Origin of the sequence: Xanthomonas bonasiae (genome assembly GCF_017163705.1) — a bacterium.
In the GTDB taxonomy this organism is placed as follows: Bacteria; Pseudomonadota; Gammaproteobacteria; order Xanthomonadales; family Xanthomonadaceae; genus Xanthomonas_A; species Xanthomonas_A bonasiae.
The window spans coordinates 1-55,426 of record NZ_JAFIWB010000020.1 but is presented as its reverse complement, the minus strand read 5'-3'; the positions used below and the strand labels follow the sequence as shown (position 1 = coordinate 55,426).

General features: G+C 69.8%; 56 protein-coding genes and 2 tRNA genes. 34 read left to right on the top strand and 24 right to left on the bottom strand.

Translation table 11 applies throughout. From position 1 onward, the window contains the following. Positions 1–395 precede the first annotated feature (395 nt). Positions 396–1,322: a phosphoribosylaminoimidazolesuccinocarboxamide synthase gene (locus tag JR064_RS15930; protein ID WP_191826241.1), complete on the bottom strand. Its 927-nt coding sequence runs from the start codon at positions 1,320–1,322 to the stop codon at positions 396–398. Positions 1,323–1,465: 143 nt separating this feature from the next. Here JR064_RS15930 and JR064_RS15925 point away from each other — a divergent pair, with 143 nt between their 5' ends. The 13 genes from JR064_RS15925 to JR064_RS15865 all read left to right on the top strand — a co-directional run bounded on the left by JR064_RS15925 (position 1,466) and on the right by JR064_RS15865 (position 12,921). Beyond that, the gene (locus tag JR064_RS15925) at positions 1,466–1,798 is read left to right on the top strand and encodes a J domain-containing protein (RefSeq protein ID WP_145704749.1); all 333 of its coding nucleotides are present in this window, start codon (positions 1,466–1,468) and stop codon (positions 1,796–1,798) included. A 10-nt stretch (positions 1,799–1,808) separates the two neighbouring features. Further along, complete coding sequence (gene rpe / locus JR064_RS15920) at positions 1,809–2,477, top strand: ribulose-phosphate 3-epimerase (protein ID WP_179569179.1); 669 nt, start codon at positions 1,809–1,811, stop codon at positions 2,475–2,477. Between the two features lies 1 nt (position 2,478). Beyond that, complete coding sequence (locus JR064_RS15915; RefSeq protein ID WP_191826243.1) at positions 2,479–2,961, top strand: GNAT family N-acetyltransferase; 483 nt, start codon at positions 2,479–2,481, stop codon at positions 2,959–2,961. Between the two features lie 325 nt (positions 2,962–3,286). Then, positions 3,287–4,225, top strand: coding sequence for a lipid kinase YegS (yegS, locus tag JR064_RS15910; protein ID WP_179569175.1), 939 nt, complete (start codon positions 3,287–3,289; stop codon positions 4,223–4,225). A gap of 444 nt (positions 4,226–4,669) precedes the next feature. After that, complete coding sequence (gene trpE / locus JR064_RS15905; protein ID WP_179569173.1) at positions 4,670–6,145, top strand: anthranilate synthase component I; 1,476 nt, start codon at positions 4,670–4,672, stop codon at positions 6,143–6,145. Positions 6,146–6,147: 2 nt separating this feature from the next. Then, complete coding sequence (locus JR064_RS15900) at positions 6,148–7,218, top strand: aminotransferase class I/II-fold pyridoxal phosphate-dependent enzyme (protein WP_206230390.1); 1,071 nt, start codon at positions 6,148–6,150, stop codon at positions 7,216–7,218. Positions 7,219–7,239: 21 nt separating this feature from the next. Next, positions 7,240–8,004: an SIMPL domain-containing protein gene (locus JR064_RS15895; RefSeq protein ID WP_206230389.1), complete on the top strand. Its 765-nt coding sequence runs from the start codon at positions 7,240–7,242 to the stop codon at positions 8,002–8,004. 10 nt (positions 8,005–8,014) lie between these two features. Beyond that, the gene (locus JR064_RS15890; protein ID WP_179569167.1) at positions 8,015–8,599 is read left to right on the top strand and encodes an anthranilate synthase component II; all 585 of its coding nucleotides are present in this window, start codon (positions 8,015–8,017) and stop codon (positions 8,597–8,599) included. Beyond that, positions 8,596–8,946 (top strand): hypothetical protein, encoded by a 351-nt coding sequence (locus JR064_RS15885; protein WP_206230388.1) that lies wholly within the window; start codon positions 8,596–8,598, stop codon positions 8,944–8,946. The genes JR064_RS15890 and JR064_RS15885 overlap by 4 nt, the downstream gene beginning before the upstream one ends. Positions 8,947–8,962: 16 nt before the next feature. Continuing rightward, a complete protein-coding gene (trpD, locus tag JR064_RS15880) occupies positions 8,963–10,021 on the top strand; it encodes an anthranilate phosphoribosyltransferase (RefSeq protein ID WP_179569163.1) in 1,059 nt (352 codons plus the stop codon). Positions 10,022–10,230: 209 nt separating this feature from the next. Next, positions 10,231–11,142 (top strand): DUF7822 domain-containing protein, encoded by a 912-nt coding sequence (locus tag JR064_RS15875; RefSeq protein WP_206230387.1) that lies wholly within the window; start codon positions 10,231–10,233, stop codon positions 11,140–11,142. Positions 11,143–11,404: 262 nt separating this feature from the next. Beyond that, positions 11,405–12,202, top strand: coding sequence for an indole-3-glycerol phosphate synthase TrpC (trpC, locus tag JR064_RS15870; protein WP_206230386.1), 798 nt, complete (start codon positions 11,405–11,407; stop codon positions 12,200–12,202). Further along, complete coding sequence (locus JR064_RS15865; protein ID WP_179569157.1) at positions 12,199–12,921, top strand: haloacid dehalogenase-like hydrolase; 723 nt, start codon at positions 12,199–12,201, stop codon at positions 12,919–12,921. The genes trpC and JR064_RS15865 overlap by 4 nt, the downstream gene beginning before the upstream one ends. A gap of 4 nt (positions 12,922–12,925) precedes the next feature. Here JR064_RS15865 and JR064_RS15860 read toward each other — a convergent pair whose 3' ends face one another. Further along, the gene (locus JR064_RS15860; protein ID WP_206230385.1) at positions 12,926–13,684 is read right to left on the bottom strand and encodes a sulfite exporter TauE/SafE family protein; all 759 of its coding nucleotides are present in this window, start codon (positions 13,682–13,684) and stop codon (positions 12,926–12,928) included. Positions 13,685–13,732: 48 nt separating this feature from the next. Beyond that, complete coding sequence (gene crp / locus JR064_RS15855; RefSeq protein WP_046979198.1) at positions 13,733–14,422, bottom strand: cAMP-activated global transcriptional regulator CRP; 690 nt, start codon at positions 14,420–14,422, stop codon at positions 13,733–13,735. 149 nt (positions 14,423–14,571) lie between these two features. Here crp and speD point away from each other — a divergent pair, with 149 nt between their 5' ends. Together speD and JR064_RS15845 are read left to right on the top strand one after the other, a co-directional pair. Next, positions 14,572–15,366 (top strand): adenosylmethionine decarboxylase, encoded by a 795-nt coding sequence (speD, locus tag JR064_RS15850; RefSeq protein WP_003476431.1) that lies wholly within the window; start codon positions 14,572–14,574, stop codon positions 15,364–15,366. Between the two features lie 119 nt (positions 15,367–15,485). Continuing rightward, entirely contained in the window at positions 15,486–15,803 is a 318-nt protein-coding gene (locus JR064_RS15845; RefSeq protein WP_206230384.1) for a DMT family transporter, read from the top strand. A 95-nt stretch (positions 15,804–15,898) separates the two neighbouring features. On the opposite strand, the gene JR064_RS15840 is transcribed toward JR064_RS15845, so the two are convergent. Both JR064_RS15840 and coq7 read right to left on the bottom strand, forming a co-directional pair. After that, positions 15,899–16,414, bottom strand: a complete 516-nt coding sequence (locus JR064_RS15840; RefSeq protein ID WP_241093113.1) for a hypothetical protein — start codon at positions 16,412–16,414, stop codon at positions 15,899–15,901. Positions 16,415–16,607: 193 nt separating this feature from the next. Continuing rightward, positions 16,608–17,252, bottom strand: coding sequence for a 2-polyprenyl-3-methyl-6-methoxy-1,4-benzoquinone monooxygenase (coq7, locus tag JR064_RS15835; RefSeq protein WP_206230383.1), 645 nt, complete (start codon positions 17,250–17,252; stop codon positions 16,608–16,610). Positions 17,253–17,463: 211 nt separating this feature from the next. Between coq7 and rplM the strand changes: the two genes are divergently transcribed. Both rplM and rpsI read left to right on the top strand, forming a co-directional pair. Next, a complete protein-coding gene (rplM, locus tag JR064_RS15830; protein WP_003470250.1) occupies positions 17,464–17,892 on the top strand; it encodes a 50S ribosomal protein L13 in 429 nt (142 codons plus the stop codon). 2 nt (positions 17,893–17,894) lie between these two features. After that, positions 17,895–18,287, top strand: a complete 393-nt coding sequence (gene rpsI / locus JR064_RS15825) for a 30S ribosomal protein S9 (RefSeq protein WP_003470251.1) — start codon at positions 17,895–17,897, stop codon at positions 18,285–18,287. Between the two features lie 446 nt (positions 18,288–18,733). Here the strand turns inward: rpsI and JR064_RS15820 are convergent. Both JR064_RS15820 and JR064_RS15815 read right to left on the bottom strand, forming a co-directional pair. Continuing rightward, positions 18,734–18,808 (bottom strand) — tRNA-Gln (locus JR064_RS15820). Between the two features lie 44 nt (positions 18,809–18,852). Further along, positions 18,853–18,929, bottom strand: a tRNA-Met gene (locus tag JR064_RS15815). 120 nt (positions 18,930–19,049) lie between these two features. Here JR064_RS15815 and JR064_RS15810 point away from each other — a divergent pair. The 3 genes from JR064_RS15810 (at position 19,050) to bfr (ending at position 20,534) form a co-directional block, all read left to right on the top strand. Then, positions 19,050–19,661, top strand: a complete 612-nt coding sequence (locus JR064_RS15810; protein WP_179569149.1) for an RNA pyrophosphohydrolase — start codon at positions 19,050–19,052, stop codon at positions 19,659–19,661. Positions 19,662–19,740: 79 nt separating this feature from the next. Next, entirely contained in the window at positions 19,741–19,950 is a 210-nt protein-coding gene (locus tag JR064_RS15805; RefSeq protein ID WP_206230382.1) for a (2Fe-2S)-binding protein, read from the top strand. Positions 19,951–20,063: 113 nt separating this feature from the next. Then, complete coding sequence (bfr, locus tag JR064_RS15800) at positions 20,064–20,534, top strand: bacterioferritin (protein ID WP_145704796.1); 471 nt, start codon at positions 20,064–20,066, stop codon at positions 20,532–20,534. A gap of 184 nt (positions 20,535–20,718) precedes the next feature. Here the strand turns inward: bfr and JR064_RS15795 are convergent, their stop codons facing one another. From JR064_RS15795 to JR064_RS15785, 3 genes are read right to left on the bottom strand one after another with little or no spacing between them, the layout of a single operon-like run. After that, positions 20,719–23,133, bottom strand: coding sequence for a hybrid sensor histidine kinase/response regulator (locus JR064_RS15795; protein ID WP_206230421.1), 2,415 nt, complete (start codon positions 23,131–23,133; stop codon positions 20,719–20,721). 35 nt (positions 23,134–23,168) lie between these two features. Next, positions 23,169–25,070 (bottom strand): EAL domain-containing protein, encoded by a 1,902-nt coding sequence (locus tag JR064_RS15790; protein ID WP_206230381.1) that lies wholly within the window; start codon positions 25,068–25,070, stop codon positions 23,169–23,171. 41 nt (positions 25,071–25,111) lie between these two features. Further along, entirely contained in the window at positions 25,112–25,744 is a 633-nt protein-coding gene (locus JR064_RS15785; protein ID WP_179569143.1) for a DUF4126 domain-containing protein, read from the bottom strand. Positions 25,745–25,925: 181 nt separating this feature from the next. On the opposite strand from JR064_RS15785, the gene JR064_RS15780 reads away from it, so the two are divergent. From JR064_RS15780 to JR064_RS15760, 5 genes are read left to right on the top strand one after another with little or no spacing between them, the layout of a single operon-like run. After that, positions 25,926–26,660 carry a DUF6776 family protein gene (locus JR064_RS15780; protein ID WP_179569141.1) on the top strand — a complete coding sequence of 245 codons (735 nt, stop codon included), beginning with the start codon at positions 25,926–25,928 and terminating at the stop codon, positions 26,658–26,660. A 7-nt stretch (positions 26,661–26,667) separates the two neighbouring features. Next, complete coding sequence (locus tag JR064_RS15775; RefSeq protein ID WP_179569139.1) at positions 26,668–27,123, top strand: bactofilin family protein; 456 nt, start codon at positions 26,668–26,670, stop codon at positions 27,121–27,123. Between the two features lie 31 nt (positions 27,124–27,154). Further along, on the top strand, positions 27,155–27,541 hold the full coding sequence (gene erpA / locus JR064_RS15770; RefSeq protein WP_053836095.1) for an iron-sulfur cluster insertion protein ErpA: 387 nt from the start codon (positions 27,155–27,157) through the stop codon (positions 27,539–27,541). Positions 27,542–27,589: 48 nt separating this feature from the next. Then, complete coding sequence (nudC, locus tag JR064_RS15765) at positions 27,590–28,522, top strand: NAD(+) diphosphatase (protein WP_206230380.1); 933 nt, start codon at positions 27,590–27,592, stop codon at positions 28,520–28,522. 50 nt (positions 28,523–28,572) lie between these two features. Further along, a complete protein-coding gene (locus JR064_RS15760) occupies positions 28,573–29,469 on the top strand; it encodes a hypothetical protein (protein WP_206230379.1) in 897 nt (298 codons plus the stop codon). On the opposite strand, the gene JR064_RS15755 is transcribed toward JR064_RS15760, so the two are convergent. The 7 genes from JR064_RS15755 to JR064_RS15725 all read right to left on the bottom strand — a co-directional run bounded on the left by JR064_RS15755 (position 29,470) and on the right by JR064_RS15725 (position 34,576). Next, positions 29,470–29,877 carry a DUF2752 domain-containing protein gene (locus tag JR064_RS15755; protein WP_206230378.1) on the bottom strand — a complete coding sequence of 136 codons (408 nt, stop codon included), beginning with the start codon at positions 29,875–29,877 and terminating at the stop codon, positions 29,470–29,472. Positions 29,878–29,882: 5 nt separating this feature from the next. After that, positions 29,883–30,218 carry a CD225/dispanin family protein gene (locus tag JR064_RS15750; RefSeq protein ID WP_179569131.1) on the bottom strand — a complete coding sequence of 112 codons (336 nt, stop codon included), beginning with the start codon at positions 30,216–30,218 and terminating at the stop codon, positions 29,883–29,885. A gap of 95 nt (positions 30,219–30,313) precedes the next feature. Continuing rightward, on the bottom strand, positions 30,314–30,733 hold the full coding sequence (locus JR064_RS15745) for a DUF2752 domain-containing protein (protein WP_179569129.1): 420 nt from the start codon (positions 30,731–30,733) through the stop codon (positions 30,314–30,316). A gap of 85 nt (positions 30,734–30,818) precedes the next feature. Further along, positions 30,819–31,103 carry a CD225/dispanin family protein gene (locus JR064_RS15740; RefSeq protein ID WP_179569127.1) on the bottom strand — a complete coding sequence of 95 codons (285 nt, stop codon included), beginning with the start codon at positions 31,101–31,103 and terminating at the stop codon, positions 30,819–30,821. A 55-nt stretch (positions 31,104–31,158) separates the two neighbouring features. Continuing rightward, on the bottom strand, positions 31,159–31,446 hold the full coding sequence (locus JR064_RS15735; RefSeq protein ID WP_225210070.1) for a CD225/dispanin family protein: 288 nt from the start codon (positions 31,444–31,446) through the stop codon (positions 31,159–31,161). Positions 31,447–31,551: 105 nt separating this feature from the next. Then, the gene (locus tag JR064_RS15730) at positions 31,552–33,474 is read right to left on the bottom strand and encodes an MFS transporter (protein WP_206230377.1); all 1,923 of its coding nucleotides are present in this window, start codon (positions 33,472–33,474) and stop codon (positions 31,552–31,554) included. Positions 33,475–33,688: 214 nt separating this feature from the next. Continuing rightward, positions 33,689–34,576, bottom strand: coding sequence for a LysR family transcriptional regulator (locus JR064_RS15725; protein ID WP_206230376.1), 888 nt, complete (start codon positions 34,574–34,576; stop codon positions 33,689–33,691). A 103-nt stretch (positions 34,577–34,679) separates the two neighbouring features. Here JR064_RS15725 and JR064_RS15720 point away from each other — a divergent pair, with 103 nt between their 5' ends. Continuing rightward, positions 34,680–35,891 (top strand): MFS transporter, encoded by a 1,212-nt coding sequence (locus JR064_RS15720; RefSeq protein WP_206230375.1) that lies wholly within the window; start codon positions 34,680–34,682, stop codon positions 35,889–35,891. On the opposite strand, the gene yccS is transcribed toward JR064_RS15720, so the two are convergent. The 7 genes from yccS to purH all read right to left on the bottom strand — a co-directional run bounded on the left by yccS (position 35,836) and on the right by purH (position 47,332). After that, entirely contained in the window at positions 35,836–38,058 is a 2,223-nt protein-coding gene (yccS, locus tag JR064_RS15715; protein WP_425510306.1) for a YccS family putative transporter, read from the bottom strand. The two genes, JR064_RS15720 and yccS, sit on opposite strands and share 56 nt — an antisense overlap. Positions 38,059–38,207: 149 nt before the next feature. Next, complete coding sequence (locus tag JR064_RS15710) at positions 38,208–40,325, bottom strand: TonB-dependent siderophore receptor (RefSeq protein WP_206230373.1); 2,118 nt, start codon at positions 40,323–40,325, stop codon at positions 38,208–38,210. Positions 40,326–40,422: 97 nt separating this feature from the next. Then, entirely contained in the window at positions 40,423–42,516 is a 2,094-nt protein-coding gene (locus tag JR064_RS15705) for a TonB-dependent siderophore receptor (RefSeq protein WP_206230372.1), read from the bottom strand. 235 nt (positions 42,517–42,751) lie between these two features. Beyond that, a complete protein-coding gene (locus JR064_RS15700) occupies positions 42,752–43,426 on the bottom strand; it encodes a uracil-DNA glycosylase family protein (protein ID WP_206230371.1) in 675 nt (224 codons plus the stop codon). 124 nt (positions 43,427–43,550) lie between these two features. Further along, entirely contained in the window at positions 43,551–44,840 is a 1,290-nt protein-coding gene (gene purD / locus JR064_RS15695; RefSeq protein ID WP_206230370.1) for a phosphoribosylamine--glycine ligase, read from the bottom strand. Positions 44,841–44,868: 28 nt separating this feature from the next. After that, on the bottom strand, positions 44,869–45,726 hold the full coding sequence (locus JR064_RS15690) for a hypothetical protein (protein ID WP_425510305.1): 858 nt from the start codon (positions 45,724–45,726) through the stop codon (positions 44,869–44,871). A 19-nt stretch (positions 45,727–45,745) separates the two neighbouring features. Then, positions 45,746–47,332, bottom strand: coding sequence for a bifunctional phosphoribosylaminoimidazolecarboxamide formyltransferase/IMP cyclohydrolase (gene purH / locus JR064_RS15685; RefSeq protein WP_206230369.1), 1,587 nt, complete (start codon positions 47,330–47,332; stop codon positions 45,746–45,748). Positions 47,333–47,409: 77 nt separating this feature from the next. Between purH and JR064_RS15680 the strand changes: the two genes are divergently transcribed. The 8 genes from JR064_RS15680 (at position 47,410) to JR064_RS15645 (ending at position 55,396) form a co-directional block, all read left to right on the top strand. After that, entirely contained in the window at positions 47,410–48,024 is a 615-nt protein-coding gene (locus JR064_RS15680; RefSeq protein ID WP_206230368.1) for a CDP-alcohol phosphatidyltransferase family protein, read from the top strand. Positions 48,025–48,113: 89 nt separating this feature from the next. Next, entirely contained in the window at positions 48,114–49,868 is a 1,755-nt protein-coding gene (locus JR064_RS15675) for a bifunctional alpha/beta hydrolase/class I SAM-dependent methyltransferase (protein ID WP_206230367.1), read from the top strand. Next, positions 49,865–51,202: a dual specificity protein phosphatase family protein gene (locus tag JR064_RS15670; protein ID WP_206230366.1), complete on the top strand. Its 1,338-nt coding sequence runs from the start codon at positions 49,865–49,867 to the stop codon at positions 51,200–51,202. The genes JR064_RS15675 and JR064_RS15670 overlap by 4 nt, the downstream gene beginning before the upstream one ends. Then, positions 51,199–51,633, top strand: coding sequence for a hypothetical protein (locus tag JR064_RS15665; RefSeq protein WP_206230365.1), 435 nt, complete (start codon positions 51,199–51,201; stop codon positions 51,631–51,633). The genes JR064_RS15670 and JR064_RS15665 overlap by 4 nt, the downstream gene beginning before the upstream one ends. Positions 51,634–51,646: 13 nt before the next feature. After that, on the top strand, positions 51,647–53,143 hold the full coding sequence (locus JR064_RS15660; RefSeq protein ID WP_206230364.1) for a TIGR04222 domain-containing membrane protein: 1,497 nt from the start codon (positions 51,647–51,649) through the stop codon (positions 53,141–53,143). Further along, positions 53,143–53,796 (top strand): CDP-alcohol phosphatidyltransferase family protein, encoded by a 654-nt coding sequence (locus JR064_RS15655; RefSeq protein ID WP_206230363.1) that lies wholly within the window; start codon positions 53,143–53,145, stop codon positions 53,794–53,796. The genes JR064_RS15660 and JR064_RS15655 overlap by 1 nt, the downstream gene beginning before the upstream one ends. Further along, the gene (locus tag JR064_RS15650; RefSeq protein WP_179569090.1) at positions 53,793–54,425 is read left to right on the top strand and encodes a lysophospholipid acyltransferase family protein; all 633 of its coding nucleotides are present in this window, start codon (positions 53,793–53,795) and stop codon (positions 54,423–54,425) included. The genes JR064_RS15655 and JR064_RS15650 overlap by 4 nt, the downstream gene beginning before the upstream one ends. After that, positions 54,422–55,396: a phosphatidate cytidylyltransferase gene (locus tag JR064_RS15645; protein ID WP_206230362.1), complete on the top strand. Its 975-nt coding sequence runs from the start codon at positions 54,422–54,424 to the stop codon at positions 55,394–55,396. Before JR064_RS15650 ends, JR064_RS15645 begins: the two co-directional genes overlap by 4 nt. Positions 55,397–55,426: the final 30 nt, after the last annotated feature.

The window sequence follows — 55,426 nt, the reverse complement described above, 5'->3', positions numbered from 1 at the left end:
CAAACCGTCGACGCTTCCCCTCTGGCGCAGGAGAAGCGCGCTGCCGTGCCAGGCGAGCGCCAGCGTGTGGACTTCACCATCGTCCGCTGCACAAGCCAGTGTTCGTCGGGTATCGAGTAGACGGGGGTCTGTCCTACACGGCAGTGCCTTATAGGCAGACGAACTGCGCTTGCGCAGATCTGGTGCGCTGTCACGGGCTGCGGACAAAGAAAAACGAACCGAGCGGACTGCGTCATTGCGGCCACTGCGTCGATGGAGCAACGGCCTTGCGCAGGCGCGGGTTGCGACTAAGCTGGCGCCCCGCACGCGTGGCTCCAAGTCTGCGGGCGCGGTGCAGTGAGGGCTTGTCCAGCATGGCCAAGCCCGTCGCAGCGCCCGCCACGCGGGAGCTGCGCTCAGTCGATCGAAATCCCCGCCAGCCGCTGCAGCGCCTCGGCGTACTTGGCGCGGGTGCGGTCGATCACGTCCTGCGGCAGGCTGGGGCCGGGCGCGGTCTTGCCCCAGTCCAGCGTCTCCAGGTAGTCGCGCACGAACTGCTTGTCGTAGCTCGGCGGGCTGGTGCCCACTTGGTACTCGTCGGCCGGCCAGTAGCGCGAGGAATCCGGGGTCAGCATCTCGTCCATGATGTACAGGCGGCCGTCGGCGTCGGTGCCGAACTCGAACTTGGTGTCGGCCAGCAGGATGCCGCGCTCGGCGGCGAAGTCGGCGGCGAAGCGGTAGATGCGCAGGGTGGCGTCGCGCACGCGCTCGGCCAGCTCGGCGCCGACGGTCTTGACCATCGCGTCGAAGTCGATGTTCTCGTCGTGGTCGCCGACCGCGGCCTTGGTCGAGGGGGTGAAGATCGGTTCGGCCAGCTTCTCGGCCTGGCGCAGGCCGTCGGGCAGCTCGATGCCGCTGACCTTGCCGGTGCGCTGGTAGTCCTTCCAGCCGCTGCCGATCAGGTAGCCGCGGGCGATCGCTTCCACCGGCACCGGCTTGAGCTTCTTGGTCACCACCGCGCGCCGGGCGTACAGCGCCGCGTCCACGCCGGCGGGCAGCACCGCGGCCACGTCGATGCCGGTCAGGTGGTTGGGCATCAGGTGCTCGGTCTTCTTGAACCAGAAGTTGGAGACCTGGCACAGCATCTCGCCCTTGCCGGGAATCGGGTCGGGCAGCACCACGTCGAACGCGGACAGACGGTCGGTGGCGACCATCAGCAGGTAGTCCCCGGGCGGGGCGTCGGCAGGCAGGCGGTCGCGGGGGATATCGAATACGTCGCGGACCTTGCCCCGGTGACGCAACGGCAGGCCGGGCAGATCGGATTGCAACAGCGTGGTGGACACAGGCACTCCTACGGACTTCGCAATGGCGGCTGTCCCGGGACCCGGCGGGCCCGCGGCTCGACAGCGGGCCGCGTAGTGTACGGCCGGAAAGCCCCGCTGTGCCGTAAAATGCGAGGCCTTGTCCGCCGAGCCCGCCCTCGCCCATGCACTGGTACGGAAAACTGCTCGGCGCGATCGCCGGGGCGCTGCTGTTCCGGCCCAATCCGGTGTTCGGCGCGGTGCTCGGGCTGCTCGTCGGGCACGCCTTCGATGCTGACTGGTTCAAGCTCGGCCAGCGCGACGACCCCTACCGCGAGCTGGGCGTGCGCCGCGACGCCACCGACGCCGAGATTGAACTGGCCTATCGCCGGCTGATCTCCCAGTACCACCCCGACAAGGTCGCCGGCGCCAGCCCGGAGCTGCGGGCGCGGGCCGAGAAGAAGGCCAGCCAGCTCAACACCGCCTACGACCGTATCCGCACCCTGCGCAAGCGCTGAGACCTTCGCCATGTCCGACTGCATCATCTCCCCGTCCATCCTGTCCGCCGATTTCGCCCGCCTCGGCGAAGAAGTCGACAACGTCCTTGAGGCCGGCGCCGACTGGATCCATTTCGACGTGATGGACAACCATTACGTGCCCAACCTGACCATCGGCCCGATGGTGTGCCAGGCGCTGCGCAAGCACGGCGTCACCGCGCCGATCGACGTGCACCTGATGGTCGAGCCGGTGGACCGGCTGATCCCGGACTTCGCCGAGGCCGGCGCCAGCCTCATCAGCTTCCACCCCGAGGCCAGCCGCCACGTGCACCGCAGCATCCAGCTGATCAAGTCGCACGGCTGCAAGGCCGGGCTGGTGCTCAATCCGGCCACGCCGGTGGACATCCTCGACTGGGTGCTCGACGACCTGGATCTGGTGCTGGTGATGTCGGTCAACCCGGGCTTCGGCGGCCAGGCCTTCATCCCGTCGGCGCTGGACAAGCTGCGCGCGATCCGCGCCCGGATCGACGCCAGCGGCAAGCCGATCCGGCTGGAGATCGACGGCGGGGTCAAGCCCGACAACATCGCCGCGATCGCCGCCGCCGGCGCCGACACCTTCGTCGCCGGCTCGGCCATCTTCAACGCGCCCGACTATGCCGCGGTGATCGCGCAGATGCGCGCAGCGGTGGCGGCGCGCTGAGATGGCCGTGCTGCACATCCGCCCGGCCACCGCCGACGATGCCGCGCTGATCCTGCGCCTGATCCGCGACCTGGCCCGCTACGAGCGCGCCGAGGACGCGGTGCAGACCGACGAGGCCGGCCTGCGCGCCAGCCTGTTCGGCCCCGGCGCCACCGCGCACGCGCTGATCTGCGAGGCCGACGCGCAGCCGATCGGCTACGCGGTGTACTTCTACAACTACTCGACCTGGCTCGGCCGCAACGGCCTGTACCTGGAAGATCTGTACGTGGCCCCGGAACACCGCGGCAGCGGCGCCGGCAAGGCCTTGCTGCGGCACCTGGCCCGGCAGGCGCTGGCCGAGGGCTGCGGCCGTTTCGAATGGTCGGTGCTCGACTGGAACCAGCCGGCGATCGAGTTCTACCAGGCCGCCGGCGCGCAGGCACAGGACGAATGGACCGTGTACCGCCTGCAGGGCGAGGCGCTGGCCAGGTTCGCGGCCGGCTGAGCGGCGGCGCAAAAGAAAGAACCGCACTGTCGCCAGTGCGGCCCCTGGGAGAAATCGGAGGCTGATCCTGCCTCCATCCGTCGTCCTTGCTATGGCCTTCCATGTTCCGGGTGATCGGTGACGCAGGTATGACAGCGCGGCCGACATCGCGCCGCGTGCCGGGCGCTAGGCCAGCGACCGCTCGCGGCAGGCCGGCCAGGGCCGATGTCTCACCGTGGCGCGCTCCGGGCACGGCGGGCATCGCCCGCGCGCCGGCGCGCCGCGCATTCACGATGTCCGCATCCGTCGCCGGCTAGGCTGCAGGCCTGATCTCGGGAAGGTCCGCATGGCAGCACCGCACTGGCGTCTGATCCTCAACGGCAAGTCGGCGGGCGACGAGCCGCTGCGCGAGGCCGTGTCCGCGCTGCGCGAGCGCGGCATCCGACTGCAGGTGCGGGTGACCTGGGAGGAGGGCGACGCCGAGCGCTACGTGGCCGAGGCCGTGGCCGACGGCGCCGACTGCATCGTCGCCGCCGGCGGCGACGGCACCTTGAGCGAGGTGGCCAGCGCCCTCGCGCACCATGACGCCGCGGCTGCGGCGCTGCCGGCGCTGGGCCTGGTGCCGTTGGGCACGGCCAACGATTTCGCCACCGCCGCCGGCATTCCCGACACCCCGCTGGCGGCGCTGGAACTGGTCGCGCAGGCGCCGGCGGTGGCCATCGACCTGCTGCGCATCGAGGCCGAGCACGGGCCGCACTGGTGCGCCAATGTCGCCAGCGGCGGCTTCGGCACCCAGGTCACGGTGGAAACCGACGAGGGCCTGAAGAAAATGCTCGGCGGCCTGGCCTACCTGATCACCGGGATGGGCAAGCTGGGCCAGATCGATCCGATCCAGGCGCGGTTCGAGGGGCCGGATTTCGCCTGGGAAGGCGAATTCATCGCGCTCGGCCTGGGCAACGGACGCCAGGCCGGCGGCGGCCAGGCGCTGTGCCCGGACGCGTTGCTCGACGACGGCCTGCTCGACCTGACCATCGTCCCGGAGATGAGCGGCGAAGTCGCCGCGACCCTGGGCACGCTGGTCACGTCCGGCAAGCAGGCCGCGCTGGAGCGGGTCGCGGTGCGTGCGCAACTGCCGTGGGTGCGCATCGACGCGGCCATGCCGCTGACCTTGAACCTGGACGGCGAACCGGAGACCTCGCGGCACTTCCGCATCGATTGCGTCGCCGGCCGCCTGCGCATGCACCTGCCGGCCGATTCGGCGTTGCTGCGCGGCCGGGCGGGGTAGCGGCCGCGCCGGGCGCTGGCCTGGACGGGGTGCCGCGTCGCGACTGAAGTCGCTCCTACAAGGACTCGCGACCGGCGGTCTGGTGCGCTGTGAGAGGGACTTCGGTCCCGACTGCATCCAGCCCAGGCAGTGCTTTCGCTTTCCAGGCTGCAGTCGCTCCCGCAATGGGACTTGCGGCGCGGCGGCCGGGTGCGCTGTGGGAGGGACTTCGGTCGCGACTGCATCCAGCCCAAGCAGTGCTTTCGCTTCCAGGCTGCAACAGCCCATCCACCGCAGCGCCGATGGTCCCTTCTGCAACCGTTGCCAGTCGCCGCAGTTGCGGTAAAGTAGCCGCCGTGTCCAGCCTGACGACCCAGCGTTCCTTCACTTCCGCTCGCCGTGCGTGGCGATGGTGGCCTGTAGCCGTCGTCCGCCCCGCCACCGAGTCCCGGAAGGAAAGTCGTCTTGATCACCCGCGAGCTGTTCCAGCGCTACGCCGCTGAAGGCCACACCCGCATCCCCGTCGTCCGCGAAGTGCTGTCCGACCTGGACACGCCGCTGTCGGTCTATCTCAAGCTCGCCGACGCCCCGCATACCTACCTGTTCGAATCGGTCGAAGGCGGCGAACGCTTCGGCCGCTATTCGATCATCGGCCTGCCGGTACGGCGCGTGTACACCTTCAGCGGGCATACGCTGGAAGTGCGCGATCACGGCGAGCTGATCGAGCGCCGCGAGGTCGCCGATCCGTTCGCCGAGGTCGAAGCGCTGCGCTCGGCGCATTCGGTGCCCAAGCTCGACGGCGTGCCCGGCTTCACCGGCGGCCTGGTCGGCTGGTTCGGCTTCGAATGCATCGGCTACATCGAGCCGCGCCTGGCCAGCGGCGACAAGCGCAACGAGCTCGACACGCCCGACATCCTGCTGATGCTGTCCGAAGAGGTCGCGGTCTTCGACAACCTCAAGGGCCGCCTGTACCTGATCGTGCACGCCGATCCGCGCGAGGCCGACGCCTGGGAACGGGCGCAGGCGCGGCTGGACGCGCTGACCGCCACGCTGCGCCAGCCCGGCGCCGGCTACCCGGTACCGCTGGCGCGCGACGTGCTCGACGAAAGCGACTTCGTGTCCGGTTTCACCCGCGAAGGCTTCATCGCCGCGGTGGAGAAATCCAAGGAATACATCCGCGCCGGCGACATCTTCCAGGTGGTGCTGAGCCAGCGCCTGAGCGTGCCGTTCAGCGCGCGCCCGGTGGACGTGTACCGCGCGCTGCGCGCGCTGAACCCGTCGCCGTACATGTATTTCCTCGACGTCGGCGACACCCAGGTGGTCGGCTCCTCGCCGGAGATCCTGGTGCGGCTGGAAGCCGGCCAAGTCACCGTGCGCCCGATCGCCGGCACCCGCCCGCGCGGCAAGACCGTGGAAGAGGACCTGGCGCTGGAAGCGGAGCTGCTGGCCGATCCGAAGGAACGCGCCGAGCACCTGATGCTGATCGACCTGGGCCGCAACGATGCCGGCCGGGTGTCGCAGGCCGGCACCGTCGCGGTCGGCGAACGCTTCGTGATCGAGCGCTACAGCCACGTCATGCACATCGTCAGCGAAGTCACCGGCACGCTGCTGCCCGGGCTCAGCTACGCCGACGTGCTGCGTGCCACGTTCCCCGCCGGCACCGTCAGCGGCGCGCCGAAGATCCGCGCGCTGGAAGTGATCCGCGAACTGGAACCGATCAAGCGCAACGTCTATGCCGGCAGCATCGGCTATCTCGGCTGGCACGGCGATGCCGATACCGCGATCGCGATCCGCACCGCGGTGATCAAGCACGGCCGCCTGCACGTGCAGGCCGGCGCCGGCATCGTCTACGACTCCGATCCGCAGAAGGAATGGGACGAGACCATGAACAAGGGCCGCGCGCTGTTCCGCGCGGTGGCCGAGGCGGCGAAGGGGCTGTGAGCGTGTCCGCGCCGAGCCCGCGGATCAGCTTCCGCAACGACTACAGCGAAGGCGCGCATCCGCGCCTGTTGGCCGCATTGGCCGCGGCCAGCGCCGAGCAGAACGGCGGCTACGGCCTGGACCGGCACAGCGAACGCGCGGCGCAGCTGATCCGCCGCGAGATCGCCTGCGCGCACGCCGACGTGCACCTGCTGGTCGGCGGCACGCAGACCAACCTTGCCGCGATCGGCGCATTTCTGCGTCCGCATCAGGCGGTGATCGCTGCCGCCAGCGGGCACATCGCCACGCACGAGACCGGCGCGATCGAGGCCACCGGGCACAAGGTCCTGACGGTGGCGGCGGCCGATGGCCGGCTGAGCCCGGCGCTGATCGCGCCACTGCTGGCCGAGCACGGCAACGAACACATGGTGCAGCCGCGGTTGGTGTACGTGTCCAACACCACCGAGCTCGGCACCGTCTATCGCAAGCATGAGCTGCAGGCCTTGCGCGACGTCTGCGACGCGCATGGGCTGTGGCTGTTCCTGGACGGCGCGCGCATCGGCAGCGCATTGACCGCCGAGGGCAACGACCTGAGCCTGGCCGATGTCGCCGCGCTGACCGATGCGTTCTATATCGGCGGCACCAAGAACGGCGCGCTGCTCGGCGAGGCGCTGGTGATCGTCAATCCCGCGTTGCAGGCCGATTTCCGCTACCTGCTCAAGCAGCGCGGCGCGCTGCTGGCCAAGGGCATGGTGCTGGGCACGCAGTTCGCCGCACTGTTCGAGGACGGCCTGTTCTACGAACTGGCCGCGCATGCCAACCGCATGGCCGCGCGCCTGCGCGAAGGCCTGGTCGCGGCTGGCGCGCAGTTCGCGTCGGACTCGCCGACCAACCAGTTGTTCGTGACGCTGCCGGGTGAGGCCGTCGAGGCCTTGGCGCAGCGCTACGACTTCGAGCGCTGGCAGGCGCTGGCCGACGGCCGCTGGGTGATCCGCTTCGTGACCTCGTGGGCGACGCGGGCCGACGCGGTCGACGCGCTGTGCCGCGATTTCGCCGCGCTTTCGTACCCCGGCGCGCGACGCGCGGCCGGCTGACATTCGCCAAGGAGAGCAAGGATGAAAACGAACACGATCGGTCGCTGGGTCATCGCCGTGCTGCTGGCATTGCCGGCGTTCGCCAGCGCGCAGGTCAACAGTCTGCCGTCGCAGCCGCACCTGCTGGTCAAGGGCGAGGCGCAGCGCGAAGTGGTGCCGGATCGCTTCGGGGTCAAGATCACGCTGAGTGCAGTGGATGCCGACCCGGGTGCGGCGCGCAAGCGCGTGCAGGCCAATGCGGCGAACGTGCTGGCTGCATTCAAGCAACAGCATGCGCTTGCCGACAGCGTGCAGGCGGCCACGCTGTCGATCCAGCCAGAGCAGCGCTACGAAGACGACAAGCAAATCTTCAGCGGGACCCGCGTGCAGCGGACCTTGTCTGCTGATTTCGGCACGCTGGACGATGTGCGCGGCTTGCTCGGCAAGCTGAGCACTAGCGAAGAACTGCAAGTGTCCGGCATCGCACCGCATTACAGCGGTGAAGCCGCGCTGCGTGCCGAACTCAAGCGCCAGGCGGCCGAACAGACTCGTACGTCGGCGCAGGCGCTGGCAACGGCCTATGGCGTGCGTCTGGGTGGTCTTTACACCATTTCGGAAGTGGCGCCAGACTTTGCTTATGGCATTCAGGCTGGTCATTGGCCATCAGGGTCGCGCCGCCAAGGTCTAGTCAGCGAGAACTACAGGCCTACGCCACTTCCGATGCCGGCGCCCGCCGCCGAATCCCTCGAAGCCGGCAGCCTCACCCTTTCCGAAAACGTCTATGCGGTCTTCCTGATCGCGCAATGAGTCCCTTGCCATGCTGCTGATGCTCGACAACTACGACAGCTTCACCTACAACCTCGTGCAGTACCTGCAGGCGCTCGGCGCCGAGGTCAAGGTGGTGCGCAACGACGCGCTCAGCGTGGACGAGATCGAGCGGCTGGCGCCGGAGCGCATCGTAATCTCGCCCGGCCCGTGCACGCCGAACGAGGCCGGCGTGTCGCTGCAGCTGATCGAGCGGCTCGGCCAGCGCACGCCGATCCTCGGCGTGTGCCTGGGCCACCAGAGCATCGGCCAGGCCTACGGCGGGCAGGTGGTGCGTGCCGGCACCATCATGCACGGTAAGACCTCGCGTATCCGCCACGAAGGCCGCGGCGTGTTCGCCGGCCTGCCGGACCGCTACGAGGCCACCCGCTACCACTCGCTGGTGGTGGAGAAGACCACGCTGCCGGACTGCCTGGAAGTGACCGCCTGGACCGAAAACGAAGACGGCACGATGGAAGAGATCATGGGCCTGCGCCACCGCCAGTTCCCGGTCGAGGGCGTGCAGTTCCATCCCGAGTCCATCCTCACCGAGCACGGCCACGCCTTGCTGCGTAACTTTCTGGAGCGTCCGCAATGAACCGATGCCTGTCGTTGTTGTTGGTGGCCAGTGCCATCCTGGCCGTGGCGCCGGTCCGAGCCGCTGCGGTGCCCTCGACCATGCAGTGCGCCGACCAGGCCGTGGCGCAGGCGCGGCGCCTGCTGAATTTCCATGTAGGCAACGACGAGCGCGCGGAGGTGCCGGGCCCGGCCCGGCCGCTGCCGTCCATCGCCAATCCGGCCAATGCCAAGCAACGCTTCGACGTCCTGGAAGTGATGGGCTACGTCTACAAGGGCGAGTACCGCATGCGCCTGCTCTATTACCGGATGCGCGAAGGCGACTGTGTGCTGATGGGCCAGGAAATCCTCGAGCACGCCAGTCTTTGAACGTCCAGGAACCGCCATGACGCTGACCCCCCAGCAAGCCCTGCAACGCACCATCGAGCACCGCGAGATCTTCCACGACGAGATGGTCGGGCTGATGCGGCAGATCATGCGCGGCGAAGTGTCGCCGATGATGACCGCGGCGATCCTCACCGGGCTGCGGGTGAAGAAGGAGACGATCGGCGAGATCGCCGGCGCGGCCGCGGTGATGCGCGAGTTCTCGCGCACCGTCGAGGTCGCCGACCGCACCCACATGGTCGATATCGTCGGCACCGGCGGCGACGGCTCGCACACCTTCAACATCTCCACCTGCGCGATGTTCGTGGCCGCCGCGGCCGGCGCCAAGGTGGCCAAGCACGGCAACCGCAGCGTCTCCTCCAAGTCCGGCAGCGCCGACGCGCTGGAAGCGCTGGGCGCGGCGATCGAGCTGCAGCCCGAGCAGGTGGCGCAGGCCCTGGACGCCACCGGCATCGGCTTCATGTATGCGCCGGTGCACCACCCGGCGATGAAGGTGGTGGCGCCGGTGCGGCGCGAGATGGGGGTGCGCACCATCTTCAACATCCTCGGACCGCTGACCAATCCGGCCGGTTCGCCGAACATCCTGATGGGCGTGTTCCATCCCGACCTGGTCGGCATCCAGGCGCGCGTGCTGCACGAGCTGGGCGCCGAGCGCGCGCTGGTGGTGTGGGGGCGCGACGGCATGGACGAACTCTCGCTCGGCGCCGGCACCCTGGTCGGCGAATTGCGCGACGGCGAAGTGCGCGAGTACGAAGTGCATCCGGAGGATTTCGGCATCGCCATGTCGGCCAGCCGCAACCTCAAGGTCGCCGATGCCGCCGAATCGATGGCGATGCTGCTCGGCGTGCTCGACAACGTGCCCGGTCCGGCGCTGGACATCGTCGCCTTCAACGCCGGCGCGGCGCTGTACGTGGCCGGCGTGGCGGCCGATATCGGCGCCGGCATCGGCTTGGCACGCACGGCGATCGCCGACGGCCGCGCGCGCGCCAAGCTCGATGCGTATGTGGCGTGTACGCGGCGCTTGGCGGGTCTGCAGGACGCGGCGTCCGCTGCCGGCTGAACGCGACGGAGCGGCAAAACGGTCGCCGCGTCGCCGCCGCGGCCATCCATGCCGTCGGCAATGCAGGCTTGGTGCGCGCCATGTCGTTCGCGCGTCATGCGGATGAGCGAATGTGCCGGTGGCGATGCGGGTGCAGGGCGGTGCGCTGGCCGGCGCGATAAGCTGCTGTCCGCTGCGCATCGGCGGCGCACCCCGACACGAGGATTTGCATGGCCAACCGATCCTATCTCTACAGCCTCGGCAACCGGCCGACGTCCTACTACGACCGGCCCGACACCATTTCCAGCCTCTCGGAGTGGGCATACGACGTGCCGTTCGTGTACCGGCTGCTGATGTCGGCCGATCCCCAGCTATGCGCCTCGCTCGTGGCGGAAGGCCTGGATGACGACGAGGACGATGACGAGAACAACGACGAAGATGTCGTTGAAGCCGCCGATCAGGAGGCCGACGAGGGTGAAGACGAAGACGAAGACGAAGACCAGCCCCCGCGCCTGCATGCGATCAGCAGTCCGTTCGCGCCGGGCCTGGAGCGGCTCAGGCGCTTCGCCGAGATCGTGAAGGTGATCGCGGCGACGGCTGCGCCTGCCGCACCGCCCGCTCCGGCGCCGATCGCCGCGCCACCACCGGTGTCCTGGCTGGGGCGTCTCGCGCGGATGCTCTCGGCGACGCCGGTATCGGCACCGATCGCGGCGCCGGTGCGCGCGCCTGCGACGGTCGAGCACTTGCCGGGCTGGCTGGACGAAACGATCGCCTTCCTGGAAGAGAACCGCGACGCGTTCCTGCTGCTGGAGACCGTCGAGCTGGACATGATGTCGGCGGCCGAAGAAGCGGAACTGCGCGCATGCGTCGAGGAGGAGATCGAACGCTGCCGCGCCGTCGGCGCCGCCTTCGAGGCCCTGCCGGCCGACACCCACGAGGCGGCGCGCCTGCTGCGCCGCCTGGCTGTCGAAGAGGGCGCACCGCCGCTCGATGTCTTCCACGGCCTGCGCTTCGACGACGACTGCGACAGCACGCGCACCGGCGCCACCGAGCGGCCGCTGGGACTCACCAACTGGTCCGAGGTGCTGTACTTCGAATTGTCCGACCGGGAGGCGTTCGACGCACGCGAGGCCAGGGACTGACGCGGCAGACTCCAGCGCACCTAGCTGCCGACCGCTACCTGAAGCCCGGTTGTCACCGCGTTGCCGACTGCGGCGCCAGGCTCGAACCAACGCGGATCTACGCATTGAGGCGCTTGGCGGCCATCGCGGTGCGCTTGTCGGCGGCAACCGGCCATGCCGCTGGCCGAATCCCGAATCCCGAATCCCGAATCCCGAATCCCGGCCCATACTCCGGCCTTCACCATCTTGACCGATAATGCCCGTCCCCCAGGATCCAAGCCCTATGAGCAGCGACATCCTCCGCACCATCCTCGCCCGCAAGGCCGAAGAGATCGCCGCGCGCAGCGCGCGCGTGCCGCTGTCCGAGCTGATGGCGCGCGCCGAGGCGGCGCCGCCGGTGCGCGGTTTCGCGCGCGCGCTGCAGGCCGCGATCGCCGCCGGCGACCCCGCGGTGATCGCCGAGGTCAAGAAGGCCAGCCCATCCAAGGGCGTGATCCGCGCCGACTTCCACCCGGCCGATATCGCGGTCAGCTACGAATTCGGCGGCGCCGCCTGCCTGTCGGTGCTGACCGACGAGGACTTCTTCCAGGGTCACGACCGCTATCTGCAACAGGCGCGCGAGGCGTGCACGCTGCCGGTGCTGCGCAAGGACTTCGTCATCGACCCGTACCAGGTGTATGAGGCGCGCGCGCTCGGCGCCGACTGCATCCTGCTGATCGTTTCCGCGCTCGACGACCTGCAGCTGGCCGAACTGTCGGCGCTGGCGCTGCAACTGGGCATGGACGTGCTGGTCGAAGTGCACGACATCGACGAACTGGAACGCGCGATCCAGGTGCCGGTGCCGCTGATCGGCATCAACAACCGCAACCTGCGCACCTTCGAGGTGTCGCTGCAGACCACGCTGACAATGCAGGACGCGGTGCCGCGCGATCGCCTGCTGGTCACCGAGAGCGGCATCCTCGGCCCGGCCGACGTGGCGACGATGCGCGCGGCCGGCGTGCACGCGTTCCTGGTCGGCGAAGCCTTCATGCGCGCCGAGGAACCCGGCGAGGCGCTGCGCCAGCTGTTCTTCGAACCATGAGCGAGGCCTATCCCGCGCCGCGCGCCGATGCGCCGCTGGTGGTGTTCGATTTCGACCACACGCTGTACGACGGCGACTCGGGCAGCCACCTGTTCGCCTGGCTGATCCGGCGCAATCCGGTGCGCCTGGCCGCCGCGCTGCTGGCCACGCCGCTGCTGGGGCCGCTGGTGGCGATGCTGCCGACCCGGCGCACCGGCATCTCCGGCTACGTGTGGATCGCCAGCTTCGGCCTGCACCGCGCCCGCGAGTTCAATCGGGTGATCGACCAGTACGTGCTGCAGCACGAGGCGCGGATCCGCCAGCGCCTGCTGCCGCACGCGCTGGAGGTGTTCGCCCGGCACCGCGCCGCCGGCGACCGGGTGGTGGTCGCCACCGGAGCGCCGCCGGAACTGGCGCGCGCCATCCTCGGCTTCGTCGCCCACCAGGACGTGCCGGTGGTCGGCAGCCTGATCGGCCCGCGGCTGGGCGCGGTCACCGCCACTCGCCACTGCCACAACGAAGAGAAGATGCGCATGCTGCGCGAGCTGGGCTATGGCGAGATCGCCACCGCCTACTCCGACAGCACCGCCGACCTGCCGCTGCTGCACGCCGCCGCGGTGCCGGTGGTGGTCAATCCGAAGGCCTCGGCCGTGGCCCGTTTCCGCCGCGAACTGCCCTCCGGCACGCCGATCCTGAACTGGGGTTGCCGCGACCGCGCTGGCGACGCCTCGCCGCAATAACGGGCTAAGCCCACCAGCGATGCAGCGTGCTGCCGATCTGGTACAGGCTGATCCCTAGCACCAGCAGGCCCACCGCCACCAGCACCCAGCGTTCGCGCACCCGCTTGACCAGCACCGCCGCCAGCGGCGCGGCCAGCATGCCGCCGACCAGCAGCCCGAGCACGATGTCCAGGTGCTGGACGCCCATCGTCAGCAGGAAGGTCAGCGAGATCGACAGCGTCACCAGGAATTCGGCGGCATTGACCGTGCCGATCGTGGTGCGCGCCTGGCCGCCGCGCGCCAGCAGGGTCGAGGTCGCCACCGGCCCCCAGCCGCCGCCGCCGCTGGCGTCGAGCAGGCCGGCGACGAAGCCCAGCAGCGGCACCCGCTGCACCTGCTGCCGCGGCAGCGCACGGCCGGCGGCGCGCAACAGGATCAGCACCGCCAGGCCCAGCAGATACAGATGCACGAACGGACGGATCATGTCGCCCGGCAGCTGGGTCAGTACATAGGCGCCGAGGATGCCGCCGGCCATGCCCGGCAGCGCCAGGCGCAGGAACAGGCGCTTGTCGACATTGCCCAGCGCCAGGTGCGACAGGCCCGAGGCGCCGGTGGTGAAGACTTCGGCGCTGTGCACGCTGGCGCTGACCGCCGCCGGCGGCAGGCCCATACTCAGCAGCACGGACGAGGACACCAGGCCGAAGGCCATGCCCAGCGCGCCATCGACCAGCTGCGCCGCCAGGCCGACCAGCACGAACCAATAGAAGGTCTCGCTCAGAACCATCGCGGTGGACCGCCGCCGCTAGCGCGGCGCGCGGTCGCGGCCTTGCGCTCAGCGCGCGCCGTACAGCACCACGGTCTTGCCACGGGCGTGCAGGATGCCGTCGACCTGCAGCTTCTTCAGCACCCGCCCGGCCATCTCGCGCGAGCAGCCGACCAGCCGCGCCAGCTCCTGCCGCGAGACGCGCAGCTGCATGCCCTGCGGGTGGCTCATCGCCTCCGGCTCCTGCGCCAGGTCGTGCAGGGTACGCACGATGCGGTCGGTGACGTCCAGGAATGCCAGGCGGCTGGCCTTGCGCGAGGTGTCGAGCAGGCGCTTGGACAGCTGCACGCCGATCGCGTACAGCACCCGCGGCGCATCGGCCGACAGCGAGCCCAGGAACAGCTGGTGCAGCCGTTCGTAGCTGATCTCGGCCAGTTCGCATGGAGTGCGGGTGCGCAGGATCACCTCGCGCTGGTCCGATTCGATGAACAGGCCCATCTCGCCGACGAACTCGCCGCTGCCGAAATAGCCCAGCACCAGCTCGCGGTCGTCATCTTCCTCGGCGATGATGCTGACCGAGCCGCTGACGACGTAGTACAGGGTGCCGGCCGGATCGCCGGGCCTGAACACGTCGGTCCGCGCCGGATAGCGACGCCGATGGCTGTGCGCCAGGAAGCGGTCGATGGTGGCGGTGTCCAACGTCAGAGGACTTGGAGCGATGCGCACAGGTGTTGCAGTGGAGGTGTTTCCGGGACTCATGGCGGCTTCGCTACTACGTGAGTCCCGAAGCTTAACGGGACGCGTTGTCTGCGGCAAACGAGCGCCAATCCCCACGTTTCGCTACGGGCGCGTTTGGCCCATAATTGCTGCCCTTTCTACCCCATCCATCTTTTAGAGGATTCACGCCCGTGGTCAAGCCGTTGCCTCGCCTGAGGCTGCAAGGTTTCAACAACCTCACCAAGGCGTTGAGCTTCAACATCTACGACGTCTGCTACGCGGTTTCCGAAGAGGAGCGCCAGCGCTACATCGAGTACATCGACGAGCAGTACGATGCCGACCGACTGACCGAGATCCTCACCGATGTGGCCGAGATCATCGGCGCCAACATCCTCAACATCGCGCGCCAGGACTACGATCCGCAGGGCGCCTCGGTGACCATCCTGATCTCCGAAGAGCCGGTGATCGACAAGAAGCTGGCCGGCAAGGAGATCATCTCCGACGCGGTGGTCGCGCACATGGACAAGAGCCACATCACCGTCCATACCTACCCGGAAACCCACCCGCAGCACGGCATCGCGACCTTCCGCGCCGACATCGACGTCGCCACCTGCGGGGTGATCTCGCCGCTGAAGGCGCTCAATTACCTGATCGAGCGGCTGGAATCGGACATCGTGATCATGGATTACCGTATCCGTGGCTTCACCCGCGACGTGAAGGGCAAGAAGCACTACATCGACCACAAGATCAATTCGATCCAGAACTTCCTGGCCAAGAACATCAAGGCGCGTTACGAGATGTTCGATGTCAACGTCTACCAGGAGAACATCTTCCACACCAAGATGCACCTGAAGGACTTCGATCTGGACCAGTACCTGTTCGAGGAAAAGGCCAAGAACCTCTCGTTCAAGGAGCGCATGCGGATCGAGGCGCTGCTCAAGCGCGAGATCGAGGAACTGTTCCACGGTCGCAATCTGGCCGAGTAGCACGTCACATTCGGCGGGACGGCCCGCCCCGCGGCGTTTGCGCTGCGACCCCTGCCGACGGCGGCCCGATGTGCAGACATCGGGCCGTTTTTGTTTTTATTTGTCTACGGAGACAGACAATGCCATGGATCTACCTGCTGCTCGCCGGCCTGTTCGAAATCGGCTTCGCGCTCGGACTCAAGTACAGCGAAGGCTTCACCCGGTTGTGGCCGACGCTGGGCACGCTGGCCGGCGCCGGCATCAGCCTGTGGCTGTTGACCCAGGCGCTGAAGCACATCCCGCTGGGCACGGCGTATGCGATCTGGACCGGGATCGGCGCGTTGGGCACCGCGGCGCTGGGCATCGCGCTGTTCGGCGACAGCGCCTCGCCGGCGCGGCTGGCCTGCATCGGGCTGATCGTGGCCGGCGTGATCGGCCTGAAGCTGGTCCAGCCCTGAGCGCTGCCGGGTTCGCCGCCTGAGAAGCAAGCCCATGCCCTAACGCGTGGGGGGGGCGCAGCGGCGCCTGCGCGGCGCGCGCGGTCCGAAACCGCTCAGGCCACGGCGGGACGACGGCGGCGCGTGCCGAGCACGCGTCCGATCAGCACCTGGTGTGCGGCTGCGGCCAGCAGCGCGGCGATCGACAGCGCGATCGCCAGGCGGGTCAGCACGCCGCCGAGGTTGCCGGCGTGCTGCAGCTGGTCGAGGCGGCCGAAGCGCGACGGGTCGGCATTGGCGTAGGCGATCTCCACCGTGGCGCCGTCGAGCAGCAGCGGCGCGGCCTCGGCGCCGCTGGCCTCGAACGTGCCACGGTGCAGTCGGCCCTTGCTCTCGAAGACATAGTGGAAGCGGTAATGCACCAGCGGCTCGGCATGCACGCCGAAGGCGCCGTCGGCGATCACCGGCACCGTGGCCACCGAGTGGTCGGACAGGATCGCGCTGGCGTGGCGGTAGTCGCCGAGCAGGTGGTACAGCAATGCGCCGCCACCGAGCGCGAACAGGCTGGCGAACAGCAGGCGCGAGAGCCAGCGGGTCCGTGGCGAGGCAATGTGGATGGAGCGTGCGGGCATGTCGGTCGAAAATGCGCGCGCGAGCGGCATGGCTCGGCGCAGTGCTGCGGCGGAGACGGGCGGTGCCGGGATGGAACCGCCGGTCGCCGGAACAGGGCAAGCCGACGTGGAATCAGTCAGCTTTCGTTCACTTTAACCCGAATGCACCGGCAATGCCAGCGCGAGCGTCCGCGGCACGCGTGCCGCGCCGCGTTCAGAGCCGGTAGGCGACCGCTTTCATCAGCCGCGAGGTCGCGGCCATCAGGCTCGGAATCGGCGCCGGCAAGCGCCGCGCGCCGGCCTGTTCGGCATGCTCGGCATGGCGCGCCTCGTCGGCCTTCATCACCTTGAGTACGTCGCGGCTGCGCAGGTCGGCCGGCGGCAGCGTCTGCAGGTGCTCGTCCAGATGCGCCTCGACCTGGCGTTCGGTCTCCACCACGAAGCCCAGGTTCCAGCCGTCGCCGCGCAGCCCGGCCAGGGTGCCGATCGCATAGCTGCCGGCGTACCAGACCGGATTGAACAGGCTCGGGCGGCTGTCCAGTTCGCGCAGCCGTGCCGCGCACCAGGCCAGGTGGTCGGTCTCTTCCTGCGCCGCCTCCAGCAGGTGCGTGCGGGTCGCCGGATCGCGCGCGACCGCGGCCTGGCCGAAGTACAGGCCCTGCGCGCAGACCTCGCCGACATGGTTGATGCGCATCAGCCCGGCGGCGTGGCGGCGTTCGTCCGGCGCCAGCACCACGTCGGCGGTGGCCGCGGCCGGGTAGGGGCGCTGTGCCGGCGGATTGCCGAACACCGTCTCCAGGGCGCGCTGGGCCTCGACCAGGGCGCGGTCGAGCGGGGTATGCAGGCGGGGAGCCGTCATCGAGGGGCCGGGGCGGTAGGGGATTCGATTTTCCCCTCCGGCCGCCGCGATGCCAAGCGCGGCCGCCGCCCGTGGCGGCTCCGCCAGGGTGGACTTGCAAGCGGCGGCGGCGGCGCGTAGAATTTCGCCTCTTGCGTTTTTGCAATTCACAACGCGTGGCAAAGTTCAGGCAGCCTGCTGCCTGAATCCGCCCGACCAACCGAGTCTTCTAATGAGCACCTTCACCGCTAAGTCCGAGACCGTCCAGCGCGACTGGTATCTCGTCGACGCCGCCGGCAAAACGCTGGGCCGGCTTTCCACCGAATTGGCCCGCCGTCTGCGCGGCAAGCACAAGCCGGTCTATACCCCGCACGTCGATACCGGCGATTACCTGGTGGTGATCAACGCCGAGAAGATCACGGTCACCGGCAACAAGCTCAACGACAAGAAGTACCACCGCTTCACCGGCTACATCGGCAACCTGAAGACCGAGACCTTGGCGCAGGCGCTGGAGCGTCATCCCGAGCGCGTCATCGAGATCGCGGTCAAGGGCATGCTGCCGAAGGGTCCGCTGGGTCGCGCCATGTACCGCAAGCTCAAGGTCTACAAGGGCTCCGAGCATCCGCATACCGCCCAGCAGCCGCAAGTTCTGGATATCTAATCATGGCTATCACGCAAAACTACGGCACCGGCCGCCGCAAGTCCTCCACCGCCCGCGTGTTCCTGCGCAAGGGCACCGGCAACATCACCGTCAACAACCGTCCGCTGGACGAGTTCTTCGGCCGTGAGACCGCGCGCATGATCGTGCGCCAGCCGCTGGAGCTGACCAAGAACACCGAGAGCTTCGACATCTTCGTCACCGCCGCCGGCGGCGGCACCACCGGCCAGGCCGGTGCGATCCGCCTGGGCATCGCCCGCGCGCTGGTCGAGTACGACGAAACCCTGAAGTCCGAGCTGCGCAAGGCCGGCTTCATGACCCGCGACGCCCGCGAAGTCGAGCGTAAGAAGGTCGGTCTGCACAAGGCCCGCCGCGCGACCCAGTTCTCCAAGCGCTGATCCACCGCGCCTGGCGTGGAATCCTTCGGGATTCCCCTGGGAATACGCAAAAGCCCGGCTCCGGCCGGGCTTTTGTCGTTTCGGGGCCGGGTCTGTGTCGCGGCGACCGGCAGTCCATCGAAATGGCGGAGCCAGGCAATGGCGACTGCTGTGGATCGTGCACGTTCGATCGCTGCGCCCATGGCAGCGTCATTCAGTACCGTTGGCAGTCGAGCGCGGCCTGCCCGCAGGTCAAGGCTTTACCTCCAACCTGCATCAAAGTGTCTGGTGAAAAGCCCCCTTGGAGTCCAAGGGGGCGCGCCGACAGGCGCGGGGATGTGGGAGCGGAAGGGTCGGGGCCCACGCCTTGCGCAGCAAGGTGTGGGGCGCAGGCGCGTAGCGCCTGCGCAAACCCCGCGCCAAACAAAAAAGAAAGGCCGATCTTTGATCGGCCTTTCTTTTTTGTTTGGCTGCCCCGGATGGATTCGAACCACCGAATGCCTGAGTCAGAGTCAGGTGCCTTACCGCTTGGCGACGGGGCAATGTCGCAGATTGCAATTATCGCACGCCTGCTGCGTGGACACCATGGTGGCTATGGGTGGACTCGAACCACCGACCCCAGCATTATGAGTGCTGTGCTCTAACCGGCTGAGCTACATAGCCTTGGTGAACCGCCAATTCTTATAGTAAATGGGGCGGCTGTCAACGGGTTTTTGCCGCGCTTGTGGGCCGGCCGCAGCCATGGCAGAGTCGGAGCCAGTAGATTTTTCAGGAGTCCGCATCGTGATCGATCCGGACGGCTATCGACCGAACGTGGGCATCGTGCTGATGCGGCCGGACGGTCAGGTGTTCTGGGCACGTCGCGTGCGCCGGGATGGCTGGCAGTTCCCGCAAGGCGGCATGAATACCGACGAGACCCCGGTCGAGGCCATGTACCGCGAGTTGCGTGAAGAGACCGGGCTGTTGCCCGAGCACGTCGAAGTGCTCGGCGCGACGCCTGGCTGGCTGCGCTATCGGCTGCCCAGCCGCGCCATCCGCCGCAACGAACGCCAGGTGTGCATCGGCCAGAAGCAGGTCTGGTTCCTGCTGCGGATGCAGTGCGACGAGAGCGAATTGAACCTGGAGCTGACCGAGACCCCGGAATTCGACCATTGGCGCTGGGTCGACTTCTGGTATCCGGTGGAGCATGTGGTGCTGTTCAAGCGCGGCGTGTATGCCCGCGCCCTGCGCCACCTGGCGCCGTTGGCGCAGAGCATCGCCGGGCCGGGCATCCGCGCCATGCCGACCCTGGCGCAGGAAGCGTGGATGCCCGGCAACAACGCCGGCCACGAGCGCCCGCGCAAGCGGCCGCGCAAGCGCGGCGGTCCGCTGGTCGCCCGTATTAATAACGATTAACGGTCGGAATTGACAACCATTCTCACTTTGGTTTGAATGGCGGCAGGCGCAGTCCGCGCCGTCCGCTGCCAACGCCATCGTGTACGTCTGCATCTGCAATGGGGTCACCGATCGCCAGATCCGCGAAGTCGCCGACGCCGGCTGCCGCACCGTATCCGAGCTGACCATGCGCACCGGTTGCGGTGCCACCTGCGGTTCCTGCCTGGACATGGCCGGCGACCTGCTGGAACGCGCGCTGCTGCGCGACCTGCCGTTGCCCATGCTGGGCGGCATGGCCCGCGCCGCCTGAGAGCGGCGTCCGCGCGGCGCGGATGCGCAGCGGGATGATCACGATTCGCGTTCCTTCACGGCCGCGGCCGATTCGCTAAAGTCTGCGCTTTCCACGCATTAGCGAGCACTGCGATGAAGGGCGACAGCAAGGTCATCGAGTTCCTCAACAAGGTCCTCTACAACGAGTTGACCGCGATCAACCAGTACTTCCTGCACGCCAAGATGCTGAAGAACTGGGGGCTGAAGGAACTGGCCGAACACGAATACAAGGAATCGATCGACGAGATGAAGCACGCCGACAAGTTGGCGGACCGCATCCTGTTCCTCGAGGGGCTGCCCAACTTCCAGGCGCTGGGCAAGCTGCGCATCGGCGAGAACCCGAAGGAAATCCTCGAGTGCGACCTGGCGCTGGAACAGGACGGCACCACCACCTTGCGCGAAGGCATCGCCTACGCCGAGTCGATCCAGGACTACGTCAGCCGCCAGCTGCTGGCCGACATCCTGGAGTCGGAGGAAGAGCACATCGATTGGCTGGAAACCCAGCTCGATCTGATCGGCCGCATCGGCGAGCCGAACTATCTGCTGACCAAGCTCGAGGACTGAGCGGCGCTTCCGCTGGCCGTGTTTTGGCCAGCATTCGGGCGGGCCTCGCCCCGCGTAGGTAGCCCAAGGGATGCTGGCACCCCTGTAGGAGCGGCTTCAGCCGCGACAGGCCCTATCCGAAGGTACCCATAGGATCTGTCGCGGCTGAAGCCGCTCCTACACACAGGCAATGGGTATAGGCCGCTTATGGCGCCGCGCTTTCCGCAGCGTCGCGCAAGGTGTTGCGGTAGCCCTTCAAGGCCAGCCGCGCACGCGCGAATTCGGCGATGACCAGCGCTACCGCGACCGCGGGGCGCTCCAGCTGATGGGCGCGCACGCCGGCCTCGATGCGCGCGGCGGCGGCCGACAGCGCCAGCGCGCCGACGTTGGCGGCCGAGGACTTCAGCGTATGCGCCGCGTCGCGCAACGGGTCCAGCTGCGGGATCGCGGCGGCCTGCTCCAGGCGCTGGATCAGCTGCGGCGCATCGTCCAGGAACAGGTCGACGATCTGCGCGGTGGTCGCGCTGCCGGCGAGTTCGCGCAATTCGTCGAGCACCGCGATGTCCAGCACCGGCAACGGGGTCGGCGGCAGCATCGGCGCCGTGTCGGCGCCATTGGCGGCGGGCGCGGGGGCGACGGACGGCGGCGTCGGCGATGCCGCGCTTTCCGTGACCTCCGCTTTCGCCGGCAGCGCGGCATCCACCGGCGCGGCATTGGCGGCGCGATGCGGCAGCCAGCGTTGCAGGCATTCCGCCAGCAGTTCGCGGTTGACCGGCTTGGACAGGTAGTCGTCCATGCCGGCCTCCAGGCAGCGCTGGCGGTCGCCGGCCATGGCATTGGCGGTCATCGCCACGATCGGCAACCGCGGCCGTCCCGCGGCCGCTTCGGCCTGGCGCCACTGGCGGGCGGCGGCGTAGCCGTCCAGGACCGGCATCTGGCAGTCCATCAGCACCAGGTCGTAGGGCTGCGCGTCCAGTCGCGCCAGCGCGGCAGCGCCGTCTGTGGCGCTGTCGCTGCGGTAGCCGAGGACGTCGAGCAGCTTCTGCGCGACCAGCAGGTTGACCGGGTTGTCCTCCACCAGCAGCAGGCGGTAATCGGCGGGCGGCGAGGCCGGGCCGGCCGCGATGTCCAGGCCGGGTTCGGTGGCGATGGCCGAGGGTGGCGTTGGTTCGGCGGCGTGCGCGGGGTAGAGCGCGGCATCGGACGGGACCAGCCCGACGGCGCCAGCGGGGGCCGCCGCTGGCACCAGCGCCAGCATCCCGCGTAAGTCCAGATCCGCCGCCTGCCGCGACAGCAGCGCGCCGTGCGCGCGGATCTCATCGGGAATCTCCACTTCCCCGTACAGCCAGATCAGGCGCACGCCATGCGGCGCCGGCAGGCGCCCGACCGCGCGCTGCAGGGCGCGTGCGCTCTGGCGCAGGCCGTCGAGGTCGCCGATCACCAGGTCGTAGGGCGGGAGCGCGGCGCCGCCGGCGCGCAGCCGCTCCAGCGCTTCCTGGGTCGAGTCGACCTTGCTCAGCTGCACGCCCCAGTTCGGCAGCAGCCCTTTCAGGCGCTGGTACAGGCGCAGGTCGGCGCCGACCAGCAGCGCGCGCAGCCGCGGCAGGCCGCCCTGGAGCTGCGGCAGGTCGCCGATCACCTTCAGCAGCGGGATCTCGAACCAGAACGTGGCGCCCTGGTCGCTGCCCGATTCCACGCCGATGCGCCCGCCCATCAGGTCGACGATGCGTTTGCAGATCGCCAGCCCCAGGCCGGTGCCGCCGTACAGGCGGGTGGTGGAGGCATCGGCCTGGGTGAAGGAGCGGAACAGCCGTTCCTGTTGCTCGGCGCTGATGCCGATGCCGGTGTCGCGCACCTCCAGGCGCAGCAGGTGCTGCGCCGGGGTCTCGCCGAGGCGGCGCACGCGCAACTCCACGCTGCCGCGCGCGGTGAACTTGATCGCGTTGCCGATCAGATTGCTCAGCACCTGCCGCAGCCGCACCGGGTCGCCGCGCACCGGCAGGCGCACCGCCGGATCCAGCTGCAGGGTCACGCGCAGGCCCTTGGCCTCGGCCGAACGCTGCATCAGCTGCAGCACGCCGTCGAGCAGTTCGCGCAGGTTGAAGCTGGTGATCTCCAGCTCCAGCCGGTTCGCTTCCAGCTTGGAGTAGTCGAGGATGTCGTCGACGATGCGCAGCAGTTGCAGCGAGGAGTCGTTGGCGGCGCGCAGCATCTCGCGCTGCTCGGTGCCGAGCTGGCCGCGCGCGATCAGTTCCAGCATCGGAATGATGCCGTTGAGCGGGGTGCGGATCTCGTGGCTCATGGTGGCCAGGAATTCGCCCTTGGCCATCGCCGCGGCCTCGGCGGCCTGCTTGGCCTGCACCAGCTCCCGTTCCAGGCGTTCGCGCAGGTGTACGTCGCGCTGCAGCGCGTCGCGTTCGGATTCGGCCAATGCGGCGCGCGCCAGCGCCGCATCCAGCGCGCCGGCCTGCTGCTGCGCGCGCCAGCCGGCCACCACCGCCAGCAGCGCGGCGCTGCCGATGCACAGCGGGGCCAGCAGGTGCCACGGCGGCGGCGGGGCCAGCAGCGGCACCGCCAGCAGCGCGCCGGCGACCGCGCTCGCCGCGCTCGACGCGGCCAGCCACGGCAGGGGCCGGCGCCGGCGTGCGGGCATCGCTACAGCACCGCGTTCTGGAAATCGAAGTTCAGTTCGTCGCCGACCGACTGCACCAGGTTGCCCTGGATGAAATCGACCCCGCCCATCCACATCGCCGCGGCGGCCTGCGCTTCCTCGATCTGCTGGCCGATGATCAGCAGCCCGGCGCGGTGCGCCAGGTCGATCGCGGCGCGCAACTGGTCGCGCAGTTCGGCATCGGCGTGCGCGTTGGCGAAGCGCGCGGACAGGCGCAGGTAGCCTAGCGGCAACTGGTTGAGCAACGCCTCGGCCTCGGCGCCGGGTTCGAACTGGCTGAGGCAGAACTGCACGCCCAGCGGCATCAGCCGGGCGCAGAACTGCTGCAGCGTCACCGTGTGGATCAGCGCATCGTCCAGGCGCAGGTCGATCACCAGCGAGGTGCCGGTGACGCCGCGGCGGCCGATCGCCTCGACCAGCCAGTCGGCGAAGGCGCCGCGCGCCAGCGTGCGCGAGGACTGCGACACGAACAGGCGCAGCGGCGGCGTGGCGTGCTGGTACAGGTGCAGCAGGCCGAGCGCGTGGTCCAGCACCTGCTGGTCGAGGTCGGCGATGCGCCCGCCGGCCTCGGCCGCGGGCAACACCTGTCCGGCCGACAGCAGCGTGCCGTCGCGCTGGCGCAGGCGCAGCAGGACCTGGTACTGCGCGGTATCGCCGCCGGCCACGGCGACGATCGGCTGGTAGGCCGGCTCCAGCTGGCCTTCGAACATGGCGATGCGGCCGAGGTCCTCGTCCTCGCGCGGCGGCGCGTACGCGGCCACGCCCTGCGGATGCAGGCGCGCCTGCAGCGCGGTGCGTTCGACCGCTTCCAGTGCGCTGCCGGCGTCCTCGAACCCTTGCGCCAGGTCGGCATAGCCGATCGCGCAGCGCAGGTGCACGGCTTCGTCGTCGCGCAGCGGGAACGCATGGCTGGCCAGGGCTTCGCGCAAGGCCTGGGCGCGCTGCCGCAGCGCGTCCAGGTCGTTGTCCTGGGCCAGCAGCAGGAAGCTGTTGTCGTTGAGCCGGGCCAGCGGCTGCGGCGCGGTGACGCTGGCCAGGCGGCGCCCGGCCTGGGTCATCAGGCGTTCGAACGCGGCGTAGCCGTAGCGTTCGCGCAGGCCCAGCGCGCTGGCGATCTCGATGAAGAACAGGCAGCCGCCGGCGCGCGCGCGCAGCGACTCGCCGAGCAACTGCAGCACGTGGGTGCGGGTCGGCAGGCCGGTCTCGGGATTGTTCAGCGGCAGGCCGTCGCTGGCGCTCTGCTGCGCCTGCTGGCGCGCGCGGCGGATGCGGTTGGAGACCGCGGCGATCAGGTGCCGCGGCCGGATCGGCTTGGTCAGGAAATCGTCGGCGCCGCTGTCCAGCACTTCGTATTGCAGCTCCGGATCCGGGTCGCCGGTCAGGAACACGATCGGCAGCAACTGGTGCTGCGGCTGCTGGCGGATCAACGCGGTCAGGCGCATGCCGTCCAGGCCGGGCATGTGCAGGTCCATCAGGATCAGGTCGGGGCGGTAGTCGGCGATCGCCTGCTGCACGCCTTCGGCCCGCATCTCCACCTGCGCCTGCATGCCGGCGCCATGCAGCACGCTCTGCGCGAACAAGGCCTGCGAACGGTCGTCTTCGACGATCAGGATGCGGTACGGCGCGTCCAGCGGCGGCGGCGGCGCGGCAGCGTCGCTTGCCGCGCTCGGCGCGGCCGCGGCGGTCTGCTCGCCGGGGGCGGCGGCGGAGGCGGTGCCGTCTTCCGCGCGCGGCGCCATGTCGAGGTCGGGCGCCGGCGCTTGCGCGTCCGGCACCGCGTCGGCGGCCCAGCGCCGCCAGTAGTGCGGTGGCGGGGTCTCGGCACGGACGTTGCGCGAACGCGGATCGTCGCGGCTGGAAAGCGGTGCGGTGTCTCTTGCGGCCATCGCGTCTTTATCCTGGTGCGCGCGCAATTATGCGATGAAGTTCACGAAGACAGGGAGCCATCTCGGCTCGGCCTGGCGACGGCGGCGTCCGCGGGCGCCGCCAGCAGGCGGCGGACGCCGCGCCACAGCGTGCGCCACACCCACCACACCAGCAGCGCACCCAGCACGCTCGCCCCAAGCAATACGGCCAGCGCCAGCCACGGATGCACCAGGGCCAGCGCGAGCGTGGCGAGAACCACGGAATCCTCGGTCAGCGAGGCGATCCAGTTGCTGGCCGGTTCCGGCGACGTGTTCAGCAAGGCGCGCGAGCCGGCCTTCAGCACGTGGCTGGTGAGCGCGACGCCGGCGCCGGTGGCGAGCGCGCCGGCGCCCAACTGGCCGTCCTGGGACAGCGTGGCCGCGGCCAGGAACGCGCCGGCCGGGATCCGGGTCAGGGTCTGCAGCAGGTCCCAGACCGAATCCACGCCGGGAATCTTGTCGGCGAAGAACTCGGCCAGCGCCAGGGCGCCGGAGGTGCCGAGCACCCACCACGACTCGGTGGCCTGCAGCGCCGGCGGCAAGTCCAGCCAGCCGAGCAGGCCGGCCACGCCGATCCCGAACACGGTCAGGTAGACGCGGATGCCGGCCAGCCAGGCCAGCAGGATGCCGATTACGAAGAGGTGGGCGTCGGTCATGGCGAGGCGCTCCTGCAGATGCGCGGGTGGCGGCCACTATCGGCCAAGCGTGCAGCGAAGGCCAGCGCACGGGCCGCGCGTGCCGGCAACGGCAAGCTACGGCGCGTGGCTTACACTAGCCGGCCGGCCGACCCCCCGCGAGGATCGACGCCGCTGCCGCCTCGGTGGCGCGGCTTTGACGATGAACCGACCCGTGCCCCGTTTCCAGATCGTGCCCAACGGCGCCGCGCCCGCGCGCGGACGTGGCCTGTGGCTGCTGATCGCCATCGTCTGGCTGCTGTCGCTGGCAGGAACCTGGCTGCTGGCCAGCCGCCAGGCCGCGCCCGAGTTGGGCGAGGTGAGGACGCAGCTGCGGCAGGCCGACGCCAAGCTGCAGGCGCAGCAGCGGCAGATCGACACGCTCAACCAGCGCCAGGCCACCCTGGCCCGCTCCGACCAGATCAGCCGCGCCGCCAACAACGAAGTGCAGAGTTCGCTGGCCGAGCGCGACGAGGAGATCGCCGGGCTGCGGGCCGACGTGGCCTTCTACGAGCGCCTGGTCGGCGCCACCAGCCAGCGCAAGGGCCTGACCGTGCATTCGGCCGAGTTCTCGGCCGAGGCCGGCGGCACCTGGCACTACAACGTGGTGCTGACCCAGAACCTCAACCGCGGCGCGATCAGCCAGGGGCAGATGCGCCTGGCGGTGGAAGGCGTGCGCGGCGGCAAGCTGGCCAGCGTGGGCTGGGACGAACTGCACCAGAAGAGCGGCGTGCCCGGGCAGGACTATTCGTTCCGCTATTTCCAGCAGTTGGACGGCAGCGTGATCCTGCCCAAGGATTTCACCCCGCAACGGGTGCGAGTATCGCTGTCCGGCGGAGGGGCGCCGGTCACCCAGAGTTTCGATTGGACACTGGCCGGCAACGGCAAAGGGGAGTAGGCAGCTTATGTTCGGAAGCAACAAGAACGGCCGCAGCAGCGGCCAGACCGTGGTGGATACCCTGATCGGCGCGCAGGTGGTGATCCGGGGCGACCTGGTGTTCAGCGGCGGCCTGTACGTGGAAGGGCGCATCCTCGGCAAGGTGCTGGCCGAGGACGGCGCGCCGGCGACGCTGACCCTGTCCGAGCACGGCAGCATCGAGGGCGAGGTGCGCGCCCCGATCGTGATCATCAACGGCCAGCTGACCGGCGACGTGCATGCTGCCGAGCGCGTGGAACTGGCGCCGAAGGCGCGGGTGCAGGGCAACGTGCACTACCAGGTGGTGGAGATGAACGCCGGTGCGCAGCTGACCGGACGGCTGATCCATGCCGGCAGCATGGCCGCGCTGGCGCCGCCGGAGCGGGCGCACGAAGAGCCGCAGGCCGAGCTGGCGCAGCGCGCGCTGACCGCGGCGGATGCTTGATTCGGCTCCCGGCCGCCCCCATCCTGCAGCCATGAGCACTCTCGTTTCCCTGCCCAGCGCCGCGCCCGCCCCCGACTACCAGTCGCTGGAGCGGCCGCTGAACTTCACCCAGGCCGCCGCGGCCAAGGTGCGCGAGCTGATCCGCGAGGAAGGCAACGACGCGCTGGCGCTGCGCGTGTACATCCAGGGTGGCGGCTGTTCCGGGTTCCAGTACGGCTTCGAGTTCGACGAGAACCGCGCCGAGGACGACCTGTCGGTGCGCACCGACGAGGTCACCCTGCTGGTCGACCCGCTGAGCCTGCAATACCTGATGGGCGCGGAAGTGGATTACAGCGAAGGCCTGCACGGCGCGCAGTTCGTGATCCGCAACCCCAACGCCAAGACCACCTGCGGCTGCGGCAGCAGCTTCAGCGTGTAGACACGCTGCGGCTTGCGGGATGCGCGGTTTGCCTGCACCCTGCGCCGCATGCCCGAACTGACGCCTGTTTCCTTCGCGTTCGCCGACGCGGTCATCGACCGCGCCGACGCGCTGCGCAACGATCCCGAAGCCCTGCGCCGCGCCTGGCCCACCGCGCGCCTGCTGCTGCTCGATGCCGATGGCAATGCCTACGCCGATGCGCACGGCCAGCCGCTGGCGCTGACCGGCGCGGCGCTGGGCGATATGGTCGAGCAGGCGATCTTTCTCGGCCTGCGCGATGGCGATGCCTGGTTCGCGGTGGGCGCGGGCCTGCGCGACGCCGACATCGACCCGCCGCAGCGCATGGACCTGCGCCGCGCCGCCGCCGAGTGGCCGGCGTTCGCGTCCGGCCTGTTCGCCTATGCCCGCGGCATGCTGCACTGGCAATCGCGCACCCGCTTCTGCGGCGTCTGCGGCGGCGCCATCGGGTTCCGCCGCGGCGGCTTCCTCGGCGTCTGCGCGCAATGCGCCAGCGAACACTATCCGCGCGTGGATCCGGCGGTGATCGTCGCGGTCAGCGACGGCGCGCGGCTGCTGCTGGGGCGCCAGGCGAGCTGGCCGGCGCGGCGCTATTCGGTGATCGCCGGCTTCGTCGAGCCGGGCGAGTCGCTGGAGCAGACCGTGGCGCGCGAAGTGGCCGAGGAGACCCAGGTGCGGGTCCGGCCCGGCAGCTGCCGCTACTACGGCGCGCAGCCATGGCCGTTCCCCGGTGCGCTGATGCTTGGCTTCAGCGCGCTGGCCGAGCCCGACCTGCCGCAGGTGGATGGGGAGCTGGAAGACGCCCGCTGGTTCGAACGCGACGAGATCGGGGCCGCCCTGCAGCGCGCCGCGGCACAGGGCGACAGCGCCGACGACGGCCACGGCCTGCGCCTGCCGCCGGGCATCTCCATCGCACGCGCGCTGGTCGTGGACTGGTATCGCCGCGGCGGCACGCACGCGTAGGCCGCCCGGCGTCCGCTGCACACGCTTCAGAACGGTCCCGGAGGACCTGCATGTTCACTACCCTCGTCGCTGTGATCGTCGCCCTGGTGCTGGGCCATGTCGCGCCCGGCATGGTGGCCTCGCTGCGCCGTTTCGATGCCTATGGCGACTGGCTGTCGTGGCTGGATGCGCACGCCGGCGAAGGCAGCGGCTGGCGCGGCCGCTACGGCATCGCGCTGGCGCTGCTGCCGGCCTTGCTGCTGGTCGGCCTGCTGCAGTGGCTGCTCGCCGCGCCGCACCTGGGCCTGCTGGCGCTGCTGTTCGGGGTGCTGGTGCTGGCCTTCAGCTGGGGGCCGCGCGACCTGGATACCGATGTGGAAGCGGTGATCGAGGCCGACGACGTCGCCGCGCGGCGCGTGGCGGTCGCGCATCTGCACGCCGATGGCGGGCCGCCGCGCGAGGATCCGGCCGGGCTGGTGGAGGCGGTGGCGATCAGCGCATTGCGGCGCTGGTTCGCGGTGCTGTTCTGGTTCCTGCTGCTGGGGCCGTTCGGCGCGCTCGGCTATCGCCTGCTGGCGCTGGCCGCGGTCGGCCCGTACGCGCCGCGGCTGCCGTTGGCCACCGCGCTCGGCGCACGCACCGTGCTGGCCGCGATGGAATGGCCGGTGGCGCAGCTGATGACCTTCTCGCTGGCGCTGGTCGGCAATTTCGAGACCGTGTTCGGCGCCTGGCGCGCGGCCGGCGGCAATCGCTGGCAGCTGGACAGCGGCTTCCTCGGCCCGGTGGCCTGCGCCAGCGTGCGCGGCGAACTCGACGAGGAGGCGCACGACTACAGCGATGCCGGCATGGTGGTGCCGGTGCTGCGGCGCCTGCCGGAATTGCGCGATGCGATGAGCCAGATCTGGCGGGTACTGCTGCTGTGGCTGGTGGTGCTGGCGTTGCTGGTGATCGCCGGCTGGGTCAGCTGACTAACCCGGCGCGAGCAGGGTGAACGGAAACCACGGCAGGTTGCGCGCGATCCAGTAGCCGGGCAGCGCCAGCAGCCAGAAGTTCGGCCGCGACAGCAGCGTGGCCACCGGCGCGAACCATGCCGCGCGCCAGCCCGCCTTCCACGCGATCAGGCCCGGCAGCACGGCCAGGCCCAGCATCGCCCCGGGATTCATCGCGAAGGCGCCGAGCGGATCCAGGTGCACCAGGGCGTGCAGCGCGCGGGTCATGCCGCAGCCGGGACAGTAGTAGCCGGTGAGCGCATGGAACAGGCACGGCGCGAATGGATTGTCCGCGGCGTTGGGATCGAACCGGTACAACAGCGCGCCGCCGGCCGCCGCGAGGGCGGTGGCGGCGCCGAGACACGCCCGTTGTTGCCAGGCGCGCATGCCGATCAGCTCATGTGCTGCATCTGGTTCACGTATTCCATGTAGCTCTGCATGCCGCCGGTCGCGACCATGCCGATGTTGATCAACAGGCCGATGATGGCCAGCGCGGTGGTCACCCAGCACCAGGTCTTGGCGCTGTTGGAGGCGCGCCGCGCGCCGTCCAGGTCGCCCTGGTTGAGCAGCCCGTTGACCTTGCTGGAGAACACGATGGCGACGATGCCCGGAATGATCGACGGACAGCACAGGCAGAATCCGAGCACTGTTGCGATGATCGCCCAGGCCAGATGATTGGGAATCGCGCCGGGGGCGGGCGGCGGCGTGACGGGGCTGACGGTGCTCATGTGTGGATCTCCTTGAGGGGCTATGCGCTGGGCATGGGGCCAAGTCTAGACGAGGTGGTCGCCGCGGCTCCATCTTTCGGCGCCGCGCGATGCGCTCAGTGCGGCGCCAGCAGGGTGAACGGGTACCACGGCAGATTGCGCAGCACCGCGTAGCCGAGCAGCAGCCACAGCCACAGGCGCGGATCGGCGAGGATCTTCAGCAGCGGCGCCAGCAGGCGCATGCGCAGCCCGGCGGCATTGAGCGCCATGATCGCCAACAGCGGCAGCGCCACCACCAGCAGCGGATTGGTCGCCATGGCATGGGCGATATCCAGGTGCACCAGTGCATGCAGGCAGCGGGTGCTGCCGCAGCCTGGGCAATACAGGCCGGTGAGCGCGTAGAACGGGCACGCAGGCAACGGATTGCCCGGCACATTGGGATCGACCCGGCGCAGCACCAGCGTCGCGACCACGGCGGCGCCGCTCAGTGCGGCCAGCGGCAGCCAGCGGGGCAGGGGGCGTGCGCGCAGGAACATCGGCAACGGAATCGTCGGTAACGGAATCGTGGAGCGAGCGAACAAGGCCGCCGCGGCGCGCGGCAACGGCGGCCCGGATCGTCGATCAGTACGTGGTCGACGACTGCTGCATCATGCCCAGGCCACCCAGGGCGAAGATGAAGATCAGGTACAGCACGACCAGCACCACCCAGGCGATGACCGAGTAGATCGCCCACTTCTTGGCCTTGTCGGCCGATTCGCGGGCGCCGGCGACGTCGCCGGCGGCGAGCTTGGTGTTGACCTGGGCGGCGAACACGATCGAAACGATGCCCAGCGGCAGGCAGCAGAACAGCGTGCTCAGGATCGCCCAGACCAGATTGTTGGACACTTGCGGTGCGGTGGTATTCATCCGTGTTACTCCGGTTGCGTGGTGGAACGAAGAAAAAACGAGAAAGCGGGCGGACTCACTGCCCCAGCGCGCTGCTGAGGATCGCGATGCCGCCGAACAGCAGGAACCACAGCGCGAGCAGGATCGGCGCGGCCAGCGCCGACCACATCGCCCACAGGCCGGCCTTGCGCGAGGCGTCGCGTGCGCCGGCCACATCGCCGGCGGCGCGCTTGCCGTCCACCTGCGAGGCATAGACGATCGACACCACGCCCAGCGGCAGGCAGCAGAACAGCGTGGACAGGATCGCCCACACCAGATTGTTGGGGACGTAGATGCCCGCGCCGTTGGGCGGTGGTGGCGGCAATACCTGACTCACTGATCGACCCCTGCAATGGACGCCGCTGCAGTACGCAGGCGTCTCCCCGGCGCCTAATCTACCCGAAGCGGCGTTTCCAGGCACCTTGCAGGTTCACGCGGCATCCCCGCGCAGCTGCCGCACCTGCGCTTCCAGCAGCTCCGCGCTGACCTCGGCGGCCGCCACCGGCGCGCCCGCGATCACCTCCACGTGCGCGCGGAAGCGCCGCGGCACGCGCATGCGCCGCAGCCGGGAGTCGCGCTTGCTCCACATGCTGGTCCACATGTTGCGCAGCGCCATCGGCACGACCGGCACCGCGCGGCGCTCGACGATCTTCTCCACGCCGGACTTGAACTTGGCGATCTCCCCGTCCTTGGTCAGCGCGCCCTCGGGGAAGATGCACACCAGTTCGCCCTCGGCCAGCGCCGCGTCGATCTCGTCGAACGCGCGCTGCATCAGCGCCGGGTCCTCGCGCGCGCCGGCGATCGGGATCGCCTTGGCGGTGCGGAAGATCCAGCGCATCACCGGGATGTTGAAGATGCGGTAGTACATGACGAAACGCACCGGGCGCGGGATCGACGCGGCCAGCACCAGCGCGTCCATGTAGCTGACGTGGTTGCACACGATCAGCGCCGCGCCCTCGTCGGGCACGTGCCGCTCGATGCCGTGCAGGCGCAGCCGGTACAGCGCACGCACCATCACCCAGCTGAGGAAGCGCATCAGGAATTCGGGGACGATGCTGAAGATCCAGATCGCCACCACCGCGTTGGCGATGGCCAGCGCCAGGAATACCTGCGGGATGCTCAGCCCGGGCATCGGCACGCGCGTGCCGAACAGCGTGAGCTGTTTCATCTGCAGCGCGATGCCGACCATCGCGGCGATGACAATGAACATCGAATTCTGGATGTTGAGCCCGGCGATGACCCGCGACAGCTCCGCCTTGGGCGTGCGGCTCTGGATCAGCGCGAACAGCGGCACCACGAACAGGCCGGTGCACAGGCCGATGCCGACCAGGTCGAGCATGATCCGCCAGCTGCCGGCCTGGTGCACGAACTGGCCGATGCCCAGCCCGGCCTGCAGCGCGCCGCCGGGGCGGGCGAAATACAGGTCGAGCATGAACGCGCTGATGCCGAACGCGCCCAGCGGCACCAGGCCGATCTCCACGGTGCGTCCGGACAGCTTCTCGCACAGCAGCGAGCCGGTGCCGGTGCCGATCGAGAACAGCGCCAGGGCGAAGATGTACAGGTCCTGCGCGCCGCCGAGATTGAGTTCGGCGTAGGTCGGCAACTGCGCGGTCAGCACCGTGCCGATGAACCAGAACCAGGACACGCCGAGCACCGCGTTGCGCACCGCCAGCTGGCGCCGGGTCAGGCGCATGATCGCCAGCGACTCGGGTAGCGGATTCCAGTTGATCTTCAGGTCCGGCGCGCCGGCATCGACCTTGGGAATGAGGCGCGCGACCAGGTTGCCGGTGACCGCCAGCGCGATCACCGCGGTGGCCGCGGCGACCGGGCCGTGGCTGCCGGCGATCTGGAAGATCAGTCCGCCCAGGATCATGCCGCACAGGATCGAGATCGAGGTGCCCATCTCGACCAGGCCGTTGCCGCCGGTCAGTTCCTCCGGCTTCAGCACCGAAGGCAGGATCGAATATTTCACCGGGCCGAACAGGGTGGACTGCAGGCCGGTGCAGAACAGCGCGACCAGCAGCACCGCCATGTTCTCGGTCAGGAAGCCGACCGCGGCCAGCGACATGATCGCGATCTCCATCGTGGTGGTGATCACCACCAGCCGCGATTTCTCCAGCTTCTCGGCGATCTGCCCGGCCAATGCGGAGAACAGGAAGTACGGCAGGATGAACAGCGCCGGCGCCAGATTGGTGTACAGCGTGCGCTGCTCGGGGGTGACGCCCAGATAGAACAGCAAGCCGATGATCGCCTGCCGGTAGACGTTGTCGTTGAACGCGCCCAACCCCTGGACCACGAAGAACGGCAGGAAGCGACGCTGTTTCAGCAGGGCGAACTGGCTATGGCCGGACATGCAGGCTCCTTTGCGAACGCGCGCAGCCTAGCAGGTTCGTTGCGCGGCGGATGCGGCGCCGTGGAGCGGGGCGTGCCGCGATGCGGGCTGTGTCGGCGGTGGCGTCTGCGGGATACGCGCGTGCTGGCTTTTTGCAGGCGGCGTCATGGTGGCGTGCTCCGTTCGTCGCGGCTGAAGCCGCTCCTACAGGGGGCTGCGGTGCGAGGCGATCCGGTTAGCCGGTTGCGACGGCGCCTGCCTGCTGCCGCAGCAGCGCGATCAGCGCGCGTGCGGCCGGGGTCGGGTCCGCGCGCCAGGTGGCGTAGGTCAGGAAGCGGAAGCGCTCGCGCAGCGCGATCACCGCCACGCCGTGCATCGCCGCGGCGATGGTCTGCGGCACGATCGCCAGGCCCAGGTCCGCGATCACCAGCTGGCGCTGCAGGTCGGCATGGGTGACCTCGTACTGCAGCCGCTGGCGCAGGCCGGCCTCGGCGAAGGCGCGGTCGATGATGCCGCGCACGCCGGCGCCGGCGATCAGCCCGGCCATCGGCGCGTCCTCCAGTTCGTGCAGGGACACCTCGGCGCGCGCGGCGAAGCGGTTGCCGGGCGCGGCGATCAGCGCCAGCGGTTCCTGGTGCAGCAGCAGACGCTGCTCGGGCAGCGCGATGTGCGGGCCGACTCCGACCAGGGCCACGTCCAGCCGGCCTTCGCCCAGGTCGAGCAGCAGCGCATCGCTCATGCCGGTGCGCAGATGCACGTCCACCGCGCTGTGCGCTTCGCGGAAGCGGCGCAGCAGCGCCGGTACCTGCACCGTGGTCAGCGCGGAGATCTGGCCGATGTGCAGGCGCCCGCGCACCGTGCCCAGCGCCTGCGCCATCTCTTCGTGCAGGCGCTCGGCCGCGCGCAGGGTGGCGCGGGCGTTGTGCAGGAACACCTCGCCGGCGGCGGTCGGCCGCACCTGCCGCGCGCCGCGTTCGAACAGGCGCGCGCCCAACGCCTCCTCGATCTTGGCGATCTGGTGGCTCAGCGCCGACTGCACCGTGTGGCAGCGCCGCGCGGCGGCGGTGAAGCTGCCCTCCTCGGCCACGGCGACGGCGAACTCGAGTTGGCGCAGGGTCAGCATGGCATCTTAAAACGAGATGGATCGAGTGAAAACAATACATTGGAAAGATCGATGGCGCTTGCCCAGACTGGCGCCATTCCTTCCGCACCCTTGGATTCGGCTCATGGACACGACCCCGCACCCCCCATTGCATCGCGGCCTGGTGCTGCTGATGGCCGCCGCCACCGGCCTGGCGGTGGCCAGCAACTACTACGCGCAGCCGCTGCTGGAAGTGCTGGCGCAGACCTTCGCGATCGACGTGCGCAGCGCCGGCGCGGTGGTCACCACCGCGCAACTGGCCTACGCCGCCGGCTTGCTGTTGCTGGTGCCGCTGGGCGACCGCTTCGAGCGCCGCAGCCTGATCGTGGGGCTGTACGCGCTCAGTGCGGTGGGCCTGCTGATCAGCGCCGCCTCGACCAGCTTCGCGCTGCTGCTGCTCGGCACCCTGGTCACCGGACTCAGTTCGGTGGCCGCGCAGATCCTGGTGCCGTTCGCCGCCACCCTGGCCGCGCCGCACGAGCGCGGGCGTGTGGTCGGCACGGTGATGAGCGGCCTGCTGCTGGGCATCCTGCTGGCGCGCACCGTGTCCGGGCTGCTGGCCGGCGCCGGCGGCTGGCATGTCGTGTACTGGGTGGCCGCGGCGCTGATCCTGCTGGTGGCGGCGCTGCTGTGGCGCGCGCTGCCGCGGCATCCGGGCAATCCGCAGCTGTCCTATCCGCACCTGATCGGTTCGGTGCTGGCGCTGTTGCGCGACGAACCGGTGCTGCGCGCGCGCGCCATCCTGGGCGGGCTGATCTTCGCCGGTTTCAGCATGTTCTGGACCACGCTGGCGTTCCTGCTGTCCGGCCCCAGCTACGGCTACGGTACCGCGACGATCGGCCTGTTCGGCCTGATCGGCGCCGCCGGCGCGTTCGCCGCCAACCTGTCGGGCAAGCTCGCCGACCGCGGCGCCGGGCAGTGGGTGGGCTGGGGCGGGCTGGCCATGCTGCTGCTGTCGTGGCTGCTGCTGGCCGCCGCGCCGCACTCGCTGTGGCTGCTGATCGCCGGGGTGCTGCTGCTGGACGTGGCGGTGCAGGGCGTGCACATCGGCAACCAGCACGTGATCTACCAACTGGATCCGAAGGCGCGCAACCGCATCACCTCGGCCTATGTCACCTGCTATTTCATCGGCGGCGCGATCGGTTCCAGCCTCGGCACCGCCGCCTACGCCTACGCCGGCTGGCGCGGGGTGGTGGTCGGCGGCGCGGCGCTGGCGGTGGCGGCGCTGCTGTGGATGGGCGTCAGCGTGCGGCCGGCACGGCCGCCGGCGGCGCTGGTGCCGCTGCCGGAGCGGTGACCGCGTGCGCGGCGGCGCGCAGCTTGGGCAACAGGCGCAGGGTCAGCGCCAGCTGGTTGCGCACCAGCCGCCGCTTGGCGTCGTCGATCCCGTCCTCGTGCTCCAGCGCATCGGCCATGCCCACCTCGGCCGATTCGTCGGCCGGCGGTAGCGCCTGGCGCTGCGCCAGCGCGTCGGCGATCGCGCCCAGGGTGTCCTGCAGGTAACCGCCGGCGCGGTCGATGGCCGGATCGGCCTCGCCGGCCAGCGCGGCGCGGTGCGCGCCCAGCGCCGACAGGTAGCCGAGCAAGGTGTTGGACAGCGCCAGGAAGCGGAAGCCCGCATCCAGGTTGCGGCGGTAGCGGCCGGGTTCGCGCAGCATGTTGGACAGCGCCACCGACAGCGCGGCGTCGGCGTTGTGCATGTCGCGCCGGGCGATGCGGTAGGGCAGGTCGTCGCGCATGCCGCTGCGGTACTGTTCCAGCACCTGCGCCAGATAGCGCGCGCAGCTGGCCAGCACCGTGGCCATCACCTGGTTGAGGCGCCGGCCCTGCCAGTCGGGCAGGATCAGGAACGAGGCCGCCGCGGCGATCGCGCAGCCGATCAGCGTATCCACCAGGCGCGGCCAGATCAGCACGAAGCCGTCGCCGAGCAGGTTGAAGCAGAACAGCGCCATCACCGTGATCGCGGCGGTGGCCAGCATGTAGCGGTCGGTGCGGGTGACGAAGAACAGCAACGCGCCGAACAGCGCGAACAGCAGCTGCAGTTCGGTGCCGGGGAACAGCTGCATCAGCGCCCAGGTCGCGATCAGGCCGATCAGCGTGCCGGCGATGCGCTGCGCCAGGCGCAGCCGGGTGGCGCCGTAGTTGGGCCGGCACACGAAGGCGGTGGTGAGCAGGATCCAGTAGCCGTTGCTGGCGTGGATGGACTGCATGATGGCGTAGCCGACCACCAGCGCGATCGCCATGCGCAGCCCGTGCCGGAACAGCACCGAGCCCGGGGTGAGCTGCTGGCCGACGCGCACCAGCATCTCGCGCAAGGTGTGCGGCGAGGAGTCGCGCAGGCGGGTGTCGAGGGTGTCGCTGGTGGTGTCGGACTGCGCGGCTTCGGACAGCCGCCGCTCGATGCTCTGCAGGTTGGTGACCAGCAGTTCCAGCGAGCCGAGCAGCCGCGCCTGGCGCGGGTCGGCCTGGGCGTGCAGGAAGTCCAGCGACTGGCGCAGGTCGGTGGTGGCCTGCTGGGTCTGCTCGCCGTATTCGAACGGCTGGCGCATCCGGATCGCCTCGCCCAGCGCGGCGCAGGCCTTGCCCTGCAGGGCCAGCAGGCGCTGGCAGCGGTACAGCACGTCGCTGTGGAAGAACGCGTCGGTCAGCGCCTCGTAGGGATAGTGCGAGGAGCTGGCGCGCTCGTGGAAATCCTGCGCCATGTAGTACAGCCGGAAGTACAGGCCGGACTGCACGCCGGGCCGGCCGGAGCGGCCGAAGCGGCTCATGATCGCGGTCTTGGCCGCGTTCAGCGCCGCCACCACCTGCGCGTTCTGCTCGGCCAGCGCCAGCCGCCGCGCGTGCAGGTCGCTCTGTCGCACCGGTTCGAACAGCGCGGCCTTGAGCCGCAGGTAGCGGCCGAGTTCGAAGAACAGCCGCGACAGCCGTTCGCGCACCGGGCGGTTGGCGAACAGGAGCGTCCACAGGACCGACAGCAGCCCGTACCAGGCCGCACCGAGCATCAACAGGCCGATGCCGTGCCAGGCGCTGCCGCCGACGTGGCCGGAACGGCCGCCATGGTCGATGCCGATCATCGCGTAGATCGCCAGCGCCACCGTGGCCTGGGCGATGGAGGCGTAGCGTTCGCCGAGCGCGCCGAGCAGGGTCAGGGCGAAGGTGGACAGCGCCATGCCGGCGACGAACGCCAGCGGATACGGGAACAGCAGCACCACCGCGGCCGCGGCGGCGGCGAAGCACAGCAGCGACAGCAGCACTGACTTGATCCGGCCCAGCCAGTTGTCGTCGGTCTCGGCGATCGCGCTGGCGATGGCGCCCAGGAAGATCGCCGGCAGCGCGGTCAGTTGCTGCTGCTGCCAGCACACGCCCATCGCCACGCCCAGGGCGATGAACACGCGCAGCCCGTAGCTGGCCTTTTCGTGGGCCCACAGGCGGCTGAGGCGGGTTTCGATCGAGGATTTCGGCACGGCGACACGATAACGCAACGCTGGCCGCGATGATGCTTGCCGACGCCGAAGTGGGGTCGGCGAGCATCGGCGCTGCGTCCGCGGTGCGGCCGTCGCCGCTGTCCTGCGGTCGCCGCTGCGCCCTGCCGCGGCAAGGCGCAGCGTGCCGCTCAAAGTTCGAACGTGGCGCTCAGCGACCAGGTGCGCGGCTGGCCGTAGCCGTTGCCGTCGTTGGTCCAGTAGCGGCGGTCGGTGAGATTGGTGAGTTCGCCACGCAGCGTCAGCGGCGTGGCGCCCCAGTGCGTGCGATAGCCGAGGCCGGCATCGAGCAGGGTGAAGGACGGCAGCTTCAGGTCGTACAGGTCGTTCCACATCGACGCGCCGTACGGCTGCGAGCCGTAGTGCTTGGCCGCGGCGTGCACGCTCAGCCCGGGCACGGCGTCGAAGGCGTACGCGGTGTCGAGCGTGGCCTGGAACCTGGCCACGCCGGCGGGCGTGCGGCCGACCGCGGCGGCCTCGTTGCGCAGGTATTCGGCGTCGACCCAGGTCGCGCCGGCGCCGATGCGCCAGTTCGGCGTGGCCTGCACGTGGCCGCTGAGGTCGAATCCCTGGTAGCGCACCTCGCCGTCCTGCACGTAGTAGTTGGCGGCATTGCCGTATTCGGCGCCGCGCTCGATGCGGAACCAGGCCGCATCCAGCGCCCAGCGCGCACGCTCCAGCTTGTAGCCCAGCTCGTACTGCTTGCTTTCCAGCGGCGGCAGCAGCGTGTTGCGGTTTTCGTAGAGCTGGCCGACGGTGCTGCCCTGCTCCAGCGATTCCACGTAGCTGGCGTACACGGTCTGGTCTTCGCGCGGCTTGAACAGCAGCGCCACGGTCGGGGTGTTGACCGACTTCTGGTAGCGCGCGGTGTGCGTGCCGTCCACGTCCCAGCTGTTCTGTTCGTAGCGGGTGTGGCGCAGGCCCAGCAGCAGCGACCAGTGCGTGCCGACGCTGAGCGTGTCGCTGGCGAACAGCGCGTTCTGCTCGACCCGGTCGCTGCGGTAGGTGTCGCGCGAATGGGTGCTGTGGTAACTGAGCGCGCTGTCCTCGTACAGGTTGGAGGTACCCAGCTGGTACCACAGGTTCTGCTTGGCCCAGCCGCTGTCGGCCTGCTGCCAGCTCGCGCCGGCGACCAGCTGGTGGTCGATCGGGCCGGTGCTGAAGCGGCCTTCGAGCAGGCCCTGCGCCAGGTAGTTCTCGGCGAGGTTGCCCAGGTCGTAGATATACGTGTTGGTGTCGCCCTCGCGGTTGAGCACGTAGTCCCAGATCTTGTTGATCGAACTGCGGAACTTGCTGTAGCTCAGGTCCAGGCGCGCGTTCCAGGCATCGTCGATCTGCCAGCGCAGGCCGGTCATCGCCGATTGCATCTCGGTGTTGAAGAAGGTGTCGCGGATGGCGCGGTCGCGGCGCGGGTCGAGGCGGCGCGGCAGGGCGCTGTCGCCATAGCCGTAGAAGGTGATGGTCGGCGCTTCGTTCTCCAGCTTGCGGTCCTGGTAGAGCAGGTCGGCGGTCCAGGTGAGGTCGTCGCTCAGGCGCGCATCCAGCCCCAGCGAGGCCAGCGTGCGCTCGACGTGGGTGTCGTTGTAGGTATCGCCCTGTTCGCGCAGCAGGTTGAGGCGGTAGCCGAAGCGGTCGTCCTCGCCGAAGCGGCGGCCGTTGTCGAGCTGCGCGCTGTATACGCCGCCGTCGCGGTAGCCGACGCTCAGGTCCAGCAGCGGCGTGTCGGTGGGCTTCTTGGTGATGTAGTTGACGATGCCGCCAGGGGCGCCGAAGCCGTACATGAAGCCGCTGGCACCCTTGAGCAGTTGCACCTGCTCCATGGTCTCGCTCGGCCACTCGGCGCCGTAGGTGTACAGCGGCATGCCGTTGAGCTTGTAGCCGTTGCTGTAGCTGACCGGCAGGCCGCGCACCTGGATGGTGGTGTACCAGCTGCTGTTGTAGGCGCCGACGTTGCCGGAGACCGACGGATCGGTCATGAACATCTGCGCCAGCGAGTTGACCTGGCGCTCCTGCAGGGCGTCGGCATCGATGCGGGTGATCGAGAACGGGGTGTCGCGCGCGGGCCGTTCGCCCAGGGCGCCGGCCGGCGCCTCGGCGCGCTCGGCGTTGACCCGGACCGCGTCCAGCTCCGTGGCCTTGCGTTCGGCGGGGTCGGCATCGGTCTCGGCCGCTGCGGCATGGGCGGATGCGCAGAGCGCGGCCATCAGCGCGAGCGGCAACAGGGAATGGCGTGGGAGTCGGGTGGACATGACGGGTTCCGTTGGTCGGGGAAGAGGGCGTCGTGCCTTGCCGCTGGGGCTGGGTGGACGAAAGGCGCGGCGGCCGCTGCGCAGGCCGCCGCGCGGTTCACAGGTCGAACTGCACGCTCAGTGCATAGGTGCGCGGCGCGCCGACGCTGTTGGTGATCCAGTACTTGCGGTCGGTGAGGTTGTCGATGCTCGCGCGCCAGGTGAGCGGATGCCCGTGCAGGCGCATGCGATAGCCGGCGCCGACATTGGCCAGCGTGTAGTCCGGCAGCTTCAGCGTGTTGGCGGTGTCGTACCAGACGTCGCCGAAGTAGCGCAGCGCGGCGTAGACGCTGAGTCCGTCGATGCCGGGGAACGCGTAGTCCACGTGCGCCACGCCTTGCCAGCGCGCCGCGAAGCTGACCCGGTGGCCTTGATCGGCCGCGTTGTCCGGCGAGAGTTTGTCGTAGCGCGGATCCAGCCAGGTGGCGCCGGCGCCGAGGCTCAGTTGCTCGGTGAGGCGGTAGTCGCCGCTCAGTTCGATGCCGTCGTACAGGGTGATGCCGTCCTGCTCCAGGTACTTGCCGGCGGCGGTGATGCGGTCGATGCTGGCGCCGCGCTCCAATCGGAATGCCGCCGCGTTGGCGTTCCAGCGCGGATAGGCGAGCTTGGCGCCGATCTCGTACTGCTTGCTGATGGTGGGGTCGAGCACCTGGCCGGCGTTGATGTAGTCGTCGCCGACGCGGCCGCCGGCTTCCAGCGACTCGATGTAGCTGGCATACAGCGTGACCGCGTCGGCCGGCTTGTACATCAGCGCATAGGTCGGCGTGACCGGATAGGTGTGGTACGTGCCGACCTGTTCGTAGTCGTTGTAGCGCCAGCCGGCCAGCAGCGACCAGCCCGGCGCGAAGGCGACGGTGTCGCTGACGAACAGCGCCTTCTGCAGCGTCTCGCTGCTGCGGGTCATCACCCGCGAGGCGCTGCTGTAGTGGGTCATGCCCTGCCAGTCGTAGAGGTTGCCGCGGCCGATGGTCTGCCACACGTAGGGGCGGTCCCAGCCGGTAGCGTCCTGGCGCGAGGCGCCGGCCACCAGCTGGTGGCTCAGCGGTCCGGTGACGAAGCGGCCCTGCAGCATCAGCTGCACCAGCTTCCACTCGCTCCTGCCGCCCAGTTCGTAGGCGTTGACGGCGTAGTCGCCGTTGCCGTCGTCGATGTAGGCGAAGATCTTGTTGACGTCGTTCCACGAGGTGGTGACGCCGTAGTTCAGGCTGGCCTTCCAGCCGTCGGCGAAGCGCCATTCCAGCCCGGTCGACAGCAGGCGGGAGCGGGTGTCGTAGTACGAACCGGTCACCGAGCGGTCGGCGTCGCCGGCGATCGCGCGCGGCACCGCGCTCAGGCCGATGAAGTAGTACTGCGGCGCTTCCTCGGACAGCTGGCGGCTCTGGTAGACCAGGTCGGCGGTCCAGGTGAGGCGATCGCTCAGGCGCGCGTCGAGCGCGGCCGAGACGACCTTGCGGTCGACCTCGCCGCCGTTGTACGTCTCGCCTTTCTCGCGGAAGGCGTTGAGGCGGTAGCCGAACATGTCCTGGTTGCCGAAGCGCCCGCCCGCGTCGAGCTGGGCGCTGGCCACGGCGTCCGAGCGCCAGCCGAGCCTGGCCGACAGGGTGGTGTCGTCGGTCGGCTTCTTGGTCAGGTAATTGACCAGGCCGCCGGGCTGGCCGAAGCCGTACAGGAAGCCGGCCGGCCCCTTCAGCAGCTCCACCTGTTCCATCGCTTCCAGCGGCCATTCGCTGCCCCAGGACGAGACCTGCAGGCCGTTGACGCGGTAGCTGTCGTAGCTCAGGCCGAGGCCGCGGTTGATGATCGGCGAACTCCAGCCGCTGGAATAGGCGCCGACCTGGGTGACCACCGACGGATCGTTGAAGAAGGCATCGCCCAGCGACACCACCTGGCGCTTGTCGAGGTCGTCGCGATCCAGCACCTGGATCGCGAACGGCGTGTCCTGCACGTTGCGTTCGCCCAGCGCCCCGGCGTTGGCATGCACGCGCGCGGCGGTCACGCTGACCGCATCCAGCTCGGTCGCCTGCTCGCTCTCCGCGTCTCCGGCATGGGCGTCGCAGGCCAGCAGGAGCGCGGCGGCGAGCGCGGCCAGGCGCACGCCGCGATGGAATCGGCAGGGGAGCACATGCGCGGCGAGCGCGGACGGACAAGACATCGGCAGCATCCTTTTCTGCGGGCAGCAGCGTGCCGCCCGCGATCGGCGAAAGCGGTGGGAGAGGAAGGGGGATGGCTGACCGCTGGATGTCCCGGATGCGGGAAACTGACTCCGTCGACGCGGAGCCATGCGCTGGCTAATGCGAATTGTTCTCTTTTGTGAAGCTCAGGTCAACGGATCGTTGCCTGGACGCGCTCCAGCATGGCGGCCGGCACGGCTGTGCGGGCGCTCGCGCTCACACCGACAGTTGCCGCAAGCGCGCTTCGAGCAGCGCCGGGAAGCGTTTGAACCAGGTCTGGTTGAGCGGCGAGGGATGCGGCAGCGGATGCAGGGTGAAGCGGCGCGCTGCGCCGGTCTCGGTCCGCAGGCCGATGTCGATGTGCGCGTTGAAGCGCGACGGGTCGGCCCAGAATGCGTCCAGCTGCGCGCGCACGTCCCTGGGCTGGTCGATGCCGAACCACAGGAACGCTTCGCGGCCGAGGGTGACGATGTCGCGGCCGCGCCATTGTTCGATCAGCAGGCGCCGCATCAACGGATGGAAGCGCCGCTTCACCTGCATCGACCAGGCCTTGTTGCCGAGCGGCTTGTACGGCACGGTGTTGATCCAGAAGACATCGCGGCCGACCGCGAGCGAGGCCGCGAAATCGGGCATCGCCTCGCCGCCGTGCAGGTGCCGGTACAGCGCCTTGCGCACGAGCTGGCCGCCGCTGCCGACGAACGGTTCGCCGTATTCGACCTCGGTGCGGCCCGGGTCGCGGCCGAAGACGCACAGCCGCGCGTTGCGGCGGCCCAGGCCGATGATCGGCTCGAGTGGGTCCTTGGCGTAGTCGGCGTAGACCTTGGTGTCGATGCCGTCGGTCTGCGCCGCCAGCGCGCGGAATTGTGTGCGGAGGTCGGGATCCAGCGCCATGGAATGTCCTCGAATGCCGATGGTGTCAGCTGTAGGAGCGGCTTCAGCCGCGACAGATCCTATCCGTAGGTGCCCATACGATCTGTCGCGGCTGAAGCCGCTCCTACAGAGGGCGGCGTGGCCCCTACGCGCCGCGTTCGCGCGCGATAGCGCGCCAGCCGATGTCGCTGCGATGGAATTCGCTGGGCCACCGGATCTGCGCCACGCCGGCGTACGCATTGCGCTGCGCGTCGGACACGCTGTCGCCCAGCGCGGCCACGCACAGCACGCGGCCGCCGGCGCTGAGCACGCGGCCAGTGGCGTCGAGCGCGGTGCCGGCATGGAACACCTTGGCGCTGGCCGGCACCTGGTCCAGCCCGGTAATCGCTTCGCCGGTGACCGGCGTTTCCGGATACGGCGCGGCCGCCAGCACCACCCCCAGCGACGGGCGCGGATCCCACTGCGCTTCGGTCGCGTGCAGGCGGCCGTCGATCGCCGCTTCGATCAGATCCACCAGGTCAGACTGCAGGCGCAGCATCACCGGCTGCGTTTCCGGGTCGCCGAAGCGCACGTTGAACTCGATCACCTTCGGCGCGCCGCTGGCGTCGATCATCAGCCCGGCATACAGGAAACCGGTGAACGGCACGCCGTCGGCGATCATGCCTTGCACGGTCGGCTCCACCACCTCGCGCATCACCCGCGCGTGCACCTGCGGCGTGACCACCGGTGCCGGCGAATACGCGCCCATGCCGCCGGTGTTGGGGCCGGTATCGCCGTCGCCGACGCGCTTGTGGTCCTGGCTGGTGGCCATCGGCAGCGCAGTGGCGCCATCGACCATGGAGATGAAGCTGGCTTCCTCGCCGTCGAGGAATTCCTCGATCACCACGCGCGCGCCGGCATCGCCGAAGGCATTGCCGGAGAGCATGTCGCGCACCGCGGCTTCGGCCTCGTCCAGGGTCATCGCCACGATCACGCCCTTGCCCGCGGCCAGGCCGTCGGCCTTGACCACGATCGGCGCGCCTTTGTCGCGGACATAGGCCAGCGCCGCGTCCACCTCGGTATGCACTTCGTAGAACGCGGTCGGGATGCCGTGGCGGGCGAGGAATGCCTTGGCGAAGGCCTTGCTGCCTTCCAGCTGCGCGGCCTTGGCGCTGGGGCCGAAGATGCGCAGGCCGGCGGCGCGGAAACGATCGACCACGCCCAGCACCAGCGGCACTTCCGGGCCGACCACGGTCAGCGCCACGGCTTCGTCCTGGGCCAGCTTGAGTAAGCCATCCAGGTCGTCCACCTTGACCGCCACATTGCGGCACTTGGTTTCAGTGGCGGTGCCGGCATTGCCCGGGGCGACCAGCACTTCGCTGACGCGCGGGGATTGGGCGAGCTTCCAAGACAGGGCGTGTTCGCGGCCGCCGGAACCGATGACGAGGATTTTCAAGGCGTGTCTCGTGAGGTCGAAGGAAGAACTATTCGCAGGCTTCGCGCTGCATCGAATCGGGGAACGGATAGGCCCAGCGCTTGGCGTCGAACGCGAACACCTGGGTGGTGCCGAGCTTCTTGCCGCAGGAGATGCCGCGTTCCTCGATGGTCACCGGCCACACCCGCGCGGCGCGATCGCTGTCGTCCACGTCGAGTTCGAAGTCCACGTCGAACAGCTGCGCCTGGCATTGCGCGGCGGTCTGCTGCGGATCGCGGCCGTCGTCGCTGCAGTCCAGCGCGCCATGATTGTCGATGTGCTGGCGCACCGAGCCGGCGTTGACCAGGCCCTTGGGGCCGGGCAGCACCAGATCCTGCGATTCCAGCACGGTGCCTTGCCCAACCCAGCTGCTGTAGACCAGAAAGCCGTAGAAATCGCTGCCCAGCCGCAGGATGTCCACCGCGCCCGGATCGCCATCGCTGCCGAAGCCGTCGCCGAGCTTCTCGGCCACCACCGCCAGGCCCTGGCCGGCGTCGCGCAGGATCAGGAAATCGATCAGTCCCGGATTGGCATGGCCGCCGCCGCTGAGCCGGTGGCAGACCGCCAGCAGCTCCTGGATCTGGTCGCCGACCACCACCGGCTGTTCGGCGCAGACCTCGCTCTGCACCGCGTTGCCGTCGGCCTGGCCGGACCAGCTCTCCGACAGGCGCGCCTGCTTGCCGTAGCGCGTCTGCAGGAACGCCTGCAGGCGTTCGGTGCGCGGCACATGCGCAGTGGCTGCAGGCGCTGCGGCTGGTGTCGGTGCGGCCGCCGGCGCGGCCGGCGTTGGCGTGGCGGTCGGTTTGCAGGCCGCCATGCCGAGCGCGAGCAGCAGCGGCAGGCCGTGGCGCAACGGGCTGGATTTCATCGTTCGGATCCCTGGCCGCTCAATGGCGGAAATGGCGCACGCCGGTGAACACCATCGCGATGCCGTGTTCGTCGGCGGCGGCGATCACCTCGCCGTCGCGCATCGAGCCGCCTGGCTGGATCACCGCCTTGATGCCGGCCGCCGCGGCCGCGTCGATGCCGTCGCGGAACGGGAAGAACGCATCGGAGGCCATCACCGAACCTTCCACCACCAGCTCCGCATCGGCGGCCTTGATGCCGGCGATGCGCGCCGAATATACCCGGCTCATCTGCCCGGCGCCGACGCCGATGGTGCGGTAGTCCTTGGCGTAGACGATGGCGTTGGACTTGACGTACTTGGCCACCTTCCAGGCGAACAGCAGGTCGGCGAACTGCGCTTCGGTCGGCGCCAGGCGGGTGACCACCTTGAGGTCGTCGCGGCTCACCACGCGGTCGTCGGCGGTCTGCATCAGCAGGCCCGAGCCGATGCGCTTGGTGTCGACGAAACCGCCGGACACCGGCGCCAGCGGAATGCGCAGCACGCGCACGTTGGCCTTCTTCTTCGCGTACTCGAGCGCACCCTCTTCGTAGTCCGGCGCGATCAGCACCTCGACGAACTGGCGGTCCAGGATGACCTTGGCGGTGGCCGCGTCCAGCGTGCGGTTGAAGGCGAGGATGCCGCCGAAGGCGCTGGTCGGATCGGTCGCGTAGGCCAGTTCGTAGGCATCGCCGCAGGCCGCGCCCACCGCCACCCCGCAGGGATTGGCGTGCTTGACGATGACGCAGGCCGGCGCGTCGAACTGGCGCACGCATTCCCACGCCGCGTCGCTGTCGGCGATGTTGTTGTAGCTCAGCTCCTTGCCCTGCAACTGCTGGAACGTGGCCAGCGAGCCCGGCGCCGGGCACAGGTCGCGGTAGAACGCGGCGTGCTGGTGCGGATTCTCGCCGTAGCGCAGGTCCATCACCTTGACGAAGGTGCCGTTGCTCTGCGCCGGGAACGCGGTGCGGCACACGCCGGCCTCGTTGTGCTCGACCACCGCCGACAGGTAATTGCTGATCGCCGCGTCGTACTGCGCCACGCGGTTGAACGCGGCCACCGACAGCGCGAAGCGCTTGGCCGCCGACAGCTGGCCGTCGTGCGCCTCCAGTTCGGCGAGCAGGTCGGCGTACTGCGCCGGATCGGTGGCCACCGCCACGCGCGCGAAGTTCTTCGCCGCCGAGCGCAGCATCGCCGGGCCGCCGATGTCGATGTTCTCCACCGCCTCGGCGAGCGTGCAGTCGGCCCTGGCGGTGACCGCCTCGAACGGATACAGGTTCAGCACCAGCAGGTCGATCGGGGCGATGCCGTGTTCGGCCATCACCGCGTCGTCGGTGCCGGCGCGGCCGAGCAGGCCGCCGTGCACCAGCGGGTGCAGGGTCTTGACCCGGCCGTCCATCATTTCCGGGAAGCCGGTCAGCTCGGACACGTCCTTGACCGCCAGCCCGGCCTCGCGAATCGCCTTGGCGGTGCCGCCGGTGGACAGCAGTTCCACGTTGCGCGCGGCCAGCGCGCGGGCCAGGTCGATCAGGCCGGTCTTGTCGGAAACGGACAGCAATGCCCGGCGCACGGGCAGGAAATCGGAGGACATGGGGCAGGGCACACATCGGAGCGGGGAGCCGATATTGTAGGCTGCGCCGCCCCGGCATGGACCCTCAGGACCCCGCAATGGTTTCGATCTACGCATTGAAAGGACGCTTCCAGGACCTGCTGCGCCCCGGGGTGCGTGGCCTCTACCGGCTCGGCGTGACCGCCAACCAGGTCACCGTGGGCGCGGCCGCGGTGTCGCTGCTGGTCGCCGCCTGGGTGTTCTGGCGCGCGCCGGCGCAGCCGCTGTGGTACGCGCTGCTGCCGGCGTGGATGCTGCTGCGCATGGCCTTGAACGCGGTCGACGGCATGCTGGCGCGCGAGTTCGGCCAGCAGTCCAAACTGGGCGCCTACCTCAACGAACTGAGCGACGTGATCGCCGATGCGGCCCTGTACCTGAGCCTGGCCAGCGTGCCCGGCGCGGCTGCCGGCTGGCTGTGGGCGCTGGCGCTGGCGGCGGCATTGACCGAGTATGCCGGGGTGTTGGGGCTGATGGTCGGCGCCGGACGGCGCTACGACGGACCGATGGGCAAGAGCGATCGCGCCTTCGCGATCGGCCTGCTGGGGCTGCTGCTGGCCGGCGGCTGGGTCGGGGCGAAGACGGTGGACGGGTTCGCGATCGTGCTGGCGCTGCTGTGCGCGGCGACGGTGCTGCGGCGCGTTGCCGCCGGCCTGCGTGAGGCGGCGCCGCGCTGAGCCGCGCGGCGCAGGCCGCGGCAACGACACGGAAGCGGTAGCGGCACTCACGGCAACGGCAAGTACGAACGACAGGGAATCGGCAACGGATGCGGCAGGTCAGCGAAAGCGAGTTTTGCAGTTTCGACGGAACGCGGTTGTTCTACCGGCATTGGCCGGCGATGGCGCCGGCGGCGGTGCCGCGTGCGGTGGTGCTGCTGCATCGCGGCCACGAACATTCGGGGCGGGTGCTGCACCTGGCGGTCGAACTGGGGCTGGACGACTGCGCGATGTTCGCCTGGGACGCGCGCGGCAACGGCCGCTCGCCCGGCGTGCGCGGCGATGCGCCCGGCTTCCCGGCGCTGGTGCGCGACCTGGACCGCTTCATCGCCCACATCGGCGAGGCCCACGGCATCGCGGTGCAGGACATCGTGGTGATCGCGCAGAGCGTGGGCGCGGTGATCGCCAGCACCTGGGTGCACGACTACGCACCGCCGCTGCGCGCGCTGGTGCTGGCCTCGCCGGCGTTCAAGGTCAAGCTGTACGTGCCGTTCGCGCGGCCCGGGCTGGCCTTGATGCACAAGTTGCGCGGCAATTTCTTCGTCAACAGCTACGTCAAGCCGCAGTGGTTGACCCACGACCCGGCGCGCGTGGCGAGCTACCGCGACGATCCGCTGATCACCCGGCCGATCTCGGTGCGGGTGCTGCTGGGCGTGTACGCCGCCGCCGACCGCGTGGTCGGCGACGCGCAGGCGATCACCGTGCCGGTGCAGTTGCTGGTGTCCGGCGACGATTTCGTGGTGCACCGCGGCCCGCAGGACCGTTTCTACGAGCGGCTGTCCTCGCCGGTGAAGGAGCGCCACCTGCTGCCCGGGTTCTTCCACGACACCCTGGGCGAGCGCGACCGCGCGCCGGCGCTGGCGCAGATCCGCCGCTTCGTGCGCGAGCGCTTCGCCGAGGCGCCGGCATTGCCGAGCCTGCTGCAGGCGCACCGCCGCGGACCGACCTTCGAGGAAGCCGAGCGGCTGTCCTGGCCGCCGCAGAAATACAGCCTGCAGGACCTGCGCTGGCGCTTCGTGCGCGCCAACCTGCGCTTCGGCGGCACCCTGTCCGAGGGCGTCGCGCTGGGCCTGCAGACCGGCTTCGATTCCGGCAGCACGCTGGACTACGTGTATCGCGACCGCGCCAGCGGCAAGGGCCCGTTGGGGCGCTTCATCGACCGCAACTACCTGGATGCGATCGGCTGGCGCGGCATCCGCGTGCGCCGCACCCATCTGCACGAACTGCTGCGCCTGGCCATGCAGCGGCTGCGCGACGCCGGCGCGCCGGTGCGCGTGCTCGACATCGCCGCCGGCCACGGCCGCTACGTGCTGGAAGCGCTGGCCGGCGGCGAACAGCGCGCCGATGCGATCGCGCTGCGCGATTTCAGCGCCTTGAACGTGGAGCGCGGGCGCGCGCTGATCGCCGAACTCGGCGCCGCCGACATCGCCCGTTTCGAGCAGGGCGACGCCTTCGACCGCGACGCGCTGGCGGCATTGCAGCCGCGGCCGACGCTGGCGGTGGTGTCGGGCCTGTACGAACTGTTCCCCGACAACGACCAGGTGCTGCGCTCGCTGCAGGGCGTGGCCGCCGCGGTCGAACCGGGCGGCTACCTCGCCTACACCGGCCAGCCGTGGCACCCGCAGCTGGAATTCATCGCCCGCGCGCTGACCAGCCACCGCGGCGGCGCGGCCTGGGTGATGCGCCGCCGCACCCAGCAGGAGATGGACGAACTGGTGCGCGCGGCCGGCTTCCGCAAACTCGAACAGCGCATCGACGAATGGGGCATCTTCACCGTGTCGCTGGCGCAGCGGATCGCGCCGTGAGCGAAGCGGCGCCGCGGCCGTGGCGGCGGGCGCTGGCGTGGCTGGCGCTGCTGGGGCCGTTCTTCTTCCTCAGCTACGGCCTGGCCAATACGCTGGCCGAGCGTCGCGCCTACGTGCCGTCGCTGCCGTTCGCGTGGGAAACGCAGATCCCGTTCTGGCCGTGGACGATCGTGCCGTACTGGTCGATCGACCTGTTCTACGTGATCTCGTTCTTCGTCTGCCGCACGCGCGCCGAACTGGATACCCACGCCCGGCGGTTGCTGACCGCGCAGCTGCTGGCGGTGAGCTGTTTCCTGCTGTGGCCGCTGCGTTTCGGTTTCGAGCGGCCGCCCAGCGAAGGCGTGTTCGGCTGGCTGTTCGCGGTGCTGCTCGGCTTCGACAAGCCGTTCAACCAGGCGCCGTCGCTGCACATCGTGCTGCTGGTGGTGCTGTGGGTGCGCTATGCGCAGCATCTGCACGGGCGCGCGCGCGGCGCGCTGCACGCCTGGTTCGCGCTGATCGGGCTGTCGGTGCTGACCACCTACCAGCACCATTTCCTGGACATTCCCACCGGCCTGGCCGCCGGCTGGCTGTGCGTGTGGCTGTGGCCGCAGCGCATCGCGCCGCCGTGGAGCGCGCTGGCGTTGGCGCGCGATCCGGCGCGTTGGCGGCTGGCCGCCGCCTATCTATGCGGTAGCGCCGTCTGCGTCGCGCTGGCATGGGTGCTGGGCGGTGCGGCATGGTGGCTGCTGTGGCCGGCGCTGTCGCTGCTGCTGGTCGCGCTCGACTACGCGTTGCTTGGCGCGCTGGGCCTGCAGAAGCGCGCCGATGGCCGCCTCAGCCTGGCCGCGCGCTGGCTGTACGCGCCGTACCTGGCCGCGGCCTGGCTCAATGCGCGCGCCTGGACCCGGCGCGATCCGGCGCCGCGCGAGATCGCCGACGGGGTCTGGCTGGGACGCCTTCCCGGCCGCGGCGAGCGCGCGGCGTTCGCGGTGGTGGTCGATGTCTGCGCCGAACTGTCGCTGCGCGATGCCGGTGCGCACGACCGCAGCGTGCCGATGCTGGACCTGGTCGCGCCGCCCGCGCCGGCATTGCGCGAAGCCGCCGCCGCGATCGAGGCCGCACGCCGTCACGGCCCGGTGCTGGTGTGCTGCGCACTGGGCTATTCGCGCAGCGCCGCCGCGGTCGCCACCTGGCTGCTGCACAGCGGTCGCGCCGCCGATCTGGATGCCGCGCTCGCGCTGCTGCGCGCACGCGCAGCGCGGGTGGTGCTGGGGCCTGCGCAGCGCGATGCCATCGCCGCCGCATGCGCCGCGCCGTACCTGCCGCCGCGCGCCCTGGAGCTGCCGGCATGAGCACGCCGCTGGAACTGCGCACGATGGCCGCACTGCTGCGGCAGGCATCGCCGCTGGACCGGCTGTCGCTGGTGCTGTTCGCCGTCGCGCTGCTGCTGGGCGCGTGGTACGCCAACGTCGCCATGTCGCTGGCGGCGATGCTGTGCCTGCTTAGCGTGCTCGCCGGCGTGGCGCAGCGCTACTGGGCCGCGCGCGTCGGCCTGGATGCCGCGCTGCTCGACGCGGTGCTGGCCGAAGCGGACCTGGACCAGGCCGGCTCCGATCTCGACGCCGCCCTGCACCGGCTCGGCCTGCTGCGGCGCTTGCCGCCGCCGCGCGACTGGCAATCACGCTGGCGCGGCATGCGCGGCTTGTTGTTGCGGCAGATCGCCAGCCTGGCGCTGCAGCTGCTGGCGCTGCTGGCGGCGCAGATCGCGGCGCAGATCGCATGACGGAGCGCAGGCCATGACCGCCTCCACCGATCCGGCGCCGCTGCCCCACGCCGACGCCGCGCAACAAGCGCTGTGGCAGCGGCTGCAAGCCTACCGTTTCGGCGAGGCCGACGACGCCTTGCCGGTGTTCGTGCGCCGCGTGGCCAGGGAAGCCCAGGTCTCCCTGACCGTGGCCGCGCAGGCGATCGAGGAATACCGGCGCTTCTGCTTCCTGGCCTGCAGCGGAGCCGAGGACGTCACCCCCAGTGCGCTGATCGACCAGGTCTGGCATACCCATCTCACCGATACTCGCGAATACTGGCAGCAGTTCTGCCCCCACGTGTTGCAGACCACCCTGCATCACCGGCCCGGCCGCGGCGATGCCGCCGACGCCGAGCGCCACGCCGCGCAATACCGGGCCACCCTGGCGCGCTACCGCTGCTATTTCGGCGAACCGCCGACGGCCTGCTGGCCGGCACCGGCCGGGGAGCGCGCCGCGCGGGCCGCCACCGCCGGCGATCTCCACGCGCGCCGCTGGGACAGGCCGCGCGCATCCGGCAAGGCGCTGTGGCTGTGGGCGGCGGCCACGTTGCTGCTGGGCTGGTGGCTGGGATTGGACAACCCGGCCGTCTCGCCGCTGCACTGGCGCGGCAGTGCCTTCATCGTGCTGTTCCTGGCGGGGATCGGCCTGGCCTGGGCGCTGGCCGCGCGGTTGCGGCGCGCGGTGCGCGGCCTCGGCCAGCGGCACGCGGCCAGCGTGGTCGATCACGCCGAGCTGGCGTTCCTGGCCGGCGGCAGCGAGCGCGTGGCTGACCTGCACCTTGGCTTGCTGCAGATCTGCGGCGCGGTGCAGCTGCGGCCGACGTTGTCGACGCTGACGCGCCGCCGCAGTGATGCGACCGCGCTGCACGTGGCGGACGGCGTGGCGGTGCCGGCGTCGCTGCAGCGCGCCCTGCAACTGGTCCGCGCCAACCCGACCTTGTCGCTGGCGCTGCAGGCGCTGCGCGACGACGCGATGCCGCTGCGCCAGGCGTTGATCGGCAAGCGCTTGCTGCTCGGGCGCGGCCAGGCTTGGTGCGCGCGCCTGCTCGGCGCCGCGCCGCCGGTGGCGCTGTGGGTCGTGGGTGCGCTCAAGATCGAGATCGGCTTGCAGCTGCAGCGCCCGGTCGGCTTCCTGGTCGCGGCGATGGTGGCGGTGACGCTCATCGCACTGGGCTTCCTGCTGACCCCGCCGCGCCGCAGCGTCGCCGGCGACCGGCTGCTGGCCGCGCGCGATGCGGCATGGCGCGCCGGGACGGTCCTCTCCTCCACGACGCCCGGCACGCACCTGGCCACGCCGCTGGCGCTGGGCGGCACCGGCGTGCTGATGAGCACGGCGTGGGCCGACTATCACGCGCTGCGATCGCCGGTGGTCGCCAGCAGCGGCGGAAGCGGTGGCGGCAGCAGCTGCAACACCGGCGGTGGCGGTGGCGATGGCGGCGGCAGCAGTTGCAGCAGCGGCTGCGGCGGTTGCGGTGGAGGTGGCGACTGATGGCCCGACCGACCCTGGCACAACGCCGCGCGCAGTGGCGCGCGCGCCTGGCGACGGCGCTGCGCGCACGTGGCGCCACGCCCAATGGCCTGTCCTGGACCGCCACCGGCTTCGCCGCGCTGGCGGCGCTGATGTTCTATTGCGCCTGGCGCGAGCCGCCGCGCGATGCGGCCGGCTTGCTGCTGTTGGCCGCGCTCGGCCTGCAGGGGCGGCTGCTGTGCAATCGCCTGGACGGGCTGATGGCGCGGCAGGCGCGGATGGTCGGCCGCGCCGGCGAGGTCTACAACGAAGCGCCCGACCGCCTGTCCGACGTCGTCGTGTGCCTGGGCGTGGGCTACGGCCTGCAGCACGTGCTGAGCTGGGGAGCCGACCTGGGCTGGGCCGCGGCCTTGCTGTGCGTGGGCACCGCCTACGTGCGCATGCTCGGCCTGGCTTGTGGCGTCAGCGAGCCCTTGCAGGGACCGATGGCGCGCGTGCAACGCATGCACTGGCTGTCGCTGGCTGCGCTGCTGGCGGCCGTCGTTCTGCTGCTGCACTACACGGCCGTCGCCGAAATGATTCTGGTCGCGACCATGGCGCTGCTGATCGGCGGCGCGGCCGTGACCATCGTGATGCGTCTGCGCGCCATCGTGCGCGAACTGGAGGGGACATGATCGAGCGTCTGATCGCCCGCGGCTGCAGTGCCGCGATCCGCATCCTGACCGGCGCGCGTGCGTTCTGGCGCGGCTGCATTCCCTCCAGCGAACGCCGCGTGTACTACGGCAACCACGCCAGCCACGGCGATTTCGTGCTGATCTGGTCGTCGCTGCCGGCGGCGCTGCGGCGCGAGGTGCGGCCGGTGGCCGCAGCCGAGTACTGGCAGCGCGACGCGCTGCGCCGCTACCTGATCCACGCGGTGTTCAACGGCGTGCTGATCGAGCGCGAGGCCGCGCAGCGCAGCCGCGATCCGATCGAGTGCCTGTGCGAGGCGGTCGATGGCGGCGGCTCGCTGATCCTGTTTCCGGAAGGCACGCGCAACACCGAGGAAGGCGTGTTGCCGTTCAAGAGCGGCATCTACCACCTGGCGCGGAATCGGCCGGAGCTGGAGTTCGTGCCGGTGTGGATCGACAACCTCAAGCGGGTGATGCCCAAGGGCAAATGGCTGCCATTGCCGCTGCTGTGCACCACCACCTTCGGCGAGCCGCTGCGGCTGGGCGCCGGCGAGGACAAGCAGGCGTTCCTGGAACGCACGCGTGCGGCGCTGCTGGCGTTGTCGCCGGAACAGATGGAGGCCGCACGATGAGCGCGATCGCCTTCAGCGACCATCTGCAGCAATCCTCGCTGCGGCAGCAGACCATCTGGCTGTTCCTCGGCATCGCCGCGGTGCTGCTGCTGGCCACGCTGATTTCCGAAACCCTGCGCTGGCGCGCGCGCGGGCGCCCCAGCGCGGTGCTCGACAATCTGGTGGCGCGGATCCGCGCCTGGTGGGTGATGGCCGCGGTGGTGGCGCTGGCGTTCGTGTTCGGGCGCATCGGCGTGATCGTGCTGTTCGCGCTGGTGTCGCTGTTCGCGCTGCGCGAGTTCATCACCCTGGCGCCGACCCGGCGCGGCGACTACTACGCGCTGCTGGCCGCGTTCTACATCGTGCTGCCGTGGCAGTACTGGCTGGTGTGGAGCGGCTGGTACGGGCTGTACACGCTGCTGATCCCGGTCTACGCGTTCCTGGTGCTGCCGATCCTGGCCACCATCGGCGGCGACACCACGCGCTACCTGGAGCGCACCGCGAAAGTGCAGTGGGGGCTGATGATCTGCGTGTTCTGCATCTCCCACGTGCCGGCGCTGCTGAACCTGGAAATCCCCGGCTACGAAGGCCGCAACCTGCTGCTGTTCGCGTTCCTGGTGATCGTGGTGCAGTCCTCGGACGTGCTGCAGTACGTGTGGGGCAAGCTGATCGGCAGGCACCTGATCGCGCCGAAGCTGTCGCCGTCCAAGACCGTGGAAGGCTTCGTCGGCGGCATCCTGTCGGCGAGCCTGCTCGGCGCGGCCCTGTGGTGGATCACCCCGTTCTCGCCGCTGCAGGCGTTCGCGCTGGCGCTGGTGGCCAACCTGATGGGCTTCTTCGGCGGCCTGGTGATGTCGGCGATCAAGCGCGACCGCGGCATCAAGGACTGGGGCCACATGATCGAAGGCCACGGCGGCGTGCTCGACCGGCTGGACTCGGTGTGCTTCGCCGCGCCGGTGTTCTTCCACCTGATCCGCTATGGGTGGGTGTGAGAGGCCGGGATTGGGGATTGGGGATTGGGG

Bases quoted from the DNA above. Each gene is read 5' to 3' on its own strand.
- rpsI (WP_003470251.1), top strand. From the start codon at position 17,895: ATGGCTATCACGCAAAACTACGGCACCGGCCGCCGCAAGTCCTCCACC.
- JR064_RS15775 (WP_179569139.1), top strand. From the start codon at position 26,668: ATGTTCGGAAGCAACAAGAACGGCCGCAGCAGCGGCCAGACCGTGGTG.
- JR064_RS15780 (WP_179569141.1), top strand. From the start codon at position 25,926: ATGAACCGACCCGTGCCCCGTTTCCAGATCGTGCCCAACGGCGCCGCG.
- coq7 (WP_206230383.1), bottom strand. From the start codon at position 17,252: ATGACGGCTCCCCGCCTGCATACCCCGCTCGACCGCGCCCTGGTCGAG.
- JR064_RS15680 (WP_206230368.1), top strand. From the start codon at position 47,410: ATGGTTTCGATCTACGCATTGAAAGGACGCTTCCAGGACCTGCTGCGC.
- JR064_RS15785 (WP_179569143.1), bottom strand. From the start codon at position 25,744: ATGACCGACGCCCACCTCTTCGTAATCGGCATCCTGCTGGCCTGGCTG.
- JR064_RS15745 (WP_179569129.1), bottom strand. From the start codon at position 30,733: ATGTTCCTGCGCGCACGCCCCCTGCCCCGCTGGCTGCCGCTGGCCGCA.
- JR064_RS15665 (WP_206230365.1), top strand. From the start codon at position 51,199: ATGAGCACGCCGCTGGAACTGCGCACGATGGCCGCACTGCTGCGGCAG.
- erpA (WP_053836095.1), top strand. From the start codon at position 27,155: ATGAGCACTCTCGTTTCCCTGCCCAGCGCCGCGCCCGCCCCCGACTAC.
- nudC (WP_206230380.1), top strand. From the start codon at position 27,590: ATGCCCGAACTGACGCCTGTTTCCTTCGCGTTCGCCGACGCGGTCATC.
- JR064_RS15925 (WP_145704749.1), top strand. From the start codon at position 1,466: ATGCACTGGTACGGAAAACTGCTCGGCGCGATCGCCGGGGCGCTGCTG.
- JR064_RS15645 (WP_206230362.1), top strand. From the start codon at position 54,422: ATGAGCGCGATCGCCTTCAGCGACCATCTGCAGCAATCCTCGCTGCGG.
- JR064_RS15875 (WP_206230387.1), top strand. From the start codon at position 10,231: ATGGCCAACCGATCCTATCTCTACAGCCTCGGCAACCGGCCGACGTCC.
- JR064_RS15690 (WP_425510305.1), bottom strand. From the start codon at position 45,726: ATGAAATCCAGCCCGTTGCGCCACGGCCTGCCGCTGCTGCTCGCGCTC.
- rplM (WP_003470250.1), top strand. From the start codon at position 17,464: ATGAGCACCTTCACCGCTAAGTCCGAGACCGTCCAGCGCGACTGGTAT.
- JR064_RS15705 (WP_206230372.1), bottom strand. From the start codon at position 42,516: ATGTCTTGTCCGTCCGCGCTCGCCGCGCATGTGCTCCCCTGCCGATTC.
- trpC (WP_206230386.1), top strand. From the start codon at position 11,405: ATGAGCAGCGACATCCTCCGCACCATCCTCGCCCGCAAGGCCGAAGAG.
- JR064_RS15755 (WP_206230378.1), bottom strand. From the start codon at position 29,877: ATGCGCGCCTGGCAACAACGGGCGTGTCTCGGCGCCGCCACCGCCCTC.
- JR064_RS15650 (WP_179569090.1), top strand. From the start codon at position 53,793: ATGATCGAGCGTCTGATCGCCCGCGGCTGCAGTGCCGCGATCCGCATC.
- crp (WP_046979198.1), bottom strand. From the start codon at position 14,422: ATGAGTCCCGGAAACACCTCCACTGCAACACCTGTGCGCATCGCTCCA.
- trpD (WP_179569163.1), top strand. From the start codon at position 8,963: ATGACGCTGACCCCCCAGCAAGCCCTGCAACGCACCATCGAGCACCGC.
- yegS (WP_179569175.1), top strand. From the start codon at position 3,287: ATGGCAGCACCGCACTGGCGTCTGATCCTCAACGGCAAGTCGGCGGGC.
- bfr (WP_145704796.1), top strand. From the start codon at position 20,064: ATGAAGGGCGACAGCAAGGTCATCGAGTTCCTCAACAAGGTCCTCTAC.
- purH (WP_206230369.1), bottom strand. From the start codon at position 47,332: ATGTCCTCCGATTTCCTGCCCGTGCGCCGGGCATTGCTGTCCGTTTCC.
- JR064_RS15750 (WP_179569131.1), bottom strand. From the start codon at position 30,218: ATGAGCACCGTCAGCCCCGTCACGCCGCCGCCCGCCCCCGGCGCGATT.
- JR064_RS15865 (WP_179569157.1), top strand. From the start codon at position 12,199: ATGAGCGAGGCCTATCCCGCGCCGCGCGCCGATGCGCCGCTGGTGGTG.
- JR064_RS15860 (WP_206230385.1), bottom strand. From the start codon at position 13,684: ATGGTTCTGAGCGAGACCTTCTATTGGTTCGTGCTGGTCGGCCTGGCG.
- JR064_RS15700 (WP_206230371.1), bottom strand. From the start codon at position 43,426: ATGGCGCTGGATCCCGACCTCCGCACACAATTCCGCGCGCTGGCGGCG.
- JR064_RS15655 (WP_206230363.1), top strand. From the start codon at position 53,143: ATGGCCCGACCGACCCTGGCACAACGCCGCGCGCAGTGGCGCGCGCGC.
- JR064_RS15915 (WP_191826243.1), top strand. From the start codon at position 2,479: ATGGCCGTGCTGCACATCCGCCCGGCCACCGCCGACGATGCCGCGCTG.
- JR064_RS15840 (WP_241093113.1), bottom strand. From the start codon at position 16,414: ATGCCCGCACGCTCCATCCACATTGCCTCGCCACGGACCCGCTGGCTC.
- JR064_RS15720 (WP_206230375.1), top strand. From the start codon at position 34,680: ATGGACACGACCCCGCACCCCCCATTGCATCGCGGCCTGGTGCTGCTG.
- JR064_RS15890 (WP_179569167.1), top strand. From the start codon at position 8,015: ATGCTGCTGATGCTCGACAACTACGACAGCTTCACCTACAACCTCGTG.
- JR064_RS15760 (WP_206230379.1), top strand. From the start codon at position 28,573: ATGTTCACTACCCTCGTCGCTGTGATCGTCGCCCTGGTGCTGGGCCAT.
- JR064_RS15710 (WP_206230373.1), bottom strand. From the start codon at position 40,325: ATGTCCACCCGACTCCCACGCCATTCCCTGTTGCCGCTCGCGCTGATG.
- JR064_RS15725 (WP_206230376.1), bottom strand. From the start codon at position 34,576: ATGCTGACCCTGCGCCAACTCGAGTTCGCCGTCGCCGTGGCCGAGGAG.
- JR064_RS15885 (WP_206230388.1), top strand. From the start codon at position 8,596: ATGAACCGATGCCTGTCGTTGTTGTTGGTGGCCAGTGCCATCCTGGCC.
- JR064_RS15660 (WP_206230364.1), top strand. From the start codon at position 51,647: ATGACCGCCTCCACCGATCCGGCGCCGCTGCCCCACGCCGACGCCGCG.
- JR064_RS15740 (WP_179569127.1), bottom strand. From the start codon at position 31,103: ATGAATACCACCGCACCGCAAGTGTCCAACAATCTGGTCTGGGCGATC.
- rpe (WP_179569179.1), top strand. From the start codon at position 1,809: ATGTCCGACTGCATCATCTCCCCGTCCATCCTGTCCGCCGATTTCGCC.
- JR064_RS15845 (WP_206230384.1), top strand. From the start codon at position 15,486: ATGCCATGGATCTACCTGCTGCTCGCCGGCCTGTTCGAAATCGGCTTC.
- JR064_RS15730 (WP_206230377.1), bottom strand. From the start codon at position 33,474: ATGTCCGGCCATAGCCAGTTCGCCCTGCTGAAACAGCGTCGCTTCCTG.
- JR064_RS15675 (WP_206230367.1), top strand. From the start codon at position 48,114: ATGCGGCAGGTCAGCGAAAGCGAGTTTTGCAGTTTCGACGGAACGCGG.
- JR064_RS15790 (WP_206230381.1), bottom strand. From the start codon at position 25,070: ATGGCCGCAAGAGACACCGCACCGCTTTCCAGCCGCGACGATCCGCGT.
- JR064_RS15895 (WP_206230389.1), top strand. From the start codon at position 7,240: ATGAAAACGAACACGATCGGTCGCTGGGTCATCGCCGTGCTGCTGGCA.